Below are 57,671 nucleotides of genomic sequence, written 5' to 3' on the forward strand. Positions count from 1 at the left end.
GCAGGGAAACAGCAGGATGCCTGACCAGCCGACAAAGACAAATCTGTCACGCTTGAGCCAGTCGTCGAGGATGTCAAACCATCCCCGTTCTGCTGGCGCTCGTCCAATTGCGATCGTCATGGAATTAAATCCTCTTGCAGATATAGATGCCAGATTTAGAACCTTACAGTTGCTGGTAGGGCGTGATCGGCTCTCTAAAACTTAGGAGCGATCGCTCCAGCATCCTGTTAATTTGGCTTCATAAATTAAGAAACCCATCCCTCGCTAACGCTTGAGCTAGTAGGTGGTTTTACCTAGTTGCTGTTGGCGTTCACCAAGGGTAGGTTAAGCTTCCCATCAGCATTTGCTGCGGGAGAACTATATTAACGTGATAGCGGAATTCTTACGAAATATCAAGGTGATTGTTGCCTAGCTTCTCAGCTTTCTCATTTTTGAGCAGGGGTGGCAATCTGGCAAGAGAGCAGGAAATTCAGGCCTCAACTGGCAGAGAACGTCAGCAAGAAATGTTAACTTTTGTAACACTGCTGCCAGCGGTTGCTGCCATAAAAGTCTTGGGCGATCGCCCACCCGCCAGAAACAGAGGGATAGCTGTCTTGATAAGATAGGAGACGTGCAGGATAGTCTTTGCCAACAACCGAGAAAAGGAGGCCCGCCATGGCGACCGAACGACGGGTGGCACGGGTAGCAGAATTAATCAAACGGGAAGTGAGCCAGTTGTTAATGTATGAAATCCGCGATGAGCGCGTGGGGGCGGGCATGGTCAGTGTCACCGATGTGGAAGTTTCCGGTGATTTGCAGCACGCCAAGATCTTCGTCAGTATCTACAGCACCGATGAGGTACGGCGCTCAACCATGGCCGGCTTGAAAGCGGCTTCAGGCTTTGTGCGACGGGAATTGGGGCAGCGCATTCGCCTGCGGCGGACACCGGAGGTCGTCTTTATTGAGGATCGATCGCTGGAACGGGGCAGTCGCGTTCTTTCGCTACTGAATCAAATTGGGCAACAGCAGAGTGCTGCAGAGACTCCTGAAACAGCGTCTTAGGTGCGGCTTGGTCTTGCGGGAACCGATGCAGTAAGGTAGTGCCTCGGCGGTAGGGAGGAGCTTTTGCTGCGCTGGGGAGGTGCCAGTAGGGTTTTCAGGATCACAAAGGCCGCAATGCCAATTAAGAAGTAACCAAAGCCCTGCTGAAGTCGCTTGGCAGAAATGCCGTGACTGAGATAGCTACCGATAACAGAACCGCTAGCGGCGGCTAAGGTGAGGGTCAGGGTTAAGTGGGGATCCAAGCTAACCGTGCCCAGATAGCCCCAAACCGCAGCCACGGAATTGGCGGTGATAATCAGCAGTGAGGTGCCGATCGCCTGCCGCATTGGAATTTTGCCCAATAAAACAAGGGCAGGCACAATGGCAAAGCCCCCACCAACCCCCACCAACCCCGTCAGAATACCCACACCAATGCCTTCGGTGGGTAGCCACAGCCAACAGTACTTACAGACTGGAGGAGCATAGAGCTGGCTCTCAAGGGAACGTTCCGGCGGGGTGAGTTCAGGGGCAGGGGGACGCTGTTGCCGCCGAATCATTAAAATAGCCGCCACCATCATGGCAACGGCAAAAAGTAAGAGTTGCACCGTATCGGTAATCCAAGGCAAGGCTGCCAGTCGCGCCCCGAGATAGGCACCCATCATGGTTGCCGAACCAAAAATCAGTGCCAGACGCAAATTAACGTAGCCGCGCCGCCACTGGGGAATGACTGCCAGTAAACTGACGCTGCCGACAATCACAAGCGTCATCGGGATCGCGACCTTGGTTTCAATGCCCATGACATAGACCAGCACTGGCAGGGCAAGGACAGAACCGCCGCCCCCCAATAGACCCAGACTCAAGCCGATGGCGATCGCCAGCCCATGCCCTATCCAGTAGCTCAGCATGGGTTATTTCACCTGTGGGCGATTGAAGGGCAGCAGTGCCAAAACCCGCGCTAGGGCACAGGTACCGGTGACACCGGCAAAGACCAAACCGGCACCGACAAAGCCCGACAGGAAGAAGAATCCCGGATTGACGGTAAAGCCCAAGATCACTCCCGTGAGAATCAGACTGCCGGCCACAATTTGCACCTGCCGCATCAGGCTGATGGGCGCACTAACCGCACCCGTGATCGGATAGCCCCCCTGTTTCCAGCGTTGAATGCCCCCTTCAAGGTTTTTCAGATTTGCGAACCCCCGACTGGCAAGGATTTCGCAGGCCATGCGCGATCGCCGGCCAGATTCACAGTAGAGCACCACCGGGGTGTCAGAATTACAGGCGGGTTCAAGTTCCTTCACATTGGCCAAAGGACAGAGCAGCGCTCCCGGAATGTGGGCATTGTTGTATTCGCTTGGCTCCCGCACATCAATGAGCAGTACCTGCTGGCGTTGCAGGGCATCGTGCAGTTCAGCCGCAGAAATGAGGGGAGACTCAGTCGTTGCTGTGGTCATCGTCGTTGGTTCTCCAGTGGTTACTCAGGGTTGGCTAGACAGGGGCGATCAGGGGTCAAAGGACTAGACGGCGGCGGCAACCATGCCACACTGTTGGTTAGCGGGCACCGCTTCCATAATTTTCTTGGGATCCGGCAGGTTCAGGTTGGCCATGAACTCAATGAACTGCTGGCGATCGCGACCGACAAAGCGGGGATTAAAGCGTTTTTCTTCACCAATGGTGGAAACGGTGTGACCGCGATAGTCATGGCCGGGATAGACCAATGTGGTGTCTGGGAGCGTAAAGAGCCGCTGTGTTACCGCATCGTACATTGCGCCTGCATCGCCACTTTGGAAATCAGTGCGCCCACAGCCACGGATAAACAGGGAATCCCCCGTCAGCAGGTGGGTACCATTCACGAGGAAGGCCATGTGGCTATCGGTGTGCCCCAAGGTGGCGATCGCCTGAATCGGAATGCTACCGACGTGAATCACTTCACCGTCTTTAATATAGCCATCGGCGCAGTCCACATGGGCATTTTCGGGCACAAGGGTTTTGCAGCCTGTGCGTTCGCGGACTTTGCCCGCCCCGGTAATGTGGTCGGCGTGGACATGGGTTTCGAGGCAGTAGCGCAGTTTCAACCCCAATTGCTCAATTAACTGCACATCCCGATCCACCTGTTCAAGGACGCTATCCACCAAGGCGGCCTCACCCGTGGCTTCATCGGCAATCAGGTAAGAATAGGTCCAAGTGTCGTAGTCAAAAAGTTGGCGAAACAGCATAACGGACTCCTTTATGGGGTAAAGCGTGAGGGGAATCGTGCAGACTTAAAACGGTGACGACTTTAGCCTAGTCAATCTAAATATAATTTTATAACTATCTAGTAAATAAATGTCAAATGCCCCCTAGTCCCATTCCTGAGGCAACAGACCCATTTACGATAGGAGAAGGCGGTTTAGAGCACTGGGGATGTCCACACTACAGCAAATTACCCCTTGGCAGCGGGTCACAGAGGAGCTAGCAGCCATTGTCGGCAAGGGGAGCGTCATCAGTGATGCAGCAAAAGCCCTTGTGTATGAGTGCGATGGGCTATCCATGTATCGGCAACGACCCAAACTGGTCGTGCTACCGCAAACCACTGCCCAAGTCTCTGCCATCCTCAAGGTGTGCGATCGCTACCGTATTCCCTTTGTTGCCCGCGGTTCAGGGACGGGGCTATCGGGGGGAGCCTTACCCCACACCGAGGGGATTCTCGTCGTCACCTCCCGCATGAACCAGATTCTAGAGATTGATCTGGCCAACCAGCAGGTGGTTGTGCAGCCAGGGGTAATCAATGCTTGGGTAACGCAAGCCGTTGCCGATCAGGGCTTTTACTATGCCCCGGATCCCTCCAGTCAAATTATTTGTTCCATTGGCGGCAATGTCGCTGAAAACTCTGGGGGCGTCCACTGCCTGAAGTATGGCGTGACCACGAATCATGTGCTGGGACTGACGGTGGTGTTGCCCAATGGTGAGATTGTTGAACTGGGGGGTGCGGCCCCAGAAATGCCCGGCTACGATCTCATGGGTGTCTTTGTTGGCTCCGAAGGGACGCTGGGAATTGCCACAGAAATTCGGCTGCGGATTCTCAAACAGGCGGAGGCGATCGCCGTGCTATTGGCGGACTTCACCACGATTGAAGCAGCGGGAGAAACGGTTTCCGCGATTATTCGGGCGGGGATTATTCCCGCTGGCATGGAAATCATGGACAACCTCAGTATCAATGCCGTTGAGGATGTGGTGGCCACCAATTGCTACCCCCGCGATGCTGGCGCCGTACTCCTAGTGGAAGTGGATGGCCTAGATGCCGAAGTGCCCATTTTGCAGGAGCGCGTCACACGCATTTGCTATGAACAGGGAGCACGCCATGTAACGGTTGCTACAGAAGCTGAAGATCGCCTCCGCCTTTGGAAGGGTCGCAAAGCGGCTTTTGCGGCTGCGGGTCGCCTCAGTCCTAATTATTTTGTCCAAGATGGGGTGATTCCTCGCAGTCAACTGGCCACCGTCCTCAAGGAAATTGAACAACTGAGTCAGCGCAGTGGCTATCGCATTGCCAATGTTTTCCACGCTGGGGATGGCAATCTGCATCCCTTGATTCTCTACGATCAGGCAGTGCCGGGCGCCCTTGCCGAGGTGGAGGCTCTAGGCGGTGAAATCCTCAAGCTCTGTGTGCGCTTGGGGGGCAGCATTTCCGGTGAACACGGGATTGGTAGCGATAAGGCCTGTTTCATGGGTGAGATGTTTAGCCCAGTAGATTTAGAAACGATGCAGCAGGTGCGCTCCGCTTTTGATCCCAAACGCCTTGCCAACCCCGAAAAGGTGTTTCCCACACCCCGAACCTGTGGCGAAGCCGCCCATCAACTTCAAGATTTTGCCGGTATTGAGGCCTTTTAGCAAAATGAGTGCAAAAATTCCAGTCACGATTATCACGGGTTTTCTAGGGAGCGGTAAAACCACCCTAATTCGGCAGTTGCTTCAGAATGCAGCGGGCAGGCGCATTGCCGTGATTGTGAATGAATTTGGTGATGTCGGTATTGATGGCGAACTTTTGCAGTCCTGTTGCGATCGCACAGCGGGCATCTGGGAACTCACCAATGGGTGCCTCTGTTGCACAGTGCAGGAGGAATTTTTGCCCACCATGCAAACCCTCTTGGCACGACGGCAGGAGATTGATCACATTGTCATTGAAACCTCTGGACTCGCCTTACCCAAGCCGCTCGTGATGGCTTTTCGTTGGCCGCAGGTGCGCCATGCCGCAACCGTCGATGGGGTGGTGACAGTGGTAGATGGCGTTGCCTTGGCAGCCGGTCAAGTGAGTGCTGATCTGGAGGCGCTCTTTGCCCAAAAGGCAGCCGATCCTAGCTTGGAGCATGAGGACACCCCCCTTGAGGAACTCTTTAACGATCAACTGGCCTGTGCCGACTTGGTCATCCTCAGCAAGGCGGATCAACTGACTCCCGATCAGGTAGAGCTGCTCATCGCTGAACTGCGCACTCAATTGCCCCCACGGATTAAGCTGCTGGCGGCTCACCAAGGACAGGTGCCGGCGGATCTGCTGCTGGGATTTAATGCAGCGGTGGAGGAGAATTTGGGGCAGCGACCCAGCCATCATGACTTTGAGGAGGAGCATGACCACGACGCGGAGATTCAAGCGGTTTGTTTAGAGCTAGGGGCTTGGGATCTGCAACGCCTACGTCAATCCCTCGAGCGCTTGCTGCAAATACCTAACATTTACCGCGTTAAGGGCTTTGCGGCCATTGAGGGCAAGCCGATGCGTCTGGTGGTGCAAGGGGTGGGTCAACGGTTAGACTTGTTTTACGATCGCCCGTGGCAAGCGGCAGAGTCACGCCAAACTCGTCTAGTGGTGATCGGTCGTCAGTTGGATCCACAGGAGTTGCTGTCCCATTTTGGCTAGGAGGCTATGGCCAGCCTTGAGGATGTCATTGACCGCCAACTGCACCAACTATTGGGTAGCAGGGCAACGTGGTTCATTGATATCGGCGATCGCCACCTCAGCATCTGGGTTGAATCGACAACTTTAGAGCCAACAGATTTAGATCGCCTATCTAGGTGGGGCAAGACCCTTTGGCAGCAGTGGCAGCGGGGCAGTCTCCAACTCTTTGCGGCAGAACCCCATCAGCCCTTTCCCTATTGGTGGAAATCTTGGTCTGTTGCCTCAGCCACACCGCAGGCCACTCAAATAGGTGAAACGACTGCGGGCGATCGCTTTATTATCTGCGGCCTTGGCAGTTTAGGGCAATTTTGTATCCAAAGTCTGCGCCGCTTTGCCGGTGAGCATTTGGCTCTAGAGATTCGTGCCATTGAACGCCACGCCAACATTGAGTGGGAAATTCCGCAGTTGACGGAGTTGCTCAGTGAACCTGTGATCATCGGTGATTGCCGGCAGGAGGCGGTTCTGAAAGTGGCTGGGATTGATCGCTGTCGTACCTTACTGGCGGTGACCAGTGATGAGGCCACCAATATTGCGACAGCGATTGTGGCTCGGCGCTTAAATCCCGATGTCCATCTTGTGGTGCGCTCTAGTCGCGATAATCTCAACGCCCTTCTAGAGAAAAAACTGGGGAGCTTTGTGGCGCTCAATCCCACGGAACTACCAGCTCCTGCCTTCGCCCTTGCAGCCCTTGAGGAAAATATCCTTGCTGCGTTTACGATTGAGGGTCAGCAGTTTCGGGTGTTGCAACAAACGATTACCGCTGAGAGTCCCCTCGTGGGTACGCCTGCCCACCGCTGGCAGCGCCGTCACCAACGCCTCATTAGTGTGCGCTCGTGCCATGCCCAATCCTCAATCTTCCAGCCAACGCGCCCCCACCGCCTCTTTAACCATTGGCCGCCGGATTTGTGCTTTGCGGTGGGCGATCGCCCGATTTGGATTGAACGGGTAGAAGTGGTGAAATCCTTGCCCATCCCTGACCCCAATCCCATCCAGCGCCTCATTCAGCAGGTGCGCCAACTGCCTGAGCAGGTAGAACAATTCTGGCAGTGGATCCATGGCGATCGCTCTCGTGAGTTGATCTTCAATGGCCTTTGGATGGGCAGTGGTCTGTGGCTTGTGACCGCGATCTTGCTGCGCTACAACGTCCCCGAACTCACATGGCAAAAAGCCTTTGCTGCCGGGTTTATTCTCCTTTTGGGGGGCTTTGGCGATGTTTTTGGCGGGCTAGAAAACGATCCGATTCCCCCTTGGCTGCTGGTGGTCTGTATTTTGGTGGCGATCGTCAGCCTCCTCTTTATTGTCGGTGTCTTGGGACTTTTGGCGGAAAAGCTGCTGCAAGCGCGGTTTGACTTTCTCAAGAAACGTCCCCCCCTGCCCACGGCGGATCACGTGATTGTTGTTGGCTTAGATCGCATTGGTCAACAGGTGGTGCAAATCCTACGTGCCTTCCGTCAACCCCTTGTGCTACTGGTGGACAACCCAGAGCAAACTCAGCTTTTTGAAGACCTGCCCATGCTCCTTGGCAACATTCCAGAAAAGCTCCCCCAAGCCCATTTGGAGACCGCCAAAAGTGTGGTTCTCACCACTGCCGATGAAATGTTGAACCTAGAGGCAGCCCTCATTGCTCGTCAAGCCACGGAGCAGCGGGAATCCCCCATTGGGTTGGTCATTGGCATCTATGATCCCAGCCTCACTAATGATCTGCGGGATCTCCTACCGCGTGCCCGCCCCCTCTGTGCCTATGCCCTTGCTGCTGAGGCCTTTGCCGGTGCCGCCTTTGGCGAAACAATGTTGGGTCTGTTTCAAATTGACCAGCAGACGGTACTGATTGCCGATTACACCGTTACTGCCGGCGACACCCTTGAGGGCAAGTTGATTGGTGAGGTGGCCTATGGTTATGCAGTCATCCCCATTTTCTACAATCGCCATGAGCAGTTTCTCGGCGGTGAGATCAGTCATCAGTTTTTGCCCAGTGATACGCTGCAACTCACGGTGGGCGATCGCCTGATTGTTTTAGCAACCATTGATGGCCTACGGCGCATTGAACAGGGCAAAATGGCGCCCCGCCGTCTCTGGCGGCTTTGGGTCGGTCATCCTCGCAACGCGGAAGCTGCCCTAGAAATTGGCAATCTGATCACCAAGATTACGGGTCTGCCCCTGCCGCGATCGCGCACCTTTATCCAGCAACTGCCTGCGACACTGACTCTTGGACTTTATGAACCCCAAGCCTTTCGCCTCGGTCAACAACTGCAAGCCCTCGCCCCCGTGCGCCTCTTTCCCTTAGTGGATCAGGAAACTGCGTAGGTGAAAATCGGCTTCACCTTTTCACCCCAACCGATGCCATGGGGGAGGGCTCATGCGTTTGTTGTGTTGGTTAGGACACTATGCGCCGTCAGCCCCTCTATCTTGAAGGCACAACCATTGGCACAGCGGCGTTAATGCCACACCGTAGGTTCTAGTTTCTGAGCCTCTTATTGATACGGGATGATCGTTGCCCTTAGCTTTTGTAGTATCTTTGGGAATTCTAGCCCTCAGGCTAAGATATTGATTAACAATCGTCAATTAATCTAAGTTGTTCCCATGAGTGGTAACCGTCAGCACCATCTACTCAACATTGAGGACGAAACGGGTAAGCGCACGATCCCTTTGGAGGCGGCAACCTACTCCATTGGCCGCGATGTCACCAATGCGATCGTGATTCATGGTCACGGTGTCTCACGGCAACACGCGCTGCTGCTGCGGATTCCCTCACCAAATGGCTATCGCTACCGCGTCGTGGATGGCAATGCTGATGGTAAGCCCAGTGCCAACGGTATCCTAGTGAATGGCCAGCGGGTGCAAAGTCATGAGCTAAAAGATGGAGATGAGATTAACTTTGGCGGTTCCGTTAAGGCGCACTATGCTACTGTGTCCATGGGGGAGGCGGAGTTTATTAAGTATTTGAAGAGCGTTAACTATCACAGCATTAAGGCCGTGCCCATGACCTCAACGATTACCCAAGCTGAGGAAGGTGCAGACGATAAAAAATCAGAAGAAGAAACAGAATTTAATGCCACGCCCCCATCGCTGCCAGCCAATGCTACCCCAGCGTCAGCACCCGCCCCTAAATCCTCTCCCCCTTGGTTACTGATTGTTGGCGGCATCGTCGTTGTTCTTTTGATCGCGGGAATTGGCGTTGTGATCATGAATCGACCACCTGCCCCCCAACCGGAAACTCCCACGCAAATGCAGTGATGGCCTATTCCCAAAACTTAGCTCCTGCCCTAAACTCAATCTGGCAGCCGCAACCAACGGCGGATGGCTCTTTTACGTTTTTTTCGCCAGAATTTCAGGAAACGTTCCATAGCCTTGGGGGAGCGCGTCAAGAAGCCTTTGAAAAGTTCGCGATCGCCACCGATTTGCCCCGCAAAGCCCAAGCGTCTCATCTGCGCCTTTTGGACATCTGCTATGGTTTGGGCTACAACACCGCCGCTGCGTTAGAGGTGATTTGGCAGCACAATCCCACCTGTCAAGTTACAGTTATTGGCTTAGAACTGGATCTGGGCGTTCCCCAAGCAGCCTTAGCAGTCATGCCCCCTTGGCCAGCATCGGTTCAAACGATTCTTGAAGGACTCGCTCAGCAACAGCAGGTGAGCACCCCCCACTGTGAGGCACAGCTTTTAATTGGGGATGCTCGCCAAACCATTCAAGACCTTGTTCGCCAAGGATTCCAAGCAGATGCCATTTTTCTTGATCCCTTTTCACCCCAGCGCTGTCCGCAACTCTGGACGGTAGAATTTTTACGTCTAGTGGCTCAGTGTTTGGCACCTGAGGGGCATTTGGCCACCTATTGTCGTGCTGCTGCCGTTCGTGCCGCTTTGCAGGCGGCGGGTTTACACCTTGGAACGCTACCACTTGTTGCCCCCCAGCACCGCCATGAATGGGCACAGGGCACCGTAGCTCGCTGGCAAGCCGATCAGCTTATTCCGCTGTCGCTGATGGAGCAGGAACATTTGCAAACCCGTGCGGGTATTCCCTACCGCGATCCGCACCTGCGGGATAGTGCGGAGATGATTCGATCGCGCCGCCAAGCGGAGCAACAAACCGCTAACCGTGAATCCACCAGTCGTTGGCGACACCGCTGGGGCATTACTTAGGGCGGGTATAGGCCACCTTGAGACTCCACAGCAGCAACCCCAAGGTCATCACAGAAATCAGCGCCCCCCACAGCCAATAGGGGAGCCAGAGGTACCGTTGGAGAAGCCCTGTATCGGAAAGCTGCCCCCCCGGCATGGCATAGGTAAAGAGGTAGTCCACCTGCTGAAATGTGCTAATACAGGCTTGCACCCCAAGGAATTGAATCGAAATCCCCTTGAGCCAGCGATTGCCGCGATAGGCCACCAGCAGAATGGCAATCCCCACCAATGTCATGAAGACAATGCCAAAGAGCGATCGCACCCACAGCAGCACTGAGGCGAGAATAATGATTCCTAGGGCTTTGAGGCAAATATCTGTGGCGCGATGAGAGCGGCTCGACAAAATAAAGACACTGCCAGCGATCGCGGGTCCTAGAGGTCCGCCAATGGCGACTAAGCCATGTCCCAAATTGCCCAGCAGCACCTCGCCCCCATAGCGCGCAAATCCTGAACCACTGGGATAGATGACTAATTCGCGAAAGTAGCCCCCCAACAGAATCGCCGTGAGGCCATGCCCCATCTCGTGGAACCATGTGGCCAAGATTGTAAAGGGATACAGCAGATAGTTCCCCAAGGGAATCTGCCAAAGAAGAATCGTGACAAGGGCGGCGATCGCTAGCAGCAGTGCCGAACGAGGTTTCTCAGGGTCTGAAATATCCAGCGGCGTGGATTTGGGGTCTGGACGATAGCCAAACATACGCTCCCCAGCATGGATTACCGCTTCGGTGCCAAAAACATGATCATATTGCGCCCCTCTTGCTTGGGTGCCTGCTGCACTTCGGCCACCGCTTGCAGGTCATTGGCCATACGGTTGAGGAGTTCTTCGGCTAGGTGGGCGTGTTGAATTTCCCGCCCGCGAAAGGTCACAGTGGCCTTCACCTTGTCTCCAGCCTTAAGGAAACGCTCGGCGCGGTTGATGCAAACGTTGTAATCGTGTTCTTCGATTTTGTAGCGCATCTTCACCTCTTTGACATCGGAGGTGTGCTGCTTTTTGCGGGCTTCCCGCGCCTTCTTTTCCTGCTCAAAGCGAAACTTGCCGTAGTCAATAATTTTGCAAACGGGTGGATCTGCCTTGTCACTGACGAGAACAAGGTCAAGTTCCTTTTCACGGGCGATCGCGATCGCCTCTTGAGACGACATAATCCCCAATTGGGAACCATCACTATCCACCACCCGCACCCGAGGAAAACGGATGCGCTCATTAATCATGGGTTGTTCTTGCTGTGTTTTCTTGGTAAGAGCCACTGGTACCTGTACTGTCGTTGATAAAGGTTGGTGCAAGGACTGTCCTAGGCTCTAAGGTGAGCCAGCAATGACCCCCTGCCCCTTGCTCTACATCTTAGCGGAGGATTGCCAATAGGAGCTATTCTCGATTTCGCCTAGATACACAGAAACTAATTATTAAAGCAGCACTCGCCATAGGGGCCTCTAGGCTAGACTGAGGATGTTTATTGCCCACTCTGGGTGACATTGTAAGGTCTGAGGTATGGTGCAACGGCAACTGTTCACGTCAGCTCTCCTAGGCAGTCTTTGCTTCCTTGCTACCGCCTGTGGCCAACCAAAGGCAACGGCTCCCCCACCAGCGGCACGGGTGAAACTTGCGGCGGTTCAAACGGAAACCCTTTCGCAAACCGCTGTTTACAATGCCTCTTTGCAATCCCGTGAGTCGATCACGCTACAACCCCAAGTTTCGGGTCGAATCGCCCAAATCAATGTTCAAAACGGCCAGTTTGTCACTCAAGGCCAGCCCCTCATTCTTATTGACCCCTCAGAACAGCAAGCCGTTGTGGCCAGCAATTTAGCCGCAATTCAATCTGCCCAAGCCAATGTAGAGAATGCCCGCTCGATCCTCCGCGCCCTTGAAGCCCAGCGCCGCTCCAATCTGGCCACCGTAGAGTTCAATCGGATTCAAGCGCAACGCTATACAGCACTCTTTGAAGAAGGGGCTGTTTCCAAAGAACAAGCGCAATCCTTCATCACCAGCTTTCGCACTGCCCAAGCAGCACTCCAACAAACCGAGGCGGATATTCGTGCCCAACAGGCTACCATTGCCCAGTTAGAAAAAGCTCTCTTGGCTGCCCAAGCCAATGCCCAGCAGCAGGCCGTTGTCCTGAATTGGTTTCAGGTGCGTGCTCCCTTTAGTGGTGTTGTCGGCAATATTCCCCCCAAAGTGGGCGATTTTGTAACGCCCCAAACCGACCTCCTTACCCTGACCTCAAATCAACCCCTAGAAGTCTATATCCAAGTGCCCATTGAGCAAATCCCCCGCATTCGGATGGGGACGCCGGTGGAATTAATAGACATGAATGGCAATGCCGTCGGTACGAGTTCTGTCTTTTTCATTGCCCCCAATACCACAAACAATACCCAAACCATTTTAGTGAAAGCGCTCTACGACAATACGCGGAATAATCTCCGTGCCGATCAACAAATTCAAGCCCGCATTATTCTCGATCAGCAACCGGGGATTTTGGTGCCGACCACGGCGGTATCCAATCTTGCCGGGCAAAACTTTGTCTTTGTGGCCGAAAAAGACGCCGAGGGCAAAATGATTGCCAAACAAAAGCCCATTCAAGTGGGGGCAATCCAAGGAAATAGATATCAAGTTTTTGAAGGCCTCAAACCGGGAGAGCAAATTGTTGTCTCGGGAATTCAGCGCTTGCGCGATGGTGTGCCCATTACTCCTGAGTCCTAAAAGAGCATGATTAGCGATTTTTTTATTAAGCGCCCGGTTTTTGCCACGGTTTGTTCTCTGCTGATTATTTTGGTGGGGACGATCGCGCTGCCAACGCTGCCCATTGAGTATTACCCTAACGTTACACCGCCAACAATTCAGGTGTCTGCCAACTATGCAGGTGCCAACGCTGAAACCGTTGAAACGAATGTCACCACGATCTTAGAAACGCAAATTAATGGCGTGGAGGGGATGGATTACATTGACTCCACCAGTGACAGCTTTGGCAACAGCAATATCACGATCACCTTCACTGAGGGCTATGACCAAAACATTGCAGCGGTGGATGTGAATAACTTAGTGGCATCAGTCACCTCCCAACTGCCACCAGAGGTCATCAACACTGGGGTAAATGTCAGCAAATCCACAAATCAGATTGTTTTGGCCTTAGCCCTATACCCAGAGGAGGGATACAACTACGACGCCACATTCATTAGTAACTACGCGACCCTCTACGTGGTGCAACCCCTGCAACGTCTGAACGGGGTAGGGCAGGTTCAGGTCTTTGGTCAACGCACCTATGCCATGCGGATTTGGCTTGATCCCAATCGCTTAGCCAGTCGCGGTCTGACGGCTCAGGATGTGGTGCGTGCCCTCTCCGATCAAAATGTCCAGGTGGGAGCCGGGATTATTGGTGCCCCCCCAGCACCAGAGGGACAGGAGTTTCAAATTTCCATTCAAGCCCAAAGTCGCTTGGCCTCAGAAGAAGAGTTTGCCGACATTATTATTCAGCGCGGCGACGATGGTTCTGTGATTCGCATTCGCGATGTCGGTCGCACCGAGCTAGGAGCACAAAACTACAACACCAACTTTCAGTTTGATGGCCGTGACGCCGTTGGGATTGGTATCTATCAACTCAGTGGTGCTAATGCCCTCGACATTGCCCGCGCTGTCGAAGCGGAGATGGCTGTTTTAGCTGAGAAATTTCCCCCCGGTCTGAAGTGGAGCGTGGGATTTAGCACCACGGATGCGGTACAGGAATCAATCAAAGAGGTGGTCATTACACTCATTGTGGCCATCATCCTTGTCATTGCCGTGATCTTTTTGTTCTTGCAGGATTGGCGTGCCACGATCATTCCCTCGATCACGATTCCCGTTTCCTTGGTGGGCACCTTTGCCTTTATGAAGGCTTTTGACTTCTCAATCAATAGCTTGACCATGTTTGGTCTGGTGTTGGCCACGGGGCTGGTGGTGGATGATGCCATTGTGGTCGTGGAAAATGTCACCCGTCTCATGGAAGACGAGGGCATGACCCCCCAAGAAGCTGCCAGTCGCTCGATGGAAGAGGTGACAGGGGCACTGATTGCCACCTCGTTGGTAATGATGGCGGTCTTTATCCCTGTGGCCTTTTTTCCGGGGGTCACTGGGCGGCTCTATCAGCAGTTTGCTTTGACGATTGTTTTTGCGATCGCCCTTTCTACGTTTAATGCTTTAACCCTCTCTCCCCCTTTGTGCGCCCTGCTCCTGCGGCGGGAACGCCCCCCGATGGCGAACTTTATTTTGTTTCGCTGGATTAACCGCTTTCTCGATACAATGCGGCGGGGCTATGAACGCAACCTGACTGTGGTCGTGCGCCTAAAATACTGGGTGCTGGCAGGCTTTGTGGCACTGCTGGGGGTGACCTACGGGCTGTTTCAGATTGTCCCCGGTGGCTTTGTCCCCCAAGAGGATCAAGGTTATTTTGTTACCCTTGTGCAATCGCCTCAGGGGGTGTCCCTCGAATACACGAGCAATATTGTCTTCAAAGCAGCGGACGCGATCGCCCAAAATCCAGTGGTCGAACATACCTTTGCTATTGGCGGCTTTAGCTTCTTCGGCATAGGTTCAGACAAGGGGATTATCTTTACGAGTCTCAAGCCCTGGTCACAGCGGCCAACCCTTGATCAGTTGCTGCCCCAGTTTCAGAAGGCCGTCGTGGGTGAACTCGGAGCAGTAGTGTTTTCATCCAATGTGCCGACCATTAACCTTGGTGGCAGCGGCCTTGGCGGCTTTGATATGCAGGTGATGGATCAGCAGGGTCTCGGCCTTGAAGCGCTTGCGAGTTCAGTGAACGAGCTAATCCTCAAAGCCAATGCAACCCCCGGCCTTGTGTCAGTGAATACCCCCTTTGCCATCAACGCTCCCCAGTTAAATGTAACGGTCGATCGCACCCGCGCCCTTGCCTTGGGGATTCCCCTCAAGGACATTTTTAATGCCATGCAGATTTACTTGGGGTCGTTATACGTTAACCAATTCACGATTTTTGCCCGCAGTTACCAAGTGATTGTGCAGGCGGATAAGCAGTTTCGCGCGAATCCCGATGACATCAACCGCATCTATGTACGCTCGGAGCAAAATGCGCTCATTCCCCTCAGTAATCTCGTCACGATTGAACAGGTCTCGGCACCGCCGATTATTTATCACCATAACTTGTTCCGTTCGGCGGAGGTGACTGGTCAAAATGTGCCACCCCTCAGTGATAGTCAAGCGATGATGACAATGGCATCCTTGGCTCAGGAGGTTCTCCCCAATGGCATCGGCTATAGCTGGACGGGGTTATCCCTAGAGTCCACCCGCTCCGCAGGCCAAGCACCGTTGATTTTTGGCCTTGGTCTCGTGTTTGTGTTCCTCGTGCTCTCGGCGCAGTACGAAAGCTATATTGACCCCTTGATCATTATCCTTTCGGTGCCTTTGGCGATCATGGGCGCTTTGTTGGCACAGTGGTTGCGGGGGCTGAGTAATGATGTATTTTGCCAAATTGGTTTGGTGATGCTGATTGGCCTCGCCAGTAAGAATGCAATTCTGATTGTGGAGTTTGCCAACCAAATTCGCGAAAGCAAGGGCACGTCCATTGTCAAGTCGGTGATCTATGCCGCCGAGGAACGGCTGCGCCCCATTTTGATGACGGCCATCTCCTTTATTCTGGGCATCTTCCCGCTGGTCATTGCTACGGGTGCTGGGGCAAAATCCCGTCACTCCTTGGGAACAAGTGTCACAGGCGGCATGCTTGCAGCCACATTTCTCAGTTTCTTTGTGGTGCCGATCATTTACATCCTCATTAAGGAACTAGTGGCGCGGCTGACAAAGGAGAAGCTTGAGGAAGCAACCCCAACGGAGTCTTAACTTACTTTACAATTCGCAAAACTCTTGTATCGTGGGGAATGATCCTTTCGCTCGTTGGTGATCATGCCCAAACAACTGGATTTGCTGACCTCTGGACAGGTGATCCCAACACCACTGCACAGTGAAATGCAACGCTCCTATCTGGAGTACGCCATGAGTGTGATTGTGGGGCGGGCACTACCAGATGTGCGGGATGGGCTAAAACCAGTGCATCGGCGGATTCTCTATGCCATGTATGAGTTGGGGTTGACGCCCGATCGCCCCTTTCGCAAGTGTGCACGGGTGGTGGGGGATGTGCTGGGGAAATATCATCCCCACGGGGATCAAGCGGTCTATGAGGCACTGGTGCGCTTGGTGCAGCCCTTTAGCAGTCGCTATCCCCTCTTGGCAGGGCATGGCAATTTTGGCTCCATTGATGATGATCCTGCGGCGGCAATGCGCTACACGGAAACGCGCTTGGCAGCGATCGCCCACCGCACGCTACTGGAGAATATCAGCGACGCGATTGTGGATTTTGTCCCCAACTTTGACAGTTCCCAAGAGGAGCCATTGGTGCTGCCGGCGCAACTGCCGATTTTGCTGTTGAATGGCGCAACGGGAATTGCTGTGGGCATGGCCACAAACATTCCACCCCACAATCTGGGGGAAGTGGTGGATGCTCTGATTGCGCTTATTGACCGTCCCCATCTCTCCCTAGAGGAACTGCTCACCCACCTGCCGGGACCAGACTTTCCCACGGGGGGTGTGATTGTGGATGGGGCAGCATTGCTGCGCGCCTACACCACGGGTCGAGGGACGATCACCCTGCGGGGGGTGGCCACCCTTGAGGATATTCAGCCCGGACGCGGCCGCCACCGTCGCCAAGCCATTGTGGTGACAGAGCTACCCTATCAGGTGAATAAGGCGGCATGGATTGAGAAGGTGGCGGATTTGGTGAATCAAGGTCGCCTTGAGGGCATTGCCGATCTGCGGGATGAGAGCGATCGCGAGGGGCTGCGGGTGGTCATTGAACTGAAGCGGGATGCCTCAGCGGCACAACTCTTGGAGCAACTCTACCGCCTGACGGCCCTACAAGTAACCTATGGCATCAACTTGATGGCACTGGTGGGCAATCAACCCCGCCAACTCTCCCTCAAGGAGATTCTCAGTGAGTTTCTGCAATTTCGCGAGCAGACCCTGCTACGGCAATATCGCCATGATCTCGAAACAGCTCAAGCCCGCCAGCATGTGGTGACGGGACTCTTAATCGGCCTCAATGCCGTGGATCAGGTGATTGAGATTTTGCGATCGGCAGCGGATGGCAGTACTGCCCAGCGGGAATTGATGACCCGCTTGGGTTTGAGCGATCGCCAAGCCAGTGCCCTGATTGCCATGCCCCTACGCCGCCTCACTCAACAGGAGCGCCAAGACCTAGAACGGGAACAGGCGGAGCTACAAGCGCGGATTGCCCAGTTGGCAACCCTGATTAGCCAGCGTCCTGAGCGCCTCAAGGCACTGAAGAAAGAATTGCGGCAGTTAAAGAAAGCCTTTGCCGATCCCCGCCGCACTCAAATCCTCACGGCAGCGCCGCCGCCCCCCACCGCCGTGGAGACCAATGATCGTGACGATACGCCCCTCTGGGTCGAAGTGAATCATCGCGGTTACGGGCGCTGTCTGTCCCAGGGCAGTCGGGGGAGTCTCCAGTGGCAAACGTGGCTACCGTGGTCAGAGCCATTGCCTTTGGCCTTCTCGGTACAGGCTAGCGATCGCCTGTGGGTGTTTACGGAAAGTGGCAAGGTGTATCCATTGCCCGTAGAGCGATTACCCGTTACCAGCCGCCGTGAGAGCGATCGCGGGCAACCGCTGCTGACCCTCTTGCCGGAGTCGGCGCAAGGGGAAACCCTCCTGACAGTCGTGCCCAGTCAACCCCCAGCAGAGAAGCTGATTTTGCTGACGCGCCAAGGCCGCACTAAGGTCATTCCAATCTCAGATCTGCAAGACCTGAGCGGGCGGGGTCTGCAACTGATGAAACTCAAGGCGGGGGATGCCCTCGGTTGGGTACTGCCTGCGGATACGGATCACTTAGTGTTGGCCACCTCGCGGGGGCGGGTCTTTCACTTTTTCATCCCCGACATTCCCGCTTTGGGGCGGCTGAATCCAGGTCAAGCGGCGGTGCGCCTCAGTGGGCAAGAAACCTTGGTGGGGGCGATCGCCCTGTCGGAACTGGAGAATGTGATCCTCGTTACCACTTCAGGCCTTGGTAAACAAGTGCCGCTGCCCCTAATGGAAGTTGTGCCCCTTGGTCATTTAGGCCAGTTGGCGATGCCTCTGCGGCAAAAAGCGGATCGCTTGGCGGGCATTGGCCGTGGCGGTAGCCCCCTGGCACTGGTGACGAACCAAGAGCGAGCCTGGATCACCAACGGCGAGGAGATCCCCATCCTCAATAAAGAGGCGGTAGGGGTGGCGATCGCTCCCCTTGATCCGCAGGAACAGATTCAGGCGGTGGTGCCGTTGGCCTGATCAGTTCAAGCCACTGACCACAGACCCGCAGGTGGTACCCCCCCGGCAGCGTTGAGGTTTGGCTGCCATTACCTGCCGTGATCAGAGGACGCACCGCTTCAATCAGGCTGAAATCAATGCCCCGTTTCAGGTGCTGACGCAAAAATCGCTGGATCAAGCGGCGTTGCAGCGCAAGGGGCAATTCCCGTAGGCGCAGCCGCTCCAAGGCAGGGGGATGCTCGCGGATCACGGTGGGGGCAAGACGCTCCACCTCAGCCTCGAAATAGGCGCGATCGCTAGCCAGCAGTTCAGCGGTTTGGGCAAGCACCTCTTCCACATTCGGATTAAAGTGCGCTTGCAGATAGGGAATTAACTCCAAACGCAGCCGATTGCGGCGATAGTTGAGATGGTGGTTCGTTGCATCCTGCCAGACGGGTAACCCGTAGGTTTGGCAAAAGGCAGCCGTTTCCGCTCGCGTCATCCCTAGGAGTGGACGTACTAACTGAATCGCACCCAAAGCACGGCTAGGTAAGAGGGTGGCTAGGCCATCGGGGCTGGTGCCGCGCAGTAGATGTAGTAGGAGACTTTCGGCGCGATCGCTCTGGGTGTGGGCGGTCACCACATGGGTGCAATCCAACGCCTTGGCCACGGTCTCAAAGACTTGGTAACGCCATGAACGGGCTGCGGCCTCAGTTTTCGGCAGCGGCGGCGCACTCACCACCTCACAGGGTAGATGCCATTGCTGCGCTAGCGCTTGGACAAAATTTGCATTGGCAGCGCTATCTGCCCGCCAGCGGTGATCACAGTGGACAGCCGCCAAAAACCACTGCCAGTAGGGCTGTAGATCCAATAGCAGGCGCGTTAAACAAACGGAATCTTGCCCCCCCGATAGAGCAATCAGAATTCGTGCCCCCCTAGGGAGCCATTGTTGGGTTTTTAAGGTGGTATGCAGGCGGGCGTGGTAGATGCCCCACACGGGCAAAAAACCGCTAGAAAAACCAACCGTAGGAGTGTAGGCCTTTCCCCAGCAGGTTCACCCCCAAGTAGCACACCCAGACCACCCCAAAGCCAACGGTGGCGAGAATGGCCGGCTTGCGCCCCTGCCAATCACGGGTCATGCGGGCATGGAGATAAGCAGCATACACCAGCCAGACAATCAGTGCCCAAGTTTCTTTGGGATCCCAACTCCAAGGCGCCCCCCAAGCCTCATTTGCCCAGACCGCACCAGAGATAATGCCGATGGTTAGCAGTGGGAAGCCAAGACCAATCATGCGGTAGCTCAAGTTATCGAGGGTCTCAGCCAAGGTGAGGCGTTGCAAACTCAATTGCAGGGTGGGTTGGGTCAGTACCGTGGTGCCGCCGCCCCCAGTCGAGGGTTCTAAGGAAGGTTCTGGCGCGCGACTGCGGAAGCTGCCTGTGCCCACAGAGCTGCCCTTAAGGCTGACGGGTTTGCCCCATGTGACCACTAGGAAGGCGATCGCCAGCAGTGACCCCACCATCAACGTGGCATAGCTGAGCATCATCACACTGACGTGCATCATTAACCAGTTGGACTTCAGGGCAGGCACCAGAGGCGCTGACTGCTGCATTTCCGGGGGGAGCGAGAGAGCCGCAAAAGCCGTAATTCCCATGGCAACGGGTGCAGTAACAACCCCCACAAGGCGCTGGCCACTGATGGACTCGGCGACAAAGTGCATGGCTGTCAAACCCCAGCACAGGAAAAAGAGGGATTCATAGAGATTGCTGATGGGAAAGTAGCCCCCCTCAATCCAACGCGCCGCCAGCAGACCCGTAATACAGAGATTGGCGATCGCCATCCCCGTGCGACCCGCAGCCGTGAGAACAGGCCATTGGGGAAACGCTGCCCCACACCAGTAGAGCAACATCGTGATCAAAAGCACCGCAAAGGCCGTGTTATCGAGCCAACCTTCTAGGGTTAATAAATCCATAGCTTTTTATTTTGCCAGCCTGCTACTCTTTTGTATTGTACTGTCCGAACCGTGCTTTTCTGGGATAGTGGCGCATCTCCCATTCTTGTGAAAAGGGTTGTACCACAATTTCAGCCTGAATCCCTATAATCAGGGGTGAAGAATCATCATGTTCTATTGTGCTGCTGCTGGAGCGAGAACCCCATGAACGAGCTACGGGCTGCGCTGGAATTGGCGACGGAGGAGGAGTTGCAAGACCTAACAGAAATTCTGTTTCGTCGTCGGCTCAATCCCTTGGACTATCTCACAACGCCGGATCCCATTGCCGTCCAAGCTCAGGATCGCCAAGCATGGCTCGATGATATTGAGGAGCGGTTTCGCTTTTTGGCGGCAGATGGTCTGACAGTACTCAAGGGCAAAGCACAGCAAATCAGCTATCGGCAAACGTTGATGCGGGTCTGTCGCTATCTGAAAATTAAGTTTTCCCCCAGTTGGACAGTCCCCGAACTGGAAATGGAAATCTTCTTGAATGTGTTGCAGCGGATGTGGAAAAAGCTGGGGGATGAGGATCGCAAGGTCTTGGCTGCCCAAATCCAAGATAGCTTGCCCGAACTGCGCAACGGCCACCCGATTTCTATGGAAACTGTACGCCTGATCCTAGAGGGAGGCGCGGCGATCGCCATCAGTTCTGTTGTCCGCTCCATGGTGGTGCAGCAGGTGGCTCGTCAATTTGCCATTCACTTTGCTGGGTACAAGCTCTCCATCACTCCCTTGGTGTCTCGGGGCGCTGCCGTGGGAGCCGCTAAATTTGCCCTCGGTCGCAGCGTCTTAGCCTTTGCCAGTACAGCTTTGTGGGTGTGGTTTATTGCCGACTTGGGTTGGCGTGCCATTTCCACCAACTATGCGCGCATTATTCCCACCATTTTCGCGATCGCCCAAATTCGCCTCCTACGCGGTGAGCAGGCATCCCAGTGGGCAATGGCCTAGAGTGTGATCACCCGCTCTTTGTCCAGGGTGAGCAGTTGCCGCAGTTGATCGAGGTTGAGTTCGGTTAACCACTGTTCGCCACTGCCCACAATCATGTCCGCAAGCGCTTTTTTCTGCTCAATTTGCTCGTGGATCTTTTCTTCAAGGGTACCCGTGCAGACAAATTTGTGGATTTGGACAGTGCGGGCTTGGCCAATGCGGAAGGCGCGATCGCTGGCCTGATTTTCAACCGCGGGGTTCCACCAGCGATCGTAGTGAAAGACATGATTGGCACGGGTGAGATTTAAGCCCACGCCCCCCGCTTTTAGGGAAAGGATAAAGACCGTGGGTGCCTCAGGATCGTGCTGAAAGCGTTCCACCATGAGTTCTCGCTGCGCTTTGGGGGTGCGTCCCGACAGGAAAAAGATCTCCTGCTGTAGTGCCTTTTCGAGATAGGTTTTCAGGTGGGTGCCAAATTCGGCAAATTGGGTAAAGACAAGGGCGCGATCGCCCACTTCCTGAAGCTCTTGCAACATTTCTATGAGGCGTTGCAATTTACCCGAGCGATCGGGGGCATAGTCTTCCTGCTTGAGATACTGGGCGGGATGGTTACAGATTTGCTTGAGTTTGGTCAGCGTAGCCAAGATATGGCCGCGCCGCTGGATACCTTCACTATTTTCAATGGCAGCAAGGGAGTCTTCCACCACCGCAGTGTAAAGCTGCATCTGCTCTAGGGTGAGACCGCAATAGACCAGCATCTCCTGTTTTTCGGGCAGGTCTTGGATAATGCTGCGGTCAGTTTTCAGGCGCCGTAGAATGAAGGGCTGAACATAGGTGCGCAGGGCGTTGAGGGAGGTAGTGTCACCATAGCGTTCAATGGGTCGCACATAGCGGTGCTGAAAGTAGGTGCGATTGCCCAAGTACCCCGGATGCAGAAAGTCCATAATCGACCAGAGTTCAAGGAGACGATTTTCTAGGGGGGTTCCCGTCAGGGCAATGCGAAACTGGGCGGAGAGTTCCCGTGCCGCTTGGGACTGCTGGGTGTTGGCATTTTTGATGTTTTGGGCTTCATCGAGGACCAGATGCTGCCATGACACCTGTTGCAAGGTGGCGCGATCGCGCTGCAGGAGGGCATAACTGGTGAGAATCAGATCGTGAGTTTCGACGTTTTTCAGAAATGCCTTGCCCTTGGGGCGATCGCTGCCGTGGTGGACATAGGCACGCAATGTCGGTGCAAATTTTTGGCACTCCCGTAGCCAGTTGCCCAGTACCGAGGTGGGACAAATCAACAGTGTCGGTCGGTAGGCACGTCCTGCTTCCTTGAGGTGGAGCAAAAAGGCCAACAGTTGAATCGTTTTCCCTAAGCCCATATCATCGGCCAAGCAAGCCCCCAACCGCCAGCGTTCCAAGAAACTCAACCACGCCACCCCTCGCGCTTGGTAGGGACGCAGTTCACCACAAAATTCCTGCGGTGTCGGCACTGGATCAAGGGTTTGTTTACCCGTGAGGCCATCGAGTAGTGCCTGAAGGGCAGCATTGGCGTCTAAACCAAGAATGGGTAACTTGGCCACCGTTACCGTATCCCCGGTGGCAATGCGCAGCGTATCGGCAAGGGAGAGCTGGGTCTTTTGGGGAGACTGGAGAAACTCTTGAGCGGCCTTGACCTCTTGGGGACGCAGCAGCACCCACTCACCATTGAGATAAACAAGGGGACTCTCTTGGCGGCGCAGTTGATCAAAATCTGCTTCCGAGAGGGGATGCTGCCCCAACTGTAATTGCCACTGAAACTGCATCAAGCTCTCAATACTCAAGCCGCTGGTGGCGGTGGGCGGCAATGAAGCAATCATCCTCAGACCCAAGCGATGCTGGGCGCTATTGCGGCGCAAACTCGGCGGCACAATAATTGCAACCCCCTGCTGCTCAAGGAGCGGAATGGCACTTTGCAAGAAGGCATAAACTTCCGTGGTTTGCAGCGTCAGACCCACAGGGGAGGGTTCTTGGAGACTGCGATCGAGGGGACGATAAATGCGTGAGGCCAAACCCAGTCCCCGCAGCAGGGTTTCTTGGGGCTGCCAGAGCACTTGTCCGTGATAGAGGAGGGACTCTTGCGTACATTGCCAAATCTCGGCTGCCGCCAGCATCGTTTCCGTTTCGCCCTCCGTTTGTAGGCCAAAGGCCAAGCGCCAATCACCCTCGGCAGTATCTGGGGGCACCAGTTGCAGTGCCAAGCGCCATTGGGGGCGCAGATCCAACTGCTCGCGGTAGGGTTCTTGCCAACGTTGGAGCCGTTCCACAAAAGAAGGCGGCAGTTCCGTTGCTTGCCCTGTTTTGAGGAAAGTCAGCCAGTGACTATGCTCCTTAGCCAAGCCCACTTTGGGTAACTCTAGGGTGGCAAGGGCAGTGTGGAGATAGCCCTGCAAGGTGTGGTGCAGAAAATCTGCCAATAGATCGGTGGCATGGGGCGGAAACCGCAGCGCCGTGGCATCAGTTTGATAACAGCGACATAAATGCGGCATCCGTTGGCTAAATTGCCGAAAGCGATCGCGATCGCCCCCATGGGTGAGCAGAATCCGCCACCCTTCAGCCGTAGGCAAGTATTGGCCGCGCACAATTAAATCCAGTAACCAGCGACTAACGTGCAGCCAATAGCGCAGATCATCGCCAATAGCAGCGCTTTCGCGACCCTGAAGACCCAGTTGATGTAGTTGCTCTAAAACCCCTGAGGCAGGAATCGCCCAACCCGGCACCTGCCAGAGAAACAGCGGTTCGCCGTTGACTTCCGCTAGGGGAGGTGGTAACAGGTGATGCTCCTGAATCTGTGCGGGCAAAGCAGCATAGGCAACACTCGGACTGGCCTTGACCAGCGGAGGTGTCTTCAGTTGGGTGGCATAGGGATAAACAGGCACAGCAGTCGGAACCCAAGGCGTGATTGCCTGAGTGAGCGATCGCCATTCTTCTGCCCATACAAAAAAGCGCGGCGTCGGCGTTGCCAGCCACGTCCCATGGAAAACAGCCATGCCAATATTTTAGTGGGCTTTCAAGAGGGATGCGAGTGCTTCAGCAGGCATGGGTCGGGCAAAGAGATACCCTTGACCATAATCACACCCCAGTCGCTGCAGGATGTGCAGTTGGTCGCGGGTTTCAATCCCTTCGGCAATAACGCGGTAGCCCAACTCCTGAGCAAGGACTAAAATCATCTTGGTAATTTTGAGGTTGCGCTGGTTGTCTTCCAATTGCTGGACAAAGGCGCGATCCACCTTGAGGTGGTGAATCGGTAGGCTGTGGAGATAACTCAGGCAGGAATAGCCCGTTCCAAAATCGTCAATACTAATTTCAATGTGGCGCTCCCGCAGTGACTCTAGGAGACTCAGCATTTCACTGCCCAATTCAAGGGCGATGCTTTCGGTGAGTTCTAGAACCAACTGTCCTCTGCCCAAGGGATACTGTTGCTGAATGCGGCTAAGGTGGTGGAGGAAACTGGGGTGCTTCAGTGTCTTGGCCGAGACATTCACACTCAGGATCAAGTTGGCTGCCCCTTGGAACTGCTGTTGCCACAACCAAAACTGTCGACAAGCCTGCTCCAAAACCCACTTGTCAAGGTCAACAATCAGCCCTGTATCCTCAGCAATTGAGATGAAAGCACCCGGCAGAATCAGTCCGCGTTCAGGATGTTGCCAACGCACTAGGCTCTCCATGCCCACCAGTTGTTGATCTGCCAAATTAAAAAAGGGCTGATAAAACAGCTGCAGTTCTCCATGGCTGAGGGCATGGCGCAGATCGTGTTCAAGGTGGAGGCGCTCTAGCACCTGTTCGTACATCTGGGCGTTAAAGATGGCGTAGCGTCTTGTGGAGTGGGCTTTCGCTTGATACAGGGCAATATCGGCATCCCTAAGGACAGCAAAAGCCGTTTTATACTCATTTTGGGCAAAGACGACACCAATACTACTGCTGAGGAAAATTTGCCGCTCCTCTACGACCAAGGGTTCTTGGAGGCAACGGGTAATTTGCTCGCAAAGAGCAATGGCACTCTCCAAGTTGGGTAAAGCGGTTGCCAAAATCACAAACTCATCTCCGCCGAGGCGAGCCACAATATGCCTATTTTCGATGAGACGCCGCAGCAAAGTGGCAAAGGCAATGAGCAGGCGATCGCCCACTGCATGGCCGAGGCTGTCATTGATCACCTTAAAGCGATCCACATCCAAAAACAGCACGGCATAGTGAAGCTCAGGATTCCTTTGAGCTGCGGCAATTGTGGCTGCCAACTGCTCCATGAAGTAGAGGCGGTTGGGCAACCCTGTCAGGGGATCGTGATAGGCCTCATGCTCTAGCTGCAATTGCACCTGTACCCGACTGGTGACATCGCGGGAACTGGTCTGCAACTGTTGCAATTGTCCCTGACTGTCGTAGCGGGGCTTGAAGAGGGTTTCTAGCCAGAGCAACTCCCGATTCGCTGTACAGGCTCGATGGGTGATGGGCCAAAACCGCTGCTGCTGAAGCATCTGTTGCAGTTCCTGCTTGACCCGCGATCGCTCATCGGGATGGCACAACTGCGTAAAATGCTGACCAATGAGCCTCCCAGAAGACCAACCCAATAGGGTTTCATAGGAGGGACTAACATACAAACACCGGCCTTCCCGATCTAAAAGGCACACAATATCGGTCATGTTTTCCGCCAGCAGTCGATAGCGTTCTTCGCTTTCGCGCAGCGCCAGTTCAGCAGCTTTGCGGTCTGTAATATCAATATGGGTACCCACCACCTTAGAGGGGCGATCTTGGGCATCCCGAATTAACACGGCATTGCTGTGGAACCAGCGGTAGGTTCCATCGTGGTGGCGCAGGCGAAAATCAATGTCATAGTCCGCTTCACCGCGCAGAAATTGCTCGTAGGCCGCAAGGGCGCGATCGCGATCCTCGGGATGGAGTTGCTCCTGCCAATCTGCGCAACTGAACGCTTCAGTCCTAGGCAGGTCGCCCAGCTGGGCTCTGTGGGTTGGCGAAACAAGCATGGTTCCCGTAGAGAGGTCATGAAAATAAAAGCCAATCTTGGAAGCACGGATAGCCACCTCTAGCTGGGCCTGCTGCTCCTTGAGGCGCTCTTCGGCCAAATGGCGCTCAGTGACATCCAAGATCACGGTGTACCAGACCACGACCCCATTAGCCGCCAAGGTGGGCTGTCCGGCACCCTCTAGCCAGCGCACTTCGCCGCTGGTGGGATGAATAATGCGCCATTGCCAAAGCCATGGCGTCAAATTTGCCGCAGAATAGAGAACCGATTGCCATGTGGCTTCCCGATCCTCTGGATGTACCAGCTGCCACAAACTTTCACCATCCTCAGCAGCCACCGCCGCCGGGATGCCCCAAAGACGTTCGCACATTGGATTCAGATAAAATACCCGATTGCGACCATCGGGGTACTGTTCATAGCGAAACAGGGCACCAGGTAGGTGAAGAGCTGTCAAACGAAACCGTTCTTCACTCTTGCGCAATGCCGCGGCAAGACGGGAACGTTTAGCCAGTTCTTTGCGGGCTTGGGCGTATAGATTGGCCTGGTAAACCGCCACCTCCAGTTGGGTGGCAATGGTACGCATAAAATTGATTTCCACTTCTGACCACGCATGGGTTTGGTGCGGCACAAACAAACTCAGGCTGCCCCAAGGGCGCTCTTTAACAATCAAAGGCACCAGTAACCATGCCCCCGGCAATTGTTCCGCAAAGGCTCGATTCACTGCATCGGTCAGTTGGCAGGTGTCGGCGATGGCAACCACTTCTCCTGCCTTCAGCCGTGTGGCCAAGGGATTGTCCTGATCTGGGATTTCAAAGCCAAGAAACCGCGGCGCATTGGCATCGCTGTGATATTCAGCAACCGGCTGCCACACCTGCCTTTCCGGAAGGTAGCGAACCACACAGGCATCCCATCCCAGCCCTATTTCCACAATTTCCCGCACAGCGGTGTCAAAGATGGTTTCAAGGTCAAGGGAATTGCGGATGGCTTGAATGACACGATTGAGAGCCTGCTCGCGCAGTAGTTGATTTTTGAGCGTGGTCACATCTCGGCCAACGGATTGAATCCCACTGAGGGAACCATCAGCCGTAAAAACCCCTGAATTCAGCCACTGGATCCAGCGACTCCCTTTTTGGGGATGAGGTAGGCAACTTTCGCAGGTAAATAGGGGCGCAGCGGGTGTAAGCTGCATCACCTGCGCTTGGAAACAAACGGCATCTTCACAGCAGACGAACTCCCCTAAGGGGCGACCAGTGACTTCAGCAGCAGAACAGTTAAAGAAGCGGCAAAAGGCCTCATTGGCAAATAGGATGGTGGTATCTGGGTGCAGGGATAGAAGAAAATCACCTTGGTCTTGGAAGATGCCGGAGTCACACTGCCTAGAATCAGGCTGCTGCTGACGAGAACAGGCAAGCCCTTGGGGCTGTATTTTCTGAGGTTGGCGCCCAGTAATGTCCTGAAACGTGAGCACAATGCACTGCAGATTGCCGCTGGGATCAACAATGGGGCGGGCGTGGATTGCTAGGGTTAATCGCCGATCGCTCAACAGCAGATCTACGGCCACAGAACAGGGTTCTAAACGCTGGTGGACTTGCCTATTGGGCAACTCTTCCTTGGGATAGGGGCGATCGCTACCGCAGTAGTAAACCTGCAGATTTGCCCAAATGTCGGCTGCCGCCGCTTGGGGATCCGTCACCGCCAAGAGTCTTTGGCCAAAGGGGTTAATGTAGCTAATTTCCCCCGCGGGATCAGCAAGAGCCACAGCAATTGGTAACGCCCCTAGGATTGCTGTTAGGTAGTGCCCCCCATCACTTTTCCCCATTCCATCTGACCGGTCGATCACTGAATCTGCACCGCCACTGGCATTGGGGGTGGCAGGCCTTAGGAAAGTGGGGAACAAACTATCCATAGGATTAATCGTAGGAAGTTACTGGGGCTCCTGACTAAAGCTAAGCGCAGCAGCTTTCTGATTACATATTCGTAATAATTACGATGGTACTTGCTATTATTTTTTTTTTTGACATATAACTGATTTATAACTGATTTTCTTAAGAAGTATAAAGTAATTTCCTATTCTCCTTCCTTGGTTTTGAGTGTGGCTTCCCGCTGAGCCAGCCAGCGCGCATACAGATCTGGGCGGCGTTGGCGAGTGCGTTCAATTTGCTGTGCCCGCCGCCAAGCAGCAATTTCCCCATGGTGACCAGAAAGTAAGACCGGCGGTACCGTCCACCCCCGAAACTCTGCGGGTCGAGTGTAGTGGGGATAGTCCAATAAACCGTCCTCAAAACTGTCTTGATGCAGGGAAGCCGCTTTGCCCACCGTGCCGGGCAGCAGTCGCAGCACACCATTGAGAATCACCAGAGCTGGAATTTCCCCACAAGTGAGAACAAAGTCGCCAATGGAGATCTCTTGGGTCACCAAATGCTCGACGACCCGCTCATCCACGCCCTCATAGTGACCACAGAGAATCACTAGTTGATCTCGCTCCTGCGACCAATGCCAGAGGTGCTGTTGGGTCAGGGGTTGCCCTTGGGGGGTGACATAGATCACTTCACGGCGGGGCAAGGAGGGCAGCGATTCCACCGCCGCAAAGAGGGGTTCAGGCTTCATCACCATGCCCACACCCCCCCCGTAGGGTTCATCATCCACCCGCTGGTGCTTATCAGTACTAAAGTCACGCGGATTCGTCAGGACGACCTCGGCAATCCCGCGTGCCAAGGCTTTGGCCATTAAGCCACTGCCGAGGGGGGAGGCAAAGAACTCTGGAAAGAGGGTAATAATATCGAAACGCATTACTGGCGGTGGCAAGAGAGGGAACCATAGTAGGCAAGGGCGCGCAATTGGCTGAGGGCACACAGTTGCTCTTGTTTCCACACCTGCTGGGTTTCTGGTGCTGGGGGAGGTGACTGGACACCAAAGAGTTGATTGATCAAAGGGGAGCGATCGCGCCGAAAACGGACAAGGGCATATTCTCCTTTCTTGAGCTTGGCAGCACTAGCAAGGGCACTGAGGGTGTCTGGACGGCTGCGGGTGCCATCAATGAGGCGATAGCGCTGCGCCTGCTCGTTACTGAAAATCATTGCTCCCATTTTGTTGCGAATAACGCTGGGATCAATGCCCCGTGCCTGCGCCACATGATTAATAAACTTGCTGTACTCCTGTTCAAGGCCGGCTTGGAAGACCTCAATTTCTTGGGGGGTGAGGCGACGGAAGGGATTGCCAATATCTTTGCTACGACCGGCGCTCAGTGTCCGTTCTTCAATACGGTTGGCAGTAACGCCTCCCATCAATAGGCCATTATCGAGACTGGTGGGGCGATCGTAGTAGAAAACACTAGGGCCGAGAATACCAATACTGCCAATCATGCTGCCGTGATCAGCGTAGATCCGATCCGCTGTCACCATAGCCCAAACGCCACCGGAGGCAGAAATGCCCTCAATAAAGGCATAGACCGGTTTTTGGGTGGCTGCGCGGTAGCTTCTAATGCCTTCGGCGATCGCCTGCGAGCCAAAGATCGTGCCGCCGGGAGTGCTGATATTGACAAAGACAGCCTTAATCGTTTCGTCCTTAGCCGCCTCTGCCAACTGCCGCTGCACTTCATAGCCGTAGGTGACACCGACAAGGGGCGCAAAGAAGCTATCTTCTTCGTTTTGCGGGCTGCCGAGAATTGGCCCAGTAATGTCAATTCTGAGAATGCGATCGCGACTGCCCTCCTTGCCGCTAACGTGCTCGTAGGGACTGGTTTCACTGGCGGGCGCCAACAAGACCCCGAGGAGGGCAAAGAAGATCGTGGCACTGAAGCCCACCACCCCCAATGTGAAAAAAAACGTTAGCGTGCCAAAAAAGATCACACCGCAGCGGTGAAACACACTGGGCCAAAAGGGGGGAAGGGAGCGCGTCATAGAGGAGGAAAGGGTTGAGTATAATCTGAAAAGTTTTTAGTCAAATGTTTTACTTATTTTAGCCGCCCCCTGCGGTTTTCTCCTGTTTTTGCCCCTCACAAGCCACCCTTGCCGTGTTGACCTGTCACGATCCTTTTGCGAGGTAGGTTCTCTCTACGAATGAAACCCTCGATGACCGCTGAGCAGTATCTCAATCACCCCACCTTTGGCTTGCTTTATGGGGTGTGCCCTATTGATGAGCATCGGCAACTTTTTACCACGTTGTATGCACAGCGGCTGTTCTTCATTGTCAGCCAACGGCCGGCAGGGATGGCGTTTGAGTCTATTAGTCGCACCGATGCGCGGATGCTCATTGAACAGCGGTTGCGATCGCTGCGCCGTCTTGGCAAAACTGCTGAATACCAAGCCCTACAAGCGATTCATCGCCAAGCCTTCATGTAACCCGATCCAGATTTCGCTAGACTGAGGCTAGGTTTTGGGGAGCAAGGATGAGCTACGACTATGACCTATTTGTGATTGGTGCCGGCTCCGGTGGCTTGGCGGCCTCAAAGCGGGCAGCTTCCTACGGCGCTAGGGTGGCTATTGCCGAAGGGGATAAAGTCGGCGGTACCTGTGTGATTCGGGGGTGTGTCCCTAAAAAGCTCATGGTCTATGGCTCCAAGTTTAGCCACCTCTTTGAAGACGCTGTCGGCTATGGCTGGCGCCCCGTTGCAGCCAAGTTGAACTGGGAGCGACTGATTCAAGCAGTGAACCAAGAGGTAAATCGCCTCAGTCAACTGCACATTAGCTACCTTGCCAAAGCCGGGGTCGAACTGCTGCCCTTTTTTGCCCGCTTTGCTGACCCCCACACCCTAGAACTCGTGGATCGCCAAGGACAGGTGCAACGGCGAGTGAGAGCGGCGAAAATCTTAATTGCTGTCGGGGGCGAAGCGATTAAGCCCAATGTGCCGGGCATTGAACACAGCATTACCTCGCGGGAGATGTTTTTGTTGCCCAAGCAGCCAAAGCGCATGGCTATCCTTGGGGGCGGCTACATCAGTGTTGAGTTTGCCGGCATTATGCAGGGACTCGGCACGGAGGTCATTCACTTTCTGCGGGGCGATCGCCCCCTGCGCGGCTTTGATCAAGACATTCAAGATGGTGTCTATGAGGGGATGATTCGCCACGGCATTGATGTCCGTCCCCAGTGCCACATTACGGGCTTGAAGCTCACCAAGAAGGGCAATATCCGCATTCGCTACGAACAGCAGGGGCAAGCCTGTGAAACTAAAGTTGATATGGTGCTGTGTGCCGTGGGGCGTGCGCCCAACTTGCAGGGGCTAGGTCTTGATCAGGCGGGGGTGCATCTTACGGCCAATAGTCAAGGGATTGTCGCCATTGCTGTGGATGAATACTACCGCACCAATCAAGAACACATTTTTGCTGTCGGGGACTGCACTAACCGCGTCAACCTCACTCCCGTAGCCATTGCCGAAGGACGCGCCTTTGCTGATACGCAATTTGGTAATCTACCGCGCACCCTCAGCTATGAGAATATTCCCTCGGCGGTGTTTTCCCAGCCGGAGGCGGCTTCGGTGGGGCTGTCTGAGGCGCAGGCCAAGGCGAAATTGGGGGAAGAGAATGTGACAATCTACCGTGCGGCCTTTCGCCCGATGTACCACAGTCTCACGGGTCGAGATGAAAAGGTGATCGTCAAATTGGTGGTGGAGAAAAATACGGAGTGGGTGCTCGGTGCCCACATGGTGGGGGATCATGCGGCTGAGATTATTCAAGGGATCGCGATCGCCCTCAAAATGGGCGCCACCAAGAAGGACTTTGATGCCACGATGGGCATTCATCCCTCGACGGCGGAGGAGTTTGTCACCCTGCGTTAGTGGCCACTTGCACCGGACTGTGGAGCAGCTCTAGGGCCGCCAGATATTGGGGATCTGCTGCTGTACCCATAGCCATGAGACTCTCGGGAGCATCGAGAACCCGCCGATCTGGCTCAATCCCCACTTTGTTGATGTTGTGGTGATTAGGGGTTTCGTAGTGGGCAATGGTAACCGCAAGGCCAGAGCCATCACTGAGGTTAAAGAGGGACTGAATCGAGCCTTTACCAAAGGTGCGATCGCCCACCAGTCGAGCACGGCCATGATCTTGCAGGGCAGCGGCTAAAATCTCACTGGCACTGGCGGTTCCGCCATTCACGAGAACGACGAGCGGATCATGGGTGAGGGCACCGCCGTTGGCATTGAGGCTATCAATGATCCCTTGGCGATCGACGGTATAGACAATGACCCCCGAATCCAACCACAGTTGAGCAATTTCCACCCCCGCCTGCAACAGTCCCCCCGGATTATTGCGCAGATCAAGAATGTACTCCTCCGCTCCCTGCTGCTCTAGCATTTGAATGGCTTTGCGCATTTCTGTGGCCGCCATAGCGCTAAATTGACCAAGGCGAATATAGCCAATGGTGTGTCCCTGCACTTGGCGAACCTCAGCCATAACCGGATTAATCTCAATGTGTCCCCGTTTCAGGGTGATTTCTTGAGGAGCTTCACTGCCCCGTTGTAACAACAAATGCACAGCAGAACCGGCGGCTCCCCGCATTCTTTCGGCGGCTTCATCAAGGCTGAGCTGGGTGGTGGAGACGCCATCAATGGCAAGAATGCGATCGCGGGGTTGAATCCCCACTTGGGCAGCAGGGGAGCCATCAATGGGAGCAATCACTTCGAGGACACCGGTTTCAGGGTCAGTGCTAATTTGCAAGCCGACACCAGTGAGTTCCCCAGCCGTGGTGGTTTGCAGGCTACGAAATTGGGCGGGGCGCAGTAGCCGTGTAAAGGGATCCTCTAGGCTCGCCAACATGGTTTGAATGGCCTCATAGGTCGCCTCGCGATTGGGTAGGGGACGTTTCAGCGCCTTTTCGCGCACCAGCCACCAGTTTTGGCCATTAAAAGAGGGATCCACGTAGGCTTGGTTGACAATGCGCCATGCCTCATTAAAGAGTTTTTGTTCCTCCGTTAGGGCGATCGCCGAGTCAGTGGGGAAAATGCCCCAGACTCCCACCAAGACCACCAAACAACAAATGAGACGTTGCAGCCAACGAACCCCCATTCCTTCACCTGCTGATTGCTTCTTTTTCCTAAGCTAGCACTAGAAAAATGCTTCGGAAGACACCGTTATGCCTTGAGAACCACCTTGGGATGCAGGCGATCGCCCCCACTCACTCCGATCCCCACACAGGTAGCGGCAAAGGTGACGCCCACGAACCTCTCCGCCGGCGGTAGCCCCTCACCAATCACGGCGCGGCCATGATACCAGTCGTTGAGTTGTACTTCATTGAGTTCAAGCCACGGTAGATGTGAGAGAACCGCTTGGGGCGGGCGCAGTGGTAAATGCTCTGGCGAAATGCTTTCTAGGGAATGGCTCTCCTCAATCCTCAGGCCACCACTTTCAATCCGTTGCAGGGCTGCCAGCGTTCCCCCTACCCCCAGTGCCGCCCCCAAATCGCGGGCAAGGGCGCGAATATAGGTGCCACCGCCACAGGTAATGCGCAGGGTCAATACTGGGTAGCATCCTGCTTGCCAATCTAAGACATCAATGCTGTACACCTCAACGATCCGCGGCGGCACGCTCACGACTTCACCCGCACGGGCACGGGCATAGAGCCGCTGGCCATCCACTTGAATCGCACTATAGGCGGGGGGATATTGCTCAATCTGGCCAATGAATTGGGGAAGCTGTTCCTCAATGGCCTCAAGGGTGAGGTGACTGGCAGATTGTTCTTGGCAAATGTCACCCGTAATGTCATCCGTGGTTGTGGTGATGCCAAAGCGCACCGTGCCAATATAGGCCTTGCGATCGCTCAAATAGGAGAGGAGTCGCGTCGCTGCACCAAGGGCGATCGGCAGCACCCCTGTGGCCATTGGATCTAATGTGCCCCCATGACCAATGCGCTTGAGCCGCAGCCGCTTTCGCAGTTCGTTAATGCAGTCGTGGGAAGTGCAGCCAGCGGGTTTATTCAGATTCAAAAAACCAAACATCAAGGCGTTGCCGTCAAGGGTAAGCCACTCACAAAGCGTTGCAGGGCAGCGATCGCTCGGTTGTAGTCAATGGTAGAACTCAACAGGTTGCTCTGGGCTTGAATCAGAGCCGTTTCTGCATTGCTCACCTCCGCTTGGGTGCCAATCCCTGCTTGGAAGCGCAGACGGGCAAGGCGCAGTCCCTCGGTGGCTTGGCGCACCGCCACTTCATTGGTGCGGATATTTTCCTGACTGGATTTGAGCGTGTAGTAGGCCTGCTCCACTTGAAAGCGAATTAAGTTGCGAAAGGCGGCATACTGGGCTTCAGCGATCGCGGCAGCGCTTTCCTGCTGGGCGGCACTGGCACGGGAGACCCCGCCATCAAAGAGGGTCAGGTTCATTTGACCCCCAACCGTATATCCCCAACGGGGTGCCCTCCCATCTGTGAGGCTATCAAGGGTGTTAAAACTTCCGCCGGCCACCAACTGCGGCCCTAGATTCCCCAAGGCCACCCGGCGCTGCTGCAGTGCTGCATTTCGTTGTGTCAGTTGCTGTTCCAATTCCACACGATTCCGAAACGCCAAGGCAATGCTCTCCTCAAGGGAGAGTTTCCATTCCCCAACTACCCGAATGGGGTCAGCCGCCCGCACATTGGCTTTGTCATTGAGACTGAGCAGCTGTGCCAGTTGGCGTTGAGCCGTTTGCAGTTGGCTTTGGGCTTGCACGAGTTGCTGTTGGTTATTGGCCAGTTGCACCTGTGCTGTGAGGACATCGAATTGCGTGCCTAAGCCAGCCCGTTCGCGGGCGATCGCATCCCGTAGACTAATTTGCGAGTTTTGTACCGCTGCTTCACCAATGCGCACCAGCGCCTCCGCCTGTTGAATGTTGTAGTAGGCATTGGTGACATCCTGCCGCAGTTGTTCAAATTCTCGCTGCAGATCCAGTTCGGCATTGCGCACCTGTTCCTGTGCTGCTTTGATACTGCCATCCCGTTGGCCAGAGGTGAAAATGTTGTAGCCCAGTTGCACCGTGCTGGTCCAAGTATTGCTGGTGGGATTGGCCTGCAAGGGGGGTGGTAGTTGGGCATTTTGCAGGCGAATCGCCGCTGAATCCGTGCGACTAATCCCCAATTGCAAGGAGATGCTGGGATAGAGAGCCGCCTCCGCTTGGCGCAGAACCGCCCGACTTTGTTGCAGTTGCGCCTCAAGGATTTGCAGTTGGCGATTATTCCGCCGCGCCAGTTCAATCGCTTCGTTGAGGGTAATGGGGCGATCCAAATCAATTTTTACTTGATCGGGACGACTCGGGAGATAGAGGGGATCGGGATTGGGATTGAAGGGCAGGAGATCGGTGGCCGTAGGGTTGGGTTGGGCGATCGCCCCCCCGCTCATGGTGATCAAGACCGCCACAAGGCTCCCCAGCAGCAGACTGCTTTGTTGGCAGATGGATGGTTGACCCATGCTCACTCCCGACACCGTTACAACTACGGATTCTCGCTACCACATAAGACTATAACAGTCCTTTCTCAAGGAATCGTTACCCAAAAGGCGGTACACTGACACTGAACTGGTTCCAATTCTGCAAAATTCAAGGCTTGATCCAGCGCTGTGGCAACCATTTTACGCACTTGGAGCTATCAATATCCGTGGCTCTACGACACCATTAGTGCCCTCGCAGCAATAACGGTGGGGGGGAGCGATCGCCTGCATCGGTTGGCTTGGCAAGATTTGGACTTACCCCGCAGTGCCGTGGTTTTAGACCTTTGCTGTGCCCATGGCGTGGTGACTCAAGCCTTAACTCAAGCTTTTGATCAGGTCACGGGACTAGATGCTTCCCCGAAGGAGATCGCCCGTGCTCGGCAGCGCGTGCCCCAAGCCACCTATGTGGAAGCCTTTGCGGAGAAGATGCCCTTTGCCGATGCCACCTTTGATCTGGTACACACCAGCATGGCGCTGCATGAAATGACTGCGGAACAACTGCGTGCCATTGTGGCGGAAGTGTGGCGGGTTCTCAAGCCCGGTGGCTGGTTTGCCCTGATTGATTTTCATCGTCCCCAAGTGCCTCTCTTTTGGCCGGGGATGGCTCTTTTTTTCTGGCTCTTTGAAACGGAAACCGCTTGGCAACTGCTGCAAACGGACTTAGCTGAGCAGCTACGGTTACAGGGCTTCACTGTCGAGCGGCAGACCTACCACCTCGGGCGCAGCTTGCAGGTGCTCCATGCCCGCAAACCCTGCCCAAAGAATTAAGATATATGAACGATTTACAACACGAGTGCGATAGCGATGGTAAGTTCACTGCCCCAACTGGAGATCAACTTAGAGACCGATGCCGAATTTGTCGCGCGGCACATTGGCATTACGCCCACCGATCTACCCAAAATGTTGAGCCTGTTGGGGTATGGCAGCCTCAAGGAGCTGATCACTGCCGTCATTCCCCCGGAAATTCGCTTGCAACGCCCTCTCGCTCTGGGTGAAGGTCTCAGTGAAACAGCAGCCCTGCAAAAATTACGCACCCTTGCCCAGCAAAACCAAGTTTGGCGCAGCTACATCGGCATGGGCTATTACAACTGCATTACGCCAGCGGTGATTCAGCGCAACATTCTGGAAAACCCCGGCTGGTACACCCAGTACACCCCTTACCAAGCGGAAATTGCCCAAGGACGCCTCGAAGCCCTCCTCAACTTTCAAACCCTTGTCAGCGATCTAACGGGCTTGCCCATTGCCAATGCCTCTCTCCTTGATGAGGCGACGGCTGCCGCTGAAGCCATGACGCTGAGCTTGAATGCCTGCCGTCAAAAGGGAGCCAACCGCTTCTTGGTGGCGCAGGATAGCCATCCCCAAAACCTAGCAGTGCTGCGCACCCGTGCCCTGCCCCTTGGCATTGAGATTGTACCCATTGACCCGATCGCCAGTGAATTGCCTTGGGAGAATGCCTTTGGCCTGCTCTTGCAATATCCCGCCAGCGATGGTGCGGTGCGATCGCCCCAAGCCCTGATTGCCGCTGCCCATGAACGGGGACTCTTGGTGACGGTGGCCACTGATTTGCTGGCCTTGACATTGCTGACACCGCCGGGAGAATTGGGGGCAGATATTGCCGTCGGCAGCTCCCAGCGTTTTGGTGTGCCCTTGGGCTATGGGGGGCCTCACGCCGCCTTCTTTGCCATCCGGGAAGACTTTAAGCGGCAATTACCCGGCCGACTAGTGGGGGTTTCCCACGATGCTCTCGGTCAAAAAGCATTGCGCCTTGCCCTGCAAACCCGTGAACAGCACATCCGCCGCGAAAAGGCCACCAGTAACATCTGCACTGCCCAAGTTCTCCTCGCAGTTGTTGCCAGTATGTACGCCGTCTATCATGGAGCCGCGGGGCTGCGGCAAATCGCTGAGCGCATCCATCAACGGGCAGTGACCCTAGCAGCAGGCTTAGCAGCAGCGGGCTATCCACTCTACCATTCTGAGTTTTTTGACACCCTACGCATTGGCTTGGGGAACCTGCCAGTACAGGTGCTCAAGGAGCGGGCAGCAGCGGCGCAAATCAACCTGCGTTACTTTGAGGATGGCAGTGTCGGCATCAGCCTCGATGAGACCACCACCGAGCAAGATGTGGCGGATTTACTGGCGCTCTTTGGCACAAGTCCTGCGGCAGTTGCCACGGGCGATCGCCTACCGCCAACCCTAAAACGCCAATCTGCTTACCTGCAGCACCCCGTCTTTCAGGACTACCACAGCGAACACGCCCTGCTGCGCTACATTCACCGCCTTCAGGCCAAGGATCTCTCCCTCACCACCTCGATGATTCCCCTTGGCTCCTGCACCATGAAGCTCAATGCCACGGCGGAAATGCTGCCCATCAGTTGGCCAGAATTCAATCAACTGCATCCCTTTGCCCCGGCTGAGCAAGCCCAAGGCTATCAGCAGCTGTTCCGTGAGCTAGAGGCAATGCTGGCAGAAATTACCGGCTTTGATGCCATTTCCCTACAACCCAATGCCGGTTCCCAAGGGGAATATGCGGGACTCCTAGTGATTCGCCAGTACCACCACAGCCGCGGCGAAAGCCAGCGCAATGTGTGTTTGATTCCCACCTCTGCCCATGGCACCAACCCTGCCAGTGCGGTCATGGCTGGCATGCAGGTGGTGGCAGTCAATTGCGATGCCCAGGGCAATATTGATGTGGCGGATCTGGCGGCCAAGGCCGAAACCTATGGCGATCGCCTAGCGGCCTTGATGATCACCTATCCCTCGACCCACGGTGTCTTTGAAACGGGAATTCGCCAAATTTGTGAGATCATCCATCGCTACGGCGGTCAAGTCTATATGGATGGTGCCAATATGAATGCCCAAGTGGGGCTGTGCCGTCCGGCGGACTTTGGTGCCGATGTCTGCCATCTCAACCTCCACAAAACCTTTTGTATTCCCCACGGCGGCGGTGGGCCGGGGGTGGGACCCATCGGGGTCAAGGCGCATTTAGCCCCCTTCTTGCCAACCACGCAGCTGATTCCCCAAGGATCGGAAATTGGCCCGGTGACTGCCGCCCCTTGGGGCAGTGCCAGTATTTTGCCGATTTCGTGGATGTACATTACCCTGATGGGGGGGGTGGGGTTGACACGCGCCACCGCAATTGCCATCCTCAATGCTAACTACATTGCCAAACGCCTTGAACCCTACTACCCGGTTCTTTACAAAGGTGCCCACGGTTTGGTGGCTCACGAGTGTATTCTCGATCTGCGTCCGCTGAAAAAATCCGCGGGAATTGAGGTAGAAGATATTGCCAAGCGGCTGATGGACTATGGCTTCCATGCCCCCACCATTTCTTGGCCGGTGCCGGGCACGCTGATGATTGAACCGACAGAAAGTGAAACCAAGGCGGAATTGGATCGCTTTTGTGAGGCGATGATTGCCATTCGCGCCGAAATTGCTGAAATTGAGGCGGGCGTCAGCGATCGCCAGCAAAACCCCCTGAAAAATGCCCCCCATCCCGCCCTGATGCTGGCCACAGAGCCATGGCCTTACCCCTATTCACGGCAAGTGGCTGCCTACCCCGCCCCTTGGCTGCGGGAGTACAAATTTTGGCCAGCGGTTGCCCGCATTGACAATGCCTATGGCGATCGCCACCTCGTGTGTAGTTGCTCAGTGCCCATCACTTCACCAGAGTCTTAAGCAAAGCTGAAATTTTTGCAGCGGTTCGCCATTCTCCTTGTCACCGCTCAAAGGGGGTTGCTAAAAGTAAGGCAGATCAACCCCTAGGGTGGCGTTATGACCTTGGCTAGTCTCGATACCATTGTTCTCTCCCGTTGGCAATTTGCCCTCACGGCCATTTTCCATATGCTCTGGCCGGTCTTGACGACGGGCATGAGTATTTACCTCGTGGTCATTGAGGGGCTATGGCTGAAAACCAAGAACCTGACCTACTATCACCATGCTCGCTTTTGGTCAAAGCTGTACATCCTCAACTTTGGTATTGGCGTGGCTTCGGGGTTGCCCATGGCCTTTCAATTTGGCCTCAACTGGGCACCCTTCTCGGAAGCAGTGGGGGATTTCTTCGGCACTGTCTTGGGGTTTGAGGGCACCATGGCCTTCATGCTGGAAGCCAGCTTCTTGGGCATTATGATTTTTGGCTGGCAACGGGTACCGCCAGTGATGCACTGGATTTCGACCATCTGTGTCGCCTTTGGTGCGAACCTCTCCACCTTCTGGATTCTCTCGGCCAACTCATGGCTCCAGACACCAGCGGGGGGCGTCTTTGTCGAGGGTAAGTTCCGCGTTCAAGACTACTTCCAAGCCATTGCCAACCCCTTCATGGTCAAGAGTTTTTTCCACATGTTCTTTGCCACCCTAGAAACCTCGCTGTTTGTTATTGGCGGCATTAGTGCTTGGTATCTACTGCAAAATCGCCTGCCCAATTTCTTCACGAAATCCCTGAAGGTGGTGTTGGTGATGGCCTTGGTGATTGCACCGCTACAGGTGTTTGTTGGCCACCTCAGTGCTGAGCAGGTCTATCATTACCAACCCGCCAAATTAGCCGCCATGGAAGCCCTGTGGGAAACGATACCCGCAGGCACCCCTGCCGATTGGAGTGTGATTGCCTTACCCAATGAGGCCGCCCAAGCAAATACCTTGGAACTGAAAATTCCCGGCCTGCTGAGCTACCTACTGGAGTTGAAACCGCAGTTAGACACACCGATCTTGGGCTTGAAGGAGTGGAACGCTAGCGATCGCCCCCATTTGATTGGCCTGATTTACTATTCTTTTCGCCTGATGGTGGCCATTGGTCTGTACCTCGCGGCTCTCGCGATCGTCACCGTTTTTGTCTGGTGGCGCACAGGCCTCGAGGGCGATCGCCTACGCAATTACCAGTGGCTCTGGTGGGGCTGGATCTTTGCAGGACCCTTGGGATACCTTGCCGTCGAAGCCGGTTGGATTGTCCGCTGTGTCGGCCGTCAACCGTGGATTGTCTATGGCCAGTTGCGGACGGCAGAAGCGGCCTCCAATTTACCGCCCCAAGTGGTGCTCTTTTCCCTTAGTGGCTTGGTTGCCCTGTACACCATTTTCTTCTTTGCTGCCCTCTTCTTTGGCAGTCGCATCATCCAAAAAGGCCCCAATGTTGCCTTGCCGGTGCCGGGGCTGCACAATGCTGAACAACTGGAAATCCGCATCAAACTAGCAGAGCACCAACCGGATCGCCGTCCCCTAGAAACTCAACAATAAGGGAGTACACCATGGAACCGAATCCCCTTGCACCCTTGGAGCACTTTTTGCCGCAGGTATGGTTTTTTATCCTAGGGTTGTTTCTCTTTCTCTACATTCTCCTAGATGGGTTTGACTTAGGCATTGGCATTCTTTCTCTCACCAGCAGTAACGAACGGCGCCGCAATATCCTCATGACCAGCCTTGGCAATGTTTGGGATGCCAATGAAACATGGCTGGTGCTGATGGGGGGGTCGCTGTTTGGTGCTTTTCCCTTGGCCTATGCCACCATCCTCAATGCCCTTTACCTACCCGCAGTGATTATGGTGGTGGGGCTAATTTTGCGGGCAGTGTCCTTTGAGTTTCGCGAGAATGCCAATAATAAACGGGTGTGGAACCTTGCCTTTGGCATTGGCAGTTTTTTGGCTGCCTTGGGGCAGGGCTTTGCGGTGGGCACTGTTTTTGAGGGCATCAAAGTAGATGCTGCGGGTCACTTTGCTGGAGGCATGTGGGATTGGTTGACGTGGCACTCGGTGTTAGTGGCACTGACGCTGATTCAGGGCTATGTGCTGATTGGGTCAACCTATCTGATTTACAAAACCACGGGTGAGTTGCAGCAAACCCACTACCGCACGGCCACGATTGCAGCTTGGACAACGTTTATCGGTGCTGTGTTGATTACCATTAGCGCCCCCATTTTCCATGAGCACCTGCGTGCCCAACTGTTTCAGCCACCGCTGTTCTACATTTTTGCCGCCATTCCCATTTTGGGTATCTTGCTGATTTTTCTATTGCTGCGTAGTTTACAAAAACGGGAAGAAGTCATGCCCTTAGTGTGGACGTTTTTACTGTTTCTCCTGTCATTTATTGGCTTGGGCTTTGTCATTTTTCCGAACATCATTCCCCCCAGCGTCACCATTTACGAAGCGGCCGCCTCTCCTAGCGCCCAAGTCTTTATGCTGATTTTCGTCGCTTTCTTAATTCCAATTATGCTGGCCTACAATCTCTACAATTACTTAGTGTTTCGTGGCAAAGTTGTGGCCTAGGTATTGAAAAAATTCAGGCCTAAAACACCCTAGCAGAGGAGGCAAAACAAGGCACAATAGCAACAGATAGCCTTTTTCTCTCGCTTGAGGACGCATCAGCAGAATTAGCGGCAAGCTTAGCGGCTTTCAATGGTTGTGAAAAGGCTGTTAACTTCCTTTGCTGCTCATTTCCGTCCATGTCCTGTTGGCAAGTTGACCTTTACCGTCGGCCGTTGCGTACCCCCAGTGGTCTTGATCTGTGGGAACTCGTGATTTGTGACCCTGAGGAAAATTTTTACTACACGGCTTTTTGCCCAGAACCCCTCGTGAGCAGTTCATGGCTGGCTACAGAATTCCAAAATTGTGGTCAGCCTTTACCTGAGCGAGTACAGGTCTTTCGTCCCCAGAGTTTAGGCCTCGTGGAAGTGGCTTGCCAAGAACTCAACCTTCCCCTCGAAGCCACCCGCCGCACCCCGGCTCTGAAGCACTACCTGTGCCAACGCACTCAGGAATACCAAAGCCTGAAAACCTACACCGGTGAAGCCTACGATCCCTTGGCCATTGAGCAGCCGCCGCCATTGCCCCTGCCCGATGATATTTGGGGAGATTCTTGGCAGTTTGCAGCAATTACTCCCCCCGACTTGGCACAACTGATGCAATATCCGCTGCGGATTCTGGCCTTTGAGATGGCAATGTTGCCAGAGTCTTTGGGGCTGGCTCCCGATACGTTGATTCCGGGAATTATTCTCTATGGCGGTCGCAAGTCCCTGAAGCTAGCGCGGTGGTTCCAAGAGCAACTGCCCTATCGTTTGGAGTTTGTGCCGGGGCAACCCTGTGGGGTGGTGTTGCACAGCGGCTTGCGCGATCGCTGGGTCTTTTTGACGTTTGAAGATACTGACATTGCTCGGGCAGGGGAAGTGTTTCGCGATCGCCTGCGCTCCACTCAGGGTCTGCACTTTCTCCTCATTCAACCGACTCCCAATGACACCACCTACACGGCTCTCTGGCTGCTCCAACCTCTTGAATAGCCTAAGGTTTGAGCCGTCCCTGTTCTAAGCTTTCCTGCAGGGCACGGGTTTCATCCAAAACCGTTTCAATGCCTTCAAGGTGGGTCTGGCGCACAAAATTAATTTTGATTTCCTCTAGCCACATCACCAACAGATCTTGAATCACCTTGCCCACCTGTTCCTCTTGGAGTTCGGCAGTCAGGGTTTGGCCAAATTTTTGCGCCAGTTGACTCACCAGTAATGCGCCTTCGCGGGGTGGATTGCCTTGGTGTTTGCTCGCTTGCTCCAATAGCAGAAAGAGGCGATCGCTAATCTCCTTGGCAAGGGATTGGTGCCAGTGGCGCGGTAAGGCCTCAAGGGATGGAATTTCCAATAACCGCCGATAGGGGGGCGCTTGCCGTAGGACTTGATCGACACTGTAGGCCACTAAGCCTTCCACTTCTGGTCGCAGTTGGGGGATCACGCGGTAAATGACTACCTGCACAACTAAGGCTGCCAGTTCCCCCAGTTCATCAATGTCATTGAGCGTCTTGCTCCCTTGGCCGCCAGAGACACGCGGTAGCCAGCGACTCAATTGGCCGCGACGGATTGCTTTTTGCAGTTGGGTGAGGACTTGCAGGACAACCACTTCCGAAATATCGGTGGCGATCGCTGCCACAACCCCCTGCGACGCCTGCCGCTCAAGGGTATCAAGGCAGATAATCTCCGCTTGATCCAAGCGAATGGTCACTGGGATAATCCGCAGCCATGCCCACGTCGGTGCCAACCACCAAAAGGGAAAAAAGAGGAGCACATCATACCAGCGCCAAAACATGGCATCTCGCCAGTGATAAGCGCGATACTGGCGACTCAGCCAAAACGTCCGCCCCAAAAATTCAACAAAGAACAGGAGAGTGAAGGGAAGATCAATGGCATCAAAGCGGTCAATAAAATTTCCATCCTCACCGTAGCGGCGCCAATAGTTGGTAGCCATCAGGGGAATGATCTGCGCCTCAAACCAAGCAAGGCTGGTCTGCCAGTCCCGTTCATTGATGTACTCCGGACTCCAAAAGCGCTCAAAGGACTGTTTAGAGGAGGCATTGCGATCGCCAAAGACCCGCAACCGCATCAGGTTCTTGATTCGCTCAAGGGTGCCGGTTTTATTGGCAAGGGCAAAGGGGTCGGTGTCCACCATAGTTTTACTCTGCTCGCGCAACTGAGCTAGGAGTGCTTGCGTCGCCGCGGCATCCACCCCTTCAGTGGTAATCGTTTGCCGGAGTTGGTTGACCGTGTTGATGTACCGCTCCGTCGTCCGGTGGGGTTCGATTCCCTTAATGGGGTCATAAAGGGCAGTCATCGGCAAGGGCTGGGGCAGATAAATCACCCGCTGAATCAGGGGAATGCGGATCTTTCCCAAAAGCCAGAAGTCCCGTAGGGGAATATAGGTGAGATCAAAGAGCACCAACAGAAAATTGGCGCTGGCAATGGCCACCATGATCCGCTCATAGGTTCGATTCAATGGTTTATCAAACATCTGGCTCCCCTAGCGCAAGCGGACATAGCCGGCTTTTTCAATTGCGGCTTGACCCTGATCCGTTAATAACAGGTCTGCATAGGCACGACCGGCTTGGGCATCCGGGCTATTGTCATCCTTAGTAATGACAAACAGACGACGGGTGAGGGGGTAACTGCCCTCCTGAAAGGCGCGATAGTTCAGCGTATTCCGTCGCTGTGGACATTGAGACGGATCCACATAGGGCTCCTGATAGGGGGGAACATACTGATTGGGCTGCCGTCCCAAGGGCAAGGGTCGCACACTACACTGACCAACAATTTCCGGTGCCGAGGCATAGTAAATGCCGCCGGGGGTCGCCCCCACCCGCCGTAGGGCATCTGTGGTATCCCGCACCATCACCACCTTGGGACTGAATGGCTGGTTCCCCAAGACATCTTGGACGAAAAACTCTACCGTTCCGCCATCTTCCAGCCGCCGTGAAAAGGGAGTAATGGCTAGATTCGGACCGCCCACTTGGCTCCAGTTCGTGAGTTTTCCGGTATAAATATCAACCACTTGCTGTACCGTGAGGCCAGGAATCTGGAGGTTGGGATTGACAGCGATCGCGATGCCATCGATCGCCACCGGTAGTTCCAGCAATTTTATCCCTTGGCTCTGCGCCTGCTGCCGCTCCTGTGGATTGAGGGAGCGCGAGGACTGGGCAAAGGCAAGTTGATTATTGAGAACCATGCGAATGCCACTGCCCGAGCCTGGCGTGCCGGTGGGGGGGTTGGTGTAGCGCAGGCGAAAATTGGGCCAAGCTAACTGAATCAGGGGATCGACATCGCGGCGAATCGGTGCCCACGTCGTACTGCCCCCGTATTGAAACGTACCACTGGGAACATTGCTGACATCGCTGAAATTCGCAGCCGCCATCTCTGGCGTACTCTGGGGCACCCCCAAGTTTTCAGTCACCTGTTCAAGGGGATTTTGATTGCCCAGTAACCGAATCACGAGCACCGCCCCCACCCCCAATAGACCACAGGTGAGGACAAGAGACACCAGCAAAGGCAGCAGGTTGCTATTGCGAGACATGGCAAAACCAGTCAAAACTCTGACCCTAGCCTAGCTCAAGGTTGTCCCCACACTGATCTTTTTTTAGCCAATGTTTAGGTTTAGACGCCGTGGTGCAGGGTTTTTACCCACTTGAGACGCTTCGCCCGTACGGCCATACGCAGCGTCGTCGTACTCACCACTGGTAACCAATGGAGCATATAGAGGGTTCCCCGCAAACTTTGCCAAAAGAGTTGCCAGATGCTCACCGATTGTGCCTGCGGAATGCCCCGCAACATCCCCACCATCGAAATCGTAAAGCTCAGTGTCGTCAGGGGTACTAGCATCGGGCTGCGGTGACGCAGTAGAGCCATCAGCAGGTCGGGAATTGTGGCCGTGGGAATGGCGTATTTGATCAAAAACCAGCAGAGCACATCCCAACTTTTTTGCCAGCCAAGGCGATTGCGCAGCAGCGGTTGCCAGTAGTCCAAGTAGCTTTGATAGCCCCCTTCAGCCCAGCGGTTGCGTTGGTGCCACAGCGCCACGAGTGTGGTCACCCCCTCCTCCTGTACCGCTGGATTCATCAGCACGTCAATCTGCCAGCCATGGAGATGCAGCTTCAGACTGAGATCCAGATCGTCAGTAATGGTTTCTTCATTCCAGCCGCCACAGCGCTCTAGAGCTTGCCGCCGCACAAATTGGCCATTGCCCCGCAATTCCCCCATACCCCCGCAGGCGACCCGCTGCTGTTGATAGTAGGCATCGAGGATCATTTCTGCCGCTTGGCCTTGGGTCAGCAAATTGATATTGGCATTACTGATGGCTTTGCGCACTTGCACCGCGCCGACACTGGCCACCTGAAAGCGGTTGACCACCTGTTGCAATAAATCTTGAGGGACGGTGGCATCGGCATCAAAGACACCAATAATCTCCCCCCGCGTCAGGGGCAGGACTTGATTGAGGGCACCGGACTTACCCCCGCCCGCCCCCGGCAGCCGCCGCAGCACTTTGAGGTGAGGATATTGCTTTTGTAGTTCACTCAAAATATCGGGGGTGCGATCGCTACTGTTGTCATCAATAATCCACACCTCGTAGTGGGGATAATCCAAGCGGCAAAGGTTTTTGACGAGGCGACCAATCACCGCCTCTTCATTTTTGGCAGCCACCACCAAAGACACCATTGGATGCACACTTTCTGTGGCCTCTAATGCAGGTAGCGTTTGTGGCTTGGCTCGCCAGTAGCGCAGTGTTTGCAAGCTCATTAGCAGCGTTAGGGCATAGATCAGCCAAATGCCACCCACAATCAGATGCAGGGCGATCGTGCTCCCCCAAATCAGAGAAAGCGCTAGGAAAGCCTTGCGACGGCGACCCTCAGAACGCGGTTGTAATGGAGGACTCTCTGGGGCATCAACCCACTCCGACAGGAGTTCGTCGAGGGGATCGGCTTCGTTGTAGAAACTGTTTTCGGGCCAGGAATTCTCCGGCATAGGTCACCTGATTGAGAAACCAGTACTTATCCACTCCCTTAAAGAAGCTGGGAATGAGATAACACCACACTGTGCAGCCTTCGCAGACGGAGAGTCGGCCTTGGGAGCGGCGATACTCCTCTACCACCTCGGAGGACTTGTACAGCTCGTACAGGCGACCGTTGATGGGGACTCCCTTCTGCGCAAAGTGGTAGCAGGGTAGAAGCAACTCATCATTGGGGGAAATGGCAATCACCGCATCCACCGCCTTGCAACGGGGATTTTGGGTATTGTTTCCCCCCGCACGGATGAGGGCTAATGCTGCCTTATTGTAACCAACATTGTTATACTTCTTCGCATTTTGTTCAATGTGGTCGGCAATTTCAGGGGTGGGGTTCTTCTTGTCGTTGTAGTGTTCATGGGCGGTAAAAGCGGGATTCAACCAAACCCGTACCCCTAGACTTTGGGCAAATTCGGCCACCTCACCAATCCGTTCATAATTTTGAGCAGTGACGGTGTGATTCAGCACTGGATATTCACCAAGCTCAAGGGCAATTTTGACGGACTCCACCAACGTGTCAAAAATTTTCACGCCCCGCGACTGATCATGGGTGGCCGCATCAGGCCCATCGAGGGAGAAGTTCAAGAAATCCACCAAGCCCTGAATTTCCCTAGCACGGCGGGGATAGAGAATCGTGTTGGTCGTCATGCTGGTGATGAAACCCAGACGCTTGGCTTCACGGTAGATGGCTGGGGCATCGGCACGCAGCAGCGGTTCACCCCCCGTAAAGTCCACATATTTGACCCCCAAACGTTTCAAATCGCGGAGATTGGTTTGGATGGCGCTAAAATCAGCTTCTTTGCCCGGTTCCAGTGCCCAAATGTCGCAAAAGTGGCAGCGGGCGTTACAGCGGTAGGTCAGGTAGTAGTTAGCAACCAGTGGACGCATTGAGTCTCTTCCTTAACGAATTCAAGCAAGGCCAAAATGAATAAAGCAGTCAATGAGTTTATGCAAGCAATTGAAAAATTTCTAGACAAAACTTCATCAGAGTTTGAGTTGCTGAACAGTTTAGCACTCTGCTGAGCTGAGGAATGGAGATCTATCCCTGAAGCGGCTGCAAGTTTAGCAATGCTTATTATTGATAAATATTTTTTATATTAAAAGCGTATTGCTATTTGCCTAAATTATCTTTTACCGTGAGGGTATGCGCAATTGTGAGGATAGCCCCATGAATCAACGCCTTGCCCAACGCACGTCTACTTCATTTAACGACCAAAATCCGTCAGTGGCTAATGACTTATCCGATCACAACGCCAGCGATCGCCCACCGCATTTGCCGCCTTATTCCAGCCCAATCTCCCTTTGCCCGCACCCTCTGCTTCTTGGGTCGGCCAGTCATCACCATTCCCCTCTGTGTAAACTCAATCCCTTTTATGAAGAAGTCGTGATGCTGCGGTTTCGTGCCCTCACCGACCTCAGCAATGTCTGGCAAGAGGACATCAGCCAATACGTCTAGGCAGCGAGGAACTTGCAGTTGCTATACGATTAAAATGTATAGCTTTGTATCCATGGTGCCCGTCCCATGCTGAAAGCCCTCTTTGGCGATCCCAATCAGCGCAAGATTAAAAAGTATCAGCCCCTTGTGGTCGAAATTAACCTGCTGGAGGAACAAGTTCAGGCTCTCAGCGATAGTGAGCTACAGGCAAAAACGGCTGAGTTTCGGCAGCGACTCGACAATGGCGAGACCCTCGATGATTTACTGCCCGAGGCCTTTGCTGTGGTGCGCGAAGCCTCACGACGGGTACTGGGGATGCGCCACTTTGATGTCCAGCTCATCGGTGGCATGATTCTCCACGATGGCCAGATTGCCGAAATGAAAACGGGGGAAGGGAAAACCCTCGTGGCCACGCTGCCGGCCTACCTGAATGCCCTGACGGGGAAAGGGGTGCACATTGTTACAGTCAACGACTATCTGGCACGGCGGGATGCGGAATGGATGGGGCAGGTGCATCGCTTTCTGGGTCTGACGGTCGGGCTGATTCAGCAGCACATGGCTCCCCAAGAGCGGCAGAAAAGCTATGCCTGCGATATCACCTATGCCACCAACAGCGAAATTGGCTTTGACTACCTGCGGGACAATATGGCTACGTCCATGGCTGAGGTGGTGCAGCGTCCCTTCAACTACTGCATCATTGACGAGGTGGATTCGGTACTGATTGACGAAGCCCGCACGCCCCTGATTATTTCAGGTCAAGTGGAGCGTCCCACCGAGAAGTACCTCAAGGCGGCTGAAGTTGCCCGCCTCCTGAAAAAAGACGAGCACTACGAGGTGGATGAAAAGGCTCGTAATGTCCTCATGACCGATGAGGGGTTTATCGAAGCTGAAAAACTATTGGGGGTGAGCGATCTCTATGACCCCCAAGACCCTTGGGCACACTATATCTTTAATGCCATCAAGGCCAAGGAACTCTTCCAGCGGGATGTGAACTACATCGTCCGCAATGGTGAAGTGGTGATTGTCGATGAATTCACGGGACGAGTCATGGTGGGTCGCCGCTGGAGTGATGGCCTGCATCAGGCGATTGAAGCCAAGGAAGGCCTAGAGATTCAAAATGAGTCCCAAACCCTCGCCACAATTACCTACCAAAATCTCTTTTTGCTCTATCCCAAGTTGGCGGGGATGACGGGGACAGCCAAGACGGAAGAGGCGGAATTTGAGAAAATTTACAAGCTGGAAGTGACGGTAGTGCCCACCAATCGCCCCAGCCAGCGGCGGGACTTTCCCGATGTGGTCTATAAAACGGAGCGGGGTAAATGGCTGGCCGTGGCCTCTGAATGTGCCGAGGTTCACGCTACGGGTCGCCCAGTGCTCGTGGGTACCACCAGTGTTGAAAAGTCGGAGCTATTGTCCCAACTGCTGCGGGAGTTGGACATTCCCCATAACCTGCTGAATGCCAAACCTGAAAATGTGGAGCGAGAGTCGGAGATCATTGCCCAAGCCGGCCGCAAGGGCGCAGTGACGATCTCAACCAATATGGCAGGCCGCGGCACCGACATTATCTTGGGGGGGAATGCCGACTACATGGCACGCCTCAAGGTGCGGGAATACTTTATGCCTCGCATTGTCATGCCCCCCAGTGACGACCCGATGATGCTGTTGGGGCTGAAAATGGATCGTGGCGGTGGCCAAGGCTTTAGTCAGGCGGCGCAGAAAAACTGGAAAGCTTCACCGGGACTCTTCCCCTGCGAAATTAGTAAGGAGGCGGAAAAGCTGCTGCGCCATGCGGTGGATGTGGCAGTTAAGACCTATGGTGAGCGCAGTCTGCCGGAGTTGCAGGCGGAGGATATGCTGGCGATCGCCTCGGAGAAAGCACCGACCCAAGACCCTGTGATTCAAGCCCTGCGGGATGCCTTTAACCGTATCCGCGAAGAATATGAGGTGGTCACCAAGAAAGAACATGAAGAAGTGGTCGCCCTCGGTGGTTTGCACGTGATTGGGACAGAACGCCATGAATCGCGGCGGATTGACAACCAGTTGCGGGGACGGGCAGGACGCCAAGGTGACCCCGGATCCACGCGCTTTTTCCTGAGCTTGGAGGATAACCTACTGCGCATCTTTGGGGGCGATCGCGTCGCCAGTATCATGAATGCCCTGCGCGTTGACGAGGATATGCCCATTGAGTCGGGACTCCTTACCCGCAGCTTGGAAAATGCCCAGCGCAAGGTGGAAACCTACTACTATGACATCCGTAAGCAGGTCTTTGAATACGACGAGGTGATGAATAACCAGCGGCGTGCCATCTATGCTGAGCGGCGGCGGGTGCTGGAAGGGGAAGACCTCAAGGATCGGGTGCTGGAGTACGCCGAAAAAACCATGGACGACATCATTGCCGCCTATGTCAATCCCGATCTGCCGTCAGAGGAATGGGATTTAGAGGGCTTGGTGGCCAAGGTGCAGGAATTTGTCTATTTGCTGTCGGATCTGCGCCCTGAGCATCTTGCCCAACTGAGTGTACCGGAGATGCAGGCCTTTTTGCATGAGCAAGTGCGCACCGCCTACGAGCAAAAAGAGGCGGAAATTGAGCGCATTCAAAGGGGTCTGATGCGACAAGCGGAGCGGTTCTTTATCCTACAACAGATTGACCTGCTGTGGCGGGAGCACCTACAACAGATGGATGCCCTGCGGGAGTCGGTCGGCCTACGGGGCTATGGCCAAGAGGATCCCTTGGTGGAGTACAAGCGGGAGGGCTATGAACTGTTCTTGGACATGATGGTGATGATTCGCCGCAATGTCGTGTATTCTCTCTTCCAGTTCCAGCCCCAAGTGGCACCGCCCCCAGAGGAGGTGTCCTCGTCCTCAGATCAGGCCTAGCCGAGTTGCCCAAAATTGATCCTTGTTGCTCTGGAGCAATCTGTAGCGCTACGGGGTCAACTATACTGGCAGAGTTTCAGTGGGCAGGGTGTGGCGTTAAGCGTGTTGGCAAGATCGGCTTCTCGGGTTGTTGGCAGTGGGATTGCACTTGCGATCGCTAGCTCCAGCGCCAATATCGCATTACCTCAGGAAATTCAAGGCGATCGCCTGAACTTAAATGGCCGCGACTACCCCGTGGCTTGGCAGCAGTGGCGCGATAACCAAAATCAACTGCGCACAGGGATTAGCGATGGTGGCCTTGCCAATCGCTTCGGGGTTCTTCTTGGGGATACTACAGACCCGTTTCAGCAACCAGTGGCTTGGTTTCAGCCGCAATTTAGCCCCTTGGCGGTGCGCTTTAGCCCCAACGGCATGTATCGCTACTTGGACATTACACCGTGGATTGAGCAATATCAGTGGCAGGTGCAACCCCAAGGGAATACGCTCCAGATCAGTACCCCCCCGGCACGGATTCTCAGTTGGCGGCAGGGACGACAACCGTGGGGCGATCGCTGGGTCTTTGAATTAGACCGCCCCACCCCTTGGCAAGTGAATCGGCTCACCTTTAGCCGCACAGGTCTTACCCCTCGCGATCTCAGCCTGACGATTGAGGCGACGGGACAATTGGCCACGATTCCCAATGTCAAAATTACCGCTACCCCCAATCGCACAGTACTGGAAACACAAATTCCTGGCACGGCTCGCCCAGTGGCCTCAATGCTGCTCAATCCACCGCGTCTGGTGATTGATTTTCGCAGGGATGCGCCCCCCCCGCGTACGATTCAATGGGCACCGGGACTGCGCTGGCAACAGCAAACCGTGACCCTCGGCAATCACCAGTTTCCAGTAGATTTGCTGGTCATCAATCCGCAACAGCCGGGGCTGCGTCTGCGTCCCCTCGGCATGACCCCCACAACCTTGGTGGGCTTAGCAACGGTGCCCGAACTGGCTCAACGCTGGCAAGCCGCCGCCGCCATTAATGCTGGATTCTTTAATCGCGATCGCCAAGCTCCCTTGGGGGCCATTCGCAGTGAGGGCAACTGGCTCTCAGGCCCGATTCTCAATCGCGGTGCCATTGGCTGGGACGATCGCGGCCAGATGGTTGTCGGTCGCCTGAGTTTGCAGCAGCGGGTGAGGACGCCGGCCGGTACGGTGCCCATTGTCACGTTCAATTCTGGCTATGTCCAAGCCGGTCTTGCCCTCTATACCCCCAGTTGGGGCGCAAGCTACCAAGGGAAAACGGGCAGTGAAGTGGTGATTACGGTGCGCAATCAGCAGGTGGTGGGGCAGCAACCGATCCATAACAATCAAGCGATTCCTATTCCCGCAGATGGCTTTCTACTGGTGGCGCGTAACTTTAATTCCGCCTTGGCCAACTTCCCACCGGGAGCTTCCGTGCAACTGGAAACCACGGCTGTGCCCGCTGTGTTTAATAGCATTCCCAATATTGTTGGTGCAGGTCCCCTACTGGTGGATCAGGGGCGAGTGGTCTTGAATGCGGCACTGGAGCAATTTGGAGCAGGTTTAGATGCGCAGGCAGCCCCCCGCAGTGCCATGGGCAACCGCAGTGATGGCAGCATTGTCTGGGTCACCACCCACAACCGTATTGGGGGTATGGGGCCAACCCTCGCCGAATGGGCACAAATTGTGCGGCAGTTGGGCTTGATCAATGCCGTCAATCTGGATGGTGGCAGTTCCACGGCTCTCTACATTGGTGGGGTCTTGGTGGATCGCCATTCGGTGACAACAACGCGGGTCAATAATGCCATTGGGGTCTTTTGGCAGCCAACCCCCTAAAGATAGGCCAAGGGATCGCTGGGTTCGCCATTGAGGCGCACTTCAAAGTGGAGGTGGGGGCCTGTTGAGAGTCCCGTCGAGCCAACTTCAGCAATGGGCTGCCCCTGTTGCACGAATTCACCTTCTCGTACGAGCAATCGCTGGGCATGGGCATAGAGGGTCGTCATGCCGCCGCCATGATCCAAAATCACGGTTTGGCCGTAGCCCCCTGACCAACCGGCAAAGATCACGGTGCCCGCTTCAGCAGCAAAGATGAGGGTGCCAAAATCTGCCCCAAAATCCACCCCAGCATGAAATCGCCGTGTGCCTAAAATTGGGTGAATCCGCCAACCAAAGGGACTGGTCAGCGGTGCTTGAATGGGGTAGGCAAGACGACCACTGCGGGGAAGGGGTGGGGCGCCCCTAGGGACATAACCGAGGCGTTGGTTAATGAGCTGCTGAATGGCGGCACTATCACGGGCGAGTTGGGCTTCAATGGAGGCAAGGGCTTGGCGATCGCTCCGTAGGCGAGCAATGAGTTGCCGTTGGTTTGCAGCTTCGCGCTCATAGATGGCCTGTTGCTGTTGCAGTTGTTGGCGTAGGGCTTGAATGAAGCGCTGTTGCACTTGAATTTGTCGCTCCTGCTGCTGAAGTCGCTGGCGATCGCGAACCAAGGCGGCCAAGTGCTGGCGATCGCGCTCATAGACCTGACGCAGACGCCCCTGCTGCTCAAACCAATCGTTAAGGGTTTCCGCCTCAAAGACCATTGCCCACTGCGGAATCTCGCGGTAGCGTTGGAGCCGCCGCAGGCGATCGCTAATCACGGCCACACTGGCTTCGTAGCGCTGGCTGAGGGTTTGTTGCTGTTCCTTGAGGTCTTTGAGCAGTTTTTCCGCTGCTTGCAGGCGATCGCTGGCCGCCATTAATTGCTGCGTTGTTGTGTCCACATTGGTTTCCAAACTCTCAAGGCGATCGCTCGCCGCTGCCTCAAGGCGTTCGAGTTGTTGACGCTGCTGACCCACCGCCTGCTGGTGCTGCTGATGTTGTTGGATCACCCGCTGCCAATACGCCAAGTTTTGGGAGGGCGCCGTTGCCCAAGCCACTAAAGTGGCGCTGAGGGTCACAAGTACCCCAAGGCAAACGTAGAGGCTATAGCGGTATCGCATCGGCATTGAGCGCCCTCAAATACTGCAAACATTACGTTGCCGTGAGTGGCATTATCCAACCTTTGCTGCCTGCTGCAGAAAGCGAATCGCCCACTGTGGATGGCCGCCCCAATGGAGATGGAGATAACTGGCGTGGAGTTGAGAACTGCCCCAGCCCTCGGCTTGACCGTCCAATTGCCACAGCGGCGTTGGCGGCGGCACACTCAAACAGGAATAGTGAAATTCATGGCCTTGAACCGTCTCTCCTGCCCGCAGACACACCGTTGTTTGTAAAGCCGTGGCTTGGCGATAGCCGAGGGTGAGTTTTTTACCCATGCGGGCAACCGTCGGCAAGTATCCCACCAAAGGATAGTAGTGTCCCTCGCAGGTTTGGATGCCTTGGCTGAGGTACATGAGGCCACCACACTCGGCATAGAGAGCTAAGCCCCCTTCAATGGCCTGCCGCAGTGATTCAAGAAACGAGTGATTCGCCGCTAGCTCTGGGGCAAACACCTCTGGAAAGCCACCCCCCAAGATCAACCCCTGTAGACCGGTGGGCAAGGGGGCATCCCGCAGGGGTGAGACCGGAATTAACGTTGCCCCTAAAGCGTGGAGCAGATCAAGAGTGTCAGTGTAGTAAAACTGAAAGGCGGCATCTTGGGCAACGCCAAGGGTGACTGGGGTCAGGGGGGAAACGCTAAAAGGGGGGGCTGCGGGGGTGGGGGCTGGGGCAAGGAGTGGCGTGAGGCGCTCCCAGTCAAAACAGGTGTTTCCTAAATGGGCAAGGCGATCGCCGAGGTGCTGAAATTCCCCTGATTCGTGGGGCGGCACTAAGCCGAGGTGGCGACTGGGGAGTGCCAAGGCCTGATCGCGATAGATGATGCCGAGAATGGGCACCCCAAGGGGGGCAAGGGCAGCTTCTAACATTTGCCGATGGCGATCGCTGGCCACCCGATTCAAGACCACGCCGGCAATCTGGAGGGAGGGATTATAGTGGCAGAAGCCATAGACCAAGGCCGCCACGGAAGCCGCCTGTTTTTGCACATCCAAAACCAGTAGGATGGGAGCCTGCAAGAGTTGGGCAATGTGTGCCGTACTGCCCTCATGGCTGCCCCCTCGGCCATCAAATAGCCCCATCACTCCCTCAATGAGCACTGCATCCATCCCCTGACTGTAATAGCCCACACAGGCGCGGACATAGTCAGCACTGGTCAAGACCACGTCAAGGTTACGGCAAGGCCGGCCACTGATAGCACTGTGAAACAGGGGATCAATGTAGTCAGGACCCACCTTAAATGTTTGGACGCGCTGCCCCCGTGCCGTTAAGGCTGCATTCAAGGCCAAAGCAACCGTTGTTTTGCCGACACCACTGCGATCGCCCGCTATCACCAATGCCATCGTTAATCCCGTTCCCCAAGAAAAATCAATCTATGGCCACAATCCATCGCAATGCCTGCATTCCAAGGAGATTCCCTGCCCCAGCCGCCGTGAGAGCGCCCCCCACCCCTGTAAGATAGGAGACTAAGCGTGCAGTCAACAGTTGGGTCAAGGTCTATGACAGCGGTAACTTCGGTGCCCAGTTTCTGTGAAGGAATCCAGTATTTTGGCGACGATTGGCCAGACTGGGATCGCTATGGTCAAACACCGCTTCTGAATGCCCAACAGCCTGCCCTTACCGACTTAGACGCCACCGAGGCCGCCTATCAAACGCTGCTCTATGCCGATGCCCTCCGCTATCTGATCTTACAGATGACCGGCAGTAAAGCCTCAGGTCACCCCGGCGGGTTTGCCAGCCAAGCGGAAGCCTATGCCGCCCTAGTGATGTTGGGGCACAAGAATATCATCACGGAAGTGGGGCACCATGCCCCCGGCTTCTATGCCGCCATGTTCTTGGATCGCTCCCTCGAAAAAATGGGCATTTATACGGTTCAAGACCTGCGCGATCGCTTCCGCGAAAAACATGGCCTTCTGGGTCATCTCTCTGGCTATATTCCGGGAATTCTTGCCCCCGCCGGCCCCCTCGGACAGGGGCAGCACTTTGCCATGGCCGCTGCTTGGTTGCACCGCCAGACCCTCTTTCCCTTCACCTTAGGCGATGGCGGTCTGGGGGAACCCTACGTCATGAGCAGTATGGCCCACTTCCACACGGCTTTCCCAGAGGTCACCAACTTCCTGCCTGTCCTCGTGTGGAATGGCTTTAGCCAAGAGCACCACAGCATGGTCTCCCGCAAAACCAATCCCGAAATGATGGCCTACTGGCACGGCAATGGCTTCCAAGAGGTGGTGCTGGTGGATGCCAAGGACTTTGATGATAGCGACCAAGAGGGGGATTACGTTGATAGCACGCTCTTTTCCTTTGGTCAGCGATTGGCCTTCATGCAGGCGGTGCTCAAGGGGGTACAGGAGGCGGCGCGATCGGCTCTCTCCGGCAAGTTAACGGTCTTTATCCTCAAGCAACTGAAAGGCGCCGGCGTGCATGCCAAGGGGGCAAAATCCCATAACCTCTATGCCCAGCACACCCTCGACAACCCCGATATTGTCAATGCCCTGAAAGCCCGTGCCCTGTCTCCCGCTGCTTGGGAACTGGTGCGCCAAAACTGTGTTGCTGCGGCCGGTGGGCCTGCGGCAGAGGTGGTGGTCACTGAGCAGGTCTTAGATTTACCGCCCCTTGGGGAGATTTCCCTTGAGGCCTATGCCTTGGGGGAAAACAAAGTAGCCACAACGGCGATGGGGCGCATGGTGGCAGAAGTGGGACAGCGCGATCGCCGCTATCTGGTCACGAATGCCGATGGCAATGAGGCCTCTGGCATTGGCAACATCAACCAAGCCCTGAAGATCATTCACCCGACCACGGATCCCCTCTACAATCAAGTGCCCAATGGCCAAGTCTATGAACCCCTCAGCGAAGATGCCTGTGCCGGTCTAGCGGCAGGGCTTTGCTTGATGGGCAGCCGCAGTCTTTGGTGCTCCTATGAGTCCTTTGCCATTAATGGTCTCCCCATTTGGCAAACCGTCACCCAAGCCATGGCAGAGCTGCGCCGTCCGACGCCAGCCACAGTAACCCTCTTTACCGCCGGTGCCCTTGAGCAGGGGCGCAATGGCTGGACGCACCAACGCCCAGAAATCGAAGCCTACTACGCTGCCCTATTGCGCAATGGCAATGTCTTTGTCCTCTTTCCGCCGGATGCCAACAGCATTCAAGTGTGCTACCGCTGGGCACTCACAGCACAAAACAAGGGGATTGCCATCTTTGCCAGTAAAACACCGCTGCCGGTGCGCACCACGTTTGCCCAAACCGAACAGGCCCTTGATGAGGGCGCGGTAACCCTCTACGAGTCTGCTAGTGGTCGTGCCACATTGGTGCTAGCGGTGCTAGGGGATATGATTTTGCAGCC

At 54.9% G+C, this 57,671-nt stretch carries 43 protein-coding genes and 1 pseudogene (1 of these 44 running past the window's edge); 22 read left to right on the forward strand and 22 right to left on the reverse strand.

Annotation, left to right across the window (positions count from 1 at the left end; translation table 11 throughout):
* Both RHK62_RS00760 and RHK62_RS00765 read right to left on the reverse strand, forming a co-directional pair.
* Positions 1-120, reverse strand: a pseudogene (locus RHK62_RS00760) (photosystem II D2 protein (photosystem q(a) protein)); the annotation flags it as partial.
* A 386-nt stretch (positions 121-506) separates the two neighbouring features.
* Positions 507-656 carry a hypothetical protein gene (locus RHK62_RS00765; protein WP_310453105.1) on the reverse strand — a complete coding sequence of 50 codons (150 nt, stop codon included), beginning with the start codon at positions 654-656 and terminating at the stop codon, positions 507-509.
* On the opposite strand from RHK62_RS00765, the gene rbfA reads away from it, so the two are divergent.
* Positions 655-1,041, forward strand: coding sequence for a 30S ribosome-binding factor RbfA (gene rbfA, locus RHK62_RS00770; RefSeq protein ID WP_149820016.1), 387 nt, complete (start codon positions 655-657; stop codon positions 1,039-1,041). The genes RHK62_RS00765 and rbfA overlap by 2 nt on opposite strands.
* Here rbfA and RHK62_RS00775 read toward each other — a convergent pair.
* From RHK62_RS00775 to RHK62_RS00785, 3 genes are all read right to left on the reverse strand, one after another.
* A complete protein-coding gene (locus tag RHK62_RS00775; protein ID WP_302678593.1) occupies positions 1,038-1,925 on the reverse strand; it encodes a sulfite exporter TauE/SafE family protein in 888 nt (295 codons plus the stop codon). The two genes, rbfA and RHK62_RS00775, sit on opposite strands and share 4 nt — an antisense overlap.
* Before the next feature lie 3 nt (positions 1,926-1,928).
* Positions 1,929-2,471: a rhodanese-like domain-containing protein gene (locus RHK62_RS00780; protein WP_310453106.1), complete on the reverse strand. Its 543-nt coding sequence runs from the start codon at positions 2,469-2,471 to the stop codon at positions 1,929-1,931.
* A gap of 63 nt (positions 2,472-2,534) precedes the next feature.
* Positions 2,535-3,233, reverse strand: a complete 699-nt coding sequence (locus tag RHK62_RS00785) for an MBL fold metallo-hydrolase (RefSeq protein ID WP_024124642.1) — start codon at positions 3,231-3,233, stop codon at positions 2,535-2,537.
* A gap of 187 nt (positions 3,234-3,420) precedes the next feature.
* Here RHK62_RS00785 and RHK62_RS00790 point away from each other — a divergent pair, with 187 nt between their 5' ends.
* The 5 genes from RHK62_RS00790 to RHK62_RS00810 all read left to right on the forward strand — a co-directional run bounded on the left by RHK62_RS00790 (position 3,421) and on the right by RHK62_RS00810 (position 10,080).
* A complete protein-coding gene (locus tag RHK62_RS00790) occupies positions 3,421-4,884 on the forward strand; it encodes an FAD-linked oxidase C-terminal domain-containing protein (RefSeq protein WP_310453107.1) in 1,464 nt (487 codons plus the stop codon).
* A 4-nt stretch (positions 4,885-4,888) separates the two neighbouring features.
* On the forward strand, positions 4,889-5,905 hold the full coding sequence (gene cobW, locus RHK62_RS00795; RefSeq protein WP_310453108.1) for a cobalamin biosynthesis protein CobW: 1,017 nt from the start codon (positions 4,889-4,891) through the stop codon (positions 5,903-5,905).
* 6 nt (positions 5,906-5,911) lie between these two features.
* On the forward strand, positions 5,912-8,248 hold the full coding sequence (locus RHK62_RS00800; RefSeq protein ID WP_310453109.1) for an NAD-binding protein: 2,337 nt from the start codon (positions 5,912-5,914) through the stop codon (positions 8,246-8,248).
* Positions 8,249-8,524: 276 nt separating this feature from the next.
* The gene (locus RHK62_RS00805; RefSeq protein WP_310453110.1) at positions 8,525-9,178 is read left to right on the forward strand and encodes an FHA domain-containing protein; all 654 of its coding nucleotides are present in this window, start codon (positions 8,525-8,527) and stop codon (positions 9,176-9,178) included.
* Positions 9,178-10,080 (forward strand): MnmC family methyltransferase, encoded by a 903-nt coding sequence (locus RHK62_RS00810; RefSeq protein ID WP_310437840.1) that lies wholly within the window; start codon positions 9,178-9,180, stop codon positions 10,078-10,080. Before RHK62_RS00805 ends, RHK62_RS00810 begins: the two co-directional genes overlap by 1 nt.
* Here the strand turns inward: RHK62_RS00810 and RHK62_RS00815 are convergent.
* Both RHK62_RS00815 and infC read right to left on the reverse strand, forming a co-directional pair.
* Positions 10,073-10,816, reverse strand: a complete 744-nt coding sequence (locus tag RHK62_RS00815) for a M50 family metallopeptidase (RefSeq protein WP_302677006.1) — start codon at positions 10,814-10,816, stop codon at positions 10,073-10,075. The genes RHK62_RS00810 and RHK62_RS00815 overlap by 8 nt on opposite strands.
* 17 nt (positions 10,817-10,833) lie before the next feature.
* Positions 10,834-11,328, reverse strand: coding sequence for a translation initiation factor IF-3 (gene infC, locus RHK62_RS00820; protein WP_225901679.1), 495 nt, complete (start codon positions 11,326-11,328; stop codon positions 10,834-10,836).
* 277 nt (positions 11,329-11,605) lie between these two features.
* Between infC and RHK62_RS00825 the strand changes: the two genes are divergently transcribed.
* The 3 genes from RHK62_RS00825 to RHK62_RS00835 all read left to right on the forward strand — a co-directional run bounded on the left by RHK62_RS00825 (position 11,606) and on the right by RHK62_RS00835 (position 18,454).
* A complete protein-coding gene (locus RHK62_RS00825) occupies positions 11,606-12,814 on the forward strand; it encodes an efflux RND transporter periplasmic adaptor subunit (protein WP_206200649.1) in 1,209 nt (402 codons plus the stop codon).
* Positions 12,815-12,820: 6 nt separating this feature from the next.
* The gene (locus RHK62_RS00830; RefSeq protein WP_310453111.1) at positions 12,821-15,955 is read left to right on the forward strand and encodes an efflux RND transporter permease subunit; all 3,135 of its coding nucleotides are present in this window, start codon (positions 12,821-12,823) and stop codon (positions 15,953-15,955) included.
* A 63-nt stretch (positions 15,956-16,018) separates the two neighbouring features.
* Positions 16,019-18,454, forward strand: a complete 2,436-nt coding sequence (locus RHK62_RS00835) for a DNA topoisomerase (ATP-hydrolyzing) (RefSeq protein WP_310453112.1) — start codon at positions 16,019-16,021, stop codon at positions 18,452-18,454.
* Here the strand turns inward: RHK62_RS00835 and tilS are convergent.
* Together tilS and ccsB are read right to left on the reverse strand one after the other, a co-directional pair.
* Positions 18,375-19,409: a tRNA lysidine(34) synthetase TilS gene (gene tilS / locus RHK62_RS00840; protein ID WP_310453113.1), complete on the reverse strand. Its 1,035-nt coding sequence runs from the start codon at positions 19,407-19,409 to the stop codon at positions 18,375-18,377. The genes RHK62_RS00835 and tilS overlap by 80 nt on opposite strands.
* Positions 19,410-19,422: 13 nt before the next feature.
* The gene (gene ccsB / locus RHK62_RS00845; protein WP_310453114.1) at positions 19,423-20,382 is read right to left on the reverse strand and encodes a c-type cytochrome biogenesis protein CcsB; all 960 of its coding nucleotides are present in this window, start codon (positions 20,380-20,382) and stop codon (positions 19,423-19,425) included.
* 183 nt (positions 20,383-20,565) lie between these two features.
* Between ccsB and RHK62_RS00850 the strand changes: the two genes are divergently transcribed.
* Positions 20,566-21,348, forward strand: coding sequence for a YaaW family protein (locus tag RHK62_RS00850; RefSeq protein WP_190278036.1), 783 nt, complete (start codon positions 20,566-20,568; stop codon positions 21,346-21,348).
* Here RHK62_RS00850 and RHK62_RS00855 read toward each other — a convergent pair.
* From RHK62_RS00855 to RHK62_RS00870, 4 genes are all read right to left on the reverse strand, one after another.
* Positions 21,345-24,344: a DEAD/DEAH box helicase gene (locus tag RHK62_RS00855; RefSeq protein ID WP_310453115.1), complete on the reverse strand. Its 3,000-nt coding sequence runs from the start codon at positions 24,342-24,344 to the stop codon at positions 21,345-21,347. The two genes, RHK62_RS00850 and RHK62_RS00855, sit on opposite strands and share 4 nt — an antisense overlap.
* Positions 24,345-24,353: 9 nt before the next feature.
* Entirely contained in the window at positions 24,354-28,151 is a 3,798-nt protein-coding gene (locus RHK62_RS00860) for an EAL domain-containing protein (protein WP_310453116.1), read from the reverse strand.
* A gap of 248 nt (positions 28,152-28,399) precedes the next feature.
* A complete protein-coding gene (trmD, locus tag RHK62_RS00865; protein ID WP_302677013.1) occupies positions 28,400-29,122 on the reverse strand; it encodes a tRNA (guanosine(37)-N1)-methyltransferase TrmD in 723 nt (240 codons plus the stop codon).
* A complete protein-coding gene (locus tag RHK62_RS00870) occupies positions 29,122-30,231 on the reverse strand; it encodes a S49 family peptidase (protein ID WP_310453117.1) in 1,110 nt (369 codons plus the stop codon). The genes trmD and RHK62_RS00870 overlap by 1 nt, the downstream gene beginning before the upstream one ends.
* A gap of 159 nt (positions 30,232-30,390) precedes the next feature.
* Between RHK62_RS00870 and pipX the strand changes: the two genes are divergently transcribed.
* Positions 30,391-30,672 carry a transcriptional coactivator PipX gene (pipX, locus tag RHK62_RS00875; protein ID WP_225901608.1) on the forward strand — a complete coding sequence of 94 codons (282 nt, stop codon included), beginning with the start codon at positions 30,391-30,393 and terminating at the stop codon, positions 30,670-30,672.
* 47 nt (positions 30,673-30,719) lie between these two features.
* Positions 30,720-32,105, forward strand: coding sequence for a glutathione-disulfide reductase (gene gor / locus RHK62_RS00880; protein WP_302678604.1), 1,386 nt, complete (start codon positions 30,720-30,722; stop codon positions 32,103-32,105).
* Here the strand turns inward: gor and ctpA are convergent.
* The 3 genes from ctpA to RHK62_RS00895 all read right to left on the reverse strand — a co-directional run bounded on the left by ctpA (position 32,092) and on the right by RHK62_RS00895 (position 35,698).
* Positions 32,092-33,330, reverse strand: coding sequence for a carboxyl-terminal processing protease CtpA (ctpA, locus tag RHK62_RS00885; protein ID WP_310453118.1), 1,239 nt, complete (start codon positions 33,328-33,330; stop codon positions 32,092-32,094). The two genes, gor and ctpA, sit on opposite strands and share 14 nt — an antisense overlap.
* 65 nt (positions 33,331-33,395) lie before the next feature.
* Positions 33,396-34,259 carry a tRNA pseudouridine(55) synthase TruB gene (gene truB, locus RHK62_RS00890; protein ID WP_310453119.1) on the reverse strand — a complete coding sequence of 288 codons (864 nt, stop codon included), beginning with the start codon at positions 34,257-34,259 and terminating at the stop codon, positions 33,396-33,398.
* Entirely contained in the window at positions 34,259-35,698 is a 1,440-nt protein-coding gene (locus RHK62_RS00895) for a TolC family protein (RefSeq protein ID WP_310453120.1), read from the reverse strand. The genes truB and RHK62_RS00895 overlap by 1 nt, the downstream gene beginning before the upstream one ends.
* Positions 35,699-35,845: 147 nt before the next feature.
* On the opposite strand from RHK62_RS00895, the gene RHK62_RS00900 reads away from it, so the two are divergent.
* The 5 genes from RHK62_RS00900 (at position 35,846) to RHK62_RS00920 (ending at position 42,971) form a co-directional block, all read left to right on the forward strand.
* Positions 35,846-36,484, forward strand: coding sequence for a methyltransferase domain-containing protein (locus RHK62_RS00900; protein WP_310453121.1), 639 nt, complete (start codon positions 35,846-35,848; stop codon positions 36,482-36,484).
* 36 nt (positions 36,485-36,520) lie between these two features.
* Complete coding sequence (gene gcvP, locus RHK62_RS00905) at positions 36,521-39,391, forward strand: aminomethyl-transferring glycine dehydrogenase (protein WP_310453122.1); 2,871 nt, start codon at positions 36,521-36,523, stop codon at positions 39,389-39,391.
* A 96-nt stretch (positions 39,392-39,487) separates the two neighbouring features.
* A complete protein-coding gene (locus RHK62_RS00910; RefSeq protein WP_310453123.1) occupies positions 39,488-40,939 on the forward strand; it encodes a cytochrome ubiquinol oxidase subunit I in 1,452 nt (483 codons plus the stop codon).
* 11 nt (positions 40,940-40,950) lie between these two features.
* Positions 40,951-41,964, forward strand: coding sequence for a cytochrome d ubiquinol oxidase subunit II (cydB, locus tag RHK62_RS00915; protein WP_206200665.1), 1,014 nt, complete (start codon positions 40,951-40,953; stop codon positions 41,962-41,964).
* Between the two features lie 176 nt (positions 41,965-42,140).
* Positions 42,141-42,971: a Tab2/Atab2 family RNA-binding protein gene (locus RHK62_RS00920; protein WP_310453124.1), complete on the forward strand. Its 831-nt coding sequence runs from the start codon at positions 42,141-42,143 to the stop codon at positions 42,969-42,971.
* A gap of 1 nt (position 42,972) precedes the next feature.
* On the opposite strand, the gene RHK62_RS00925 is transcribed toward RHK62_RS00920, so the two are convergent.
* The 4 genes from RHK62_RS00925 to RHK62_RS00940 all read right to left on the reverse strand — a co-directional run bounded on the left by RHK62_RS00925 (position 42,973) and on the right by RHK62_RS00940 (position 47,892).
* Positions 42,973-44,463, reverse strand: a complete 1,491-nt coding sequence (locus RHK62_RS00925) for a hypothetical protein (protein WP_310453125.1) — start codon at positions 44,461-44,463, stop codon at positions 42,973-42,975.
* A gap of 9 nt (positions 44,464-44,472) precedes the next feature.
* Positions 44,473-45,519 (reverse strand): PstS family phosphate ABC transporter substrate-binding protein, encoded by a 1,047-nt coding sequence (locus RHK62_RS00930; RefSeq protein WP_302678611.1) that lies wholly within the window; start codon positions 45,517-45,519, stop codon positions 44,473-44,475.
* 80 nt (positions 45,520-45,599) lie between these two features.
* Positions 45,600-46,964 (reverse strand): glycosyltransferase family 2 protein, encoded by a 1,365-nt coding sequence (locus RHK62_RS00935; protein WP_310453126.1) that lies wholly within the window; start codon positions 46,962-46,964, stop codon positions 45,600-45,602.
* Complete coding sequence (locus tag RHK62_RS00940) at positions 46,885-47,892, reverse strand: radical SAM protein (RefSeq protein WP_206200669.1); 1,008 nt, start codon at positions 47,890-47,892, stop codon at positions 46,885-46,887. The genes RHK62_RS00935 and RHK62_RS00940 overlap by 80 nt, the downstream gene beginning before the upstream one ends.
* 344 nt (positions 47,893-48,236) lie before the next feature.
* On the opposite strand from RHK62_RS00940, the gene RHK62_RS00945 reads away from it, so the two are divergent.
* From RHK62_RS00945 to RHK62_RS00960, 4 genes are all read left to right on the forward strand, one after another.
* Positions 48,237-48,392, forward strand: coding sequence for a Mo-dependent nitrogenase C-terminal domain-containing protein (locus RHK62_RS00945; RefSeq protein ID WP_255521475.1), 156 nt, complete (start codon positions 48,237-48,239; stop codon positions 48,390-48,392).
* Entirely contained in the window at positions 48,356-48,460 is a 105-nt protein-coding gene (locus RHK62_RS00950) for a Mo-dependent nitrogenase C-terminal domain-containing protein (protein ID WP_255521522.1), read from the forward strand. Before RHK62_RS00945 ends, RHK62_RS00950 begins: the two co-directional genes overlap by 37 nt.
* A gap of 66 nt (positions 48,461-48,526) precedes the next feature.
* A complete protein-coding gene (secA, locus tag RHK62_RS00955) occupies positions 48,527-51,316 on the forward strand; it encodes a preprotein translocase subunit SecA (protein WP_310453127.1) in 2,790 nt (929 codons plus the stop codon).
* A 102-nt stretch (positions 51,317-51,418) separates the two neighbouring features.
* Positions 51,419-53,152: a phosphodiester glycosidase family protein gene (locus RHK62_RS00960; protein ID WP_310453128.1), complete on the forward strand. Its 1,734-nt coding sequence runs from the start codon at positions 51,419-51,421 to the stop codon at positions 53,150-53,152.
* Here RHK62_RS00960 and RHK62_RS00965 read toward each other — a convergent pair.
* Both RHK62_RS00965 and RHK62_RS00970 read right to left on the reverse strand, forming a co-directional pair.
* Positions 53,149-54,303, reverse strand: coding sequence for a M23 family metallopeptidase (locus RHK62_RS00965; RefSeq protein WP_206200672.1), 1,155 nt, complete (start codon positions 54,301-54,303; stop codon positions 53,149-53,151). The two genes, RHK62_RS00960 and RHK62_RS00965, sit on opposite strands and share 4 nt — an antisense overlap.
* Positions 54,304-54,348: 45 nt before the next feature.
* Positions 54,349-55,674 carry a cobyrinate a,c-diamide synthase gene (locus RHK62_RS00970; RefSeq protein ID WP_310453129.1) on the reverse strand — a complete coding sequence of 442 codons (1,326 nt, stop codon included), beginning with the start codon at positions 55,672-55,674 and terminating at the stop codon, positions 54,349-54,351.
* A gap of 156 nt (positions 55,675-55,830) precedes the next feature.
* On the opposite strand from RHK62_RS00970, the gene RHK62_RS00975 reads away from it, so the two are divergent.
* Positions 55,831-57,671, forward strand: the 5' portion of a protein-coding gene (locus tag RHK62_RS00975) for a phosphoketolase (protein ID WP_206200674.1). The gene runs 358 nt beyond the window's last position; only the first 1,841 of its 2,199 coding nucleotides appear in the window; the start codon lies at positions 55,831-55,833; the stop codon falls past the right edge of the window.

The organism is Thermosynechococcus sp. HY213, from assembly GCF_031460975.1.
Taxonomy (GTDB): Bacteria; Cyanobacteriota; Cyanobacteriia; order Thermosynechococcales; family Thermosynechococcaceae; genus Thermosynechococcus.

What these genes read in the sequence shown, in the direction of transcription:
- RHK62_RS00870 (WP_310453117.1), bottom strand. Translation starts at nt 30,231, where the DNA reads ATGACGCGCTCCCTTCCCCCCTTTTGGCCCAGTGTGTTTCACCGCTGC.
- infC (WP_225901679.1), bottom strand. Translation starts at nt 11,328, where the DNA reads ATGATTAATGAGCGCATCCGTTTTCCTCGGGTGCGGGTGGTGGATAGT.
- RHK62_RS00775 (WP_302678593.1), bottom strand. Translation starts at nt 1,925, where the DNA reads ATGCTGAGCTACTGGATAGGGCATGGGCTGGCGATCGCCATCGGCTTG.
- RHK62_RS00790 (WP_310453107.1), top strand. Translation starts at nt 3,421, where the DNA reads ATGTCCACACTACAGCAAATTACCCCTTGGCAGCGGGTCACAGAGGAG.
- RHK62_RS00920 (WP_310453124.1), top strand. Translation starts at nt 42,141, where the DNA reads ATGTCCTGTTGGCAAGTTGACCTTTACCGTCGGCCGTTGCGTACCCCC.
- RHK62_RS00800 (WP_310453109.1), top strand. Translation starts at nt 5,912, where the DNA reads ATGGCCAGCCTTGAGGATGTCATTGACCGCCAACTGCACCAACTATTG.
- RHK62_RS00930 (WP_302678611.1), bottom strand. Translation starts at nt 45,519, where the DNA reads ATGTCTCGCAATAGCAACCTGCTGCCTTTGCTGGTGTCTCTTGTCCTC.
- RHK62_RS00860 (WP_310453116.1), bottom strand. Translation starts at nt 28,151, where the DNA reads ATGGGGAAAAGTGATGGGGGGCACTACCTAACAGCAATCCTAGGGGCG.
- trmD (WP_302677013.1), bottom strand. Translation starts at nt 29,122, where the DNA reads ATGCGTTTCGATATTATTACCCTCTTTCCAGAGTTCTTTGCCTCCCCC.
- truB (WP_310453119.1), bottom strand. Translation starts at nt 34,259, where the DNA reads ATGTTTGGTTTTTTGAATCTGAATAAACCCGCTGGCTGCACTTCCCAC.
- cobW (WP_310453108.1), top strand. Translation starts at nt 4,889, where the DNA reads ATGAGTGCAAAAATTCCAGTCACGATTATCACGGGTTTTCTAGGGAGC.
- RHK62_RS00855 (WP_310453115.1), bottom strand. Translation starts at nt 24,344, where the DNA reads ATGGCTGTTTTCCATGGGACGTGGCTGGCAACGCCGACGCCGCGCTTT.
- ccsB (WP_310453114.1), bottom strand. Translation starts at nt 20,382, where the DNA reads ATGGATTTATTAACCCTAGAAGGTTGGCTCGATAACACGGCCTTTGCG.
- cydB (WP_206200665.1), top strand. Translation starts at nt 40,951, where the DNA reads ATGGAACCGAATCCCCTTGCACCCTTGGAGCACTTTTTGCCGCAGGTA.
- RHK62_RS00830 (WP_310453111.1), top strand. Translation starts at nt 12,821, where the DNA reads ATGATTAGCGATTTTTTTATTAAGCGCCCGGTTTTTGCCACGGTTTGT.
- RHK62_RS00940 (WP_206200669.1), bottom strand. Translation starts at nt 47,892, where the DNA reads ATGCGTCCACTGGTTGCTAACTACTACCTGACCTACCGCTGTAACGCC.
- RHK62_RS00945 (WP_255521475.1), top strand. Translation starts at nt 48,237, where the DNA reads ATGACTTATCCGATCACAACGCCAGCGATCGCCCACCGCATTTGCCGC.
- secA (WP_310453127.1), top strand. Translation starts at nt 48,527, where the DNA reads ATGCTGAAAGCCCTCTTTGGCGATCCCAATCAGCGCAAGATTAAAAAG.
- RHK62_RS00895 (WP_310453120.1), bottom strand. Translation starts at nt 35,698, where the DNA reads ATGGGTCAACCATCCATCTGCCAACAAAGCAGTCTGCTGCTGGGGAGC.
- RHK62_RS00780 (WP_310453106.1), bottom strand. Translation starts at nt 2,471, where the DNA reads ATGACCACAGCAACGACTGAGTCTCCCCTCATTTCTGCGGCTGAACTG.
- gor (WP_302678604.1), top strand. Translation starts at nt 30,720, where the DNA reads ATGAGCTACGACTATGACCTATTTGTGATTGGTGCCGGCTCCGGTGGC.
- gcvP (WP_310453122.1), top strand. Translation starts at nt 36,521, where the DNA reads ATGGTAAGTTCACTGCCCCAACTGGAGATCAACTTAGAGACCGATGCC.
- RHK62_RS00970 (WP_310453129.1), bottom strand. Translation starts at nt 55,674, where the DNA reads ATGGCATTGGTGATAGCGGGCGATCGCAGTGGTGTCGGCAAAACAACG.
- RHK62_RS00965 (WP_206200672.1), bottom strand. Translation starts at nt 54,303, where the DNA reads ATGCCGATGCGATACCGCTATAGCCTCTACGTTTGCCTTGGGGTACTT.
- RHK62_RS00815 (WP_302677006.1), bottom strand. Translation starts at nt 10,816, where the DNA reads ATGTTTGGCTATCGTCCAGACCCCAAATCCACGCCGCTGGATATTTCA.
- RHK62_RS00785 (WP_024124642.1), bottom strand. Translation starts at nt 3,233, where the DNA reads ATGCTGTTTCGCCAACTTTTTGACTACGACACTTGGACCTATTCTTAC.
- RHK62_RS00850 (WP_190278036.1), top strand. Translation starts at nt 20,566, where the DNA reads ATGAACGAGCTACGGGCTGCGCTGGAATTGGCGACGGAGGAGGAGTTG.
- rbfA (WP_149820016.1), top strand. Translation starts at nt 655, where the DNA reads ATGGCGACCGAACGACGGGTGGCACGGGTAGCAGAATTAATCAAACGG.
- RHK62_RS00910 (WP_310453123.1), top strand. Translation starts at nt 39,488, where the DNA reads ATGACCTTGGCTAGTCTCGATACCATTGTTCTCTCCCGTTGGCAATTT.
- RHK62_RS00765 (WP_310453105.1), bottom strand. Translation starts at nt 656, where the DNA reads ATGGCGGGCCTCCTTTTCTCGGTTGTTGGCAAAGACTATCCTGCACGT.
- RHK62_RS00825 (WP_206200649.1), top strand. Translation starts at nt 11,606, where the DNA reads ATGGTGCAACGGCAACTGTTCACGTCAGCTCTCCTAGGCAGTCTTTGC.
- pipX (WP_225901608.1), top strand. Translation starts at nt 30,391, where the DNA reads ATGAAACCCTCGATGACCGCTGAGCAGTATCTCAATCACCCCACCTTT.
- RHK62_RS00925 (WP_310453125.1), bottom strand. Translation starts at nt 44,463, where the DNA reads ATGTTTGATAAACCATTGAATCGAACCTATGAGCGGATCATGGTGGCC.
- RHK62_RS00810 (WP_310437840.1), top strand. Translation starts at nt 9,178, where the DNA reads ATGGCCTATTCCCAAAACTTAGCTCCTGCCCTAAACTCAATCTGGCAG.
- RHK62_RS00935 (WP_310453126.1), bottom strand. Translation starts at nt 46,964, where the DNA reads ATGCCGGAGAATTCCTGGCCCGAAAACAGTTTCTACAACGAAGCCGAT.
- RHK62_RS00805 (WP_310453110.1), top strand. Translation starts at nt 8,525, where the DNA reads ATGAGTGGTAACCGTCAGCACCATCTACTCAACATTGAGGACGAAACG.
- ctpA (WP_310453118.1), bottom strand. Translation starts at nt 33,330, where the DNA reads ATGGGGGTTCGTTGGCTGCAACGTCTCATTTGTTGTTTGGTGGTCTTG.
- RHK62_RS00835 (WP_310453112.1), top strand. Translation starts at nt 16,019, where the DNA reads ATGCCCAAACAACTGGATTTGCTGACCTCTGGACAGGTGATCCCAACA.